The sequence below is a fragment of the Paenibacillus taihuensis genome (assembly GCF_003386535.1).
Taxonomy (GTDB): Bacteria; Bacillota; Bacilli; order Paenibacillales; family Paenibacillaceae; genus Paenibacillus_Z; species Paenibacillus_Z taihuensis.
The window spans coordinates 162939-220609 of the sequence record NZ_QTTN01000005.1; the positions used below are offsets into that span (position 1 = coordinate 162939).

Genomic DNA, 57671 nt, shown 5'->3' on the forward strand with positions numbered 1-57671 from the left:
CGGAGCAAGCGAAAAGGTTTGACGAAGCGGGCAAGCCCTTCTATACTAATTGATAATGGTTCTCAACATATAAAAGGCTTGCAGGAGCATGTATGCGCATAAGCAAAATAGGTATCCGTGTAGGCGGGATAGCGATGGGGGCCTACTTTGTATGGTTGTCGTGGCAGTATTTTCATGGAAAAGCGTCGATTGGGAGCAGTATGGTCAAGCTGCTGCATTCGCCGGAGATGCTACTTCTTATGATAGGCGGATACTCGCTGTCTTTCATCGTTAAAGCACTTGCCTGGCGGCTCTACAGTGGTCGGGATAAAGAGGATCGATTAGCCCTCTACATTCATCCCTTACTGGTAAGCTTGCTCGTAAATCATGTCCTGCCGCTCAAGGTCGGTGACTTGGCACGAACAGGACTGCTGGCGAGATCGGCCGCAATACGCTGGGATGATGCGCTGCACTGGGTCGCAGTGATGAGAGTGCTCGACATGGCTTCATTGCTGTTCATCGGCTCCGTTGGCGCGCTGCTGCTCGGCCTTGAGGCGTCGCCATGGTTCATAGTTGTGGTCGCCCTTGGTGTGCTGGTTCTAGTAGCGTTGTATCTCTTCGAGAGGCGGAGAAGAAGCAACCAACAATATCAAACAGATCGTAAAGGGATTGTCGCTTTCGTGCAGCGGCACTACATTAGGCTGCAATCGACGCTGGCATCGAAGCGGGGAGCTGCAGCAGCGCTGTTAACGCTCGTAAGCTGGCTGCTCGAAGGAGCGGTTGTATATGGCGTGACAGGCGTGCTCGATCTTCCGGTCAACCCATTCGAGGCGATATGGGTGACGAGCATGACGATCGCAGGTCAGTTGTTTCACGTCACACCTGGCGGAATTGGTACGTATGAAACGACGTTGACCGCATCGCTTGGCGTGCTGGGCGTTTCGGGCGAGGTTGCTTTTGCCGCGGCGCTGCTGTCGCACGGCTTCAAGTTTGTATTTGCATATGTGACGGGCGCGGCTTCGCTTGCGATGAGCGCGGTCACGTGGAAAGAGCTGCGGTCATGGCTGCAGCCAACCGGGAGAGAGGGGCATATAAAATGAAAAAGGCGTCGGGGTTTGAGATCATAGCGGCGCGTTGTTGGAACCTGCTGAACGAAGGGAAGCCTTTTACACCGATATTCGTCGTAGGTACATTCGCGCTCTATCATATGAATCAGTGGGGGGAGGCAAGCTTTTGGGCGCAGTTCGGACTTGGGCTGCTGGCGGCGCTTCCGCTGCTGGCGCTCTATTTCTATTATGATTTTCCGCTGTTTCTGCGTAATTATCTATGGCTGCCGGTCGTGGCTGCGCTCGTGCTGTGGCGAGATGCGCCGCTTGATCTGGGGCTCTACGCAACAGCGACGCTGCTGTTTCTGTTCTTCACGATCTATTTCTGGGGGACATTCTACTACCACTTAAGGATTGGAACGTCATGGTGGAACTTTAAGCGGTTCTGGAAGCTGGTCCTGAAGAACAGCGATTCTACGAGCGGCAATGCGCAGGAGCAGCTGCCAAAGTTCCTGCTGCTTCTCTTCGTTGTTGATGTGGCTGGTCGGTATTGGGCGGACGGAAGTGCGTCTGCGGGCGATTTTGGCTGGGGCAGCTATGGCTTGTTCGTTGTGGGTGTCACGGTTTACGCATTTATCCTGCACCGCAATTTGTTCGATTGGAAACCGAAAGAAATTCCGAACTATACGGTGCCCGTACAACCGTCAGAGCAGTCGGGCAAAGGCAAGGTGTTCGTGCTCGTCATTGATGGCATGCGGAAGGACCGGTTCGAGGAAGCAAATGCGCCTTTTCTAAAAAGATGGCGGGCCGAAGGTACGGAATATACGCAGATGGAGACATTATACCCGGCGAGGACTGTTGTTTGTTTCTCGTCGATGTTTACGGGCACGTATCCGCGCGAGCATGGGATTACGTCCAACATGGTGTGGAAGCTCGGCATTAAGGTCGAGTCGATCTTCGATAGCCTGCGCAAGGTTGGCAAAGTCGGGCGATTGCTCGGCATCGCGCATCTGATCGATTCGATGGGTGATGATGTGGAGAGCGTGACGGCGGTTATGCATAATGATAAAGCCGACCGCAACATTATGGAGCGCGCGAAGCTCATTATGGCGGAGCAGAATCCGGATCTTCTGATCGTGCAGTTCATCGCAACGGACCAGACGGGGCATAGCATGGGAGCGCTGTACGACGAGTACCGGCAAAAGATCGAGGAGGCCGATGCGCTCATCGCCGAGTTTACGGCTTGGCTTACGGTGAACGGTCATGCGGAGGATGCGACATTCATCGTGTGTGCCGATCATGGACAGGCCGACGGTATCGGCGGGCATGGGCATTTGGACGAAGGCGAGCGGTACGTGCCGTTCTTCATGCATGGTCCGAATGTGCGGCAAGGGGTCAAAATCGATGCCAAGCAGTCGCTTGTTTCCATGGCGCCGACACTCAGCTACTTGCTGGATGCGCCGCTGCCGAGCCATAGTCGCGGCCCGGTGTTAATAGATGCTTTTGAACCGAGACCATCCATTAAATCAAAGAAAGAAGCGGAACCTCATGCACAAGAAGAAGCTGGTCGTATTTCTGCCGGCGCATAATGAAGAAGGCAATATTGCCAAAGTGATCTCTCGGATTCCGCGCGAGCCGCATCCGGATTGGCAGGTAGAGGTGCTCGTCATTGACGACGGGTCTACCGACGGTACGGTGGAGGAAGCGAAGGCCGCAGGTGCGGAGCATATTGTTTCTTTTGCGCGTAATCGGGGACTGGGAGCAGCGGTGCGGGAAGGGCTCGCGTCATGCGTGCGCCTTGGCGCTGATATCGGGCTTATGATTGATGCGGACAACGAATATCCGGCCGAGGAGATTCCGAACGTCGTCGCTCCGATCTGGGAAGGGCGTTCCGACTATACGATGGGTTCGCGGTTCAAGGGGTCCATCCGCGGGATGAGGCTGCACCGCCGTCTCGGCAATTATTGCTTTACGCTGCTGCAAGCACTGCTGCTGCGCCGGATGATTTGGGACGGTCAGTCGGGGATGCGCGGTTTCTCGAGGCTCGCGATGGAACATGCGGAGATTATTCACGATTACAATTACGCACAGGTGCTGACGTTGAATCTGGTCCGTAAAGGGTTTCGGATGGAAGAGGTGCCGATCACGTATCAGGTGCGCCAGCAGGGGGAGTCGTTTATCAAGTTCAATAAGTACATGACGAACGTGCTGCCGGCCGTGTGGAAGGAAATGCGCCGACCTGTGAGTAGGAAGCGAGTGGCGGAGCTGAAGAAGGCGCGAGCGGTTGCTCTGCGTAAGGTGAGTATGGAGAAGTAGTTGGCTAGGAGAATAGGGCAAGGGACTGTATATGGAAAAGTAGTGAAAGAGGTGGAGAGGTGCGGCGGCGAGAAGGGGATCAACTGCGTGGTGAGCGTGGCGGCTATAGGAATGTATTGAAGTCGGTCGCCGCACCGGCTTCTATTGTTGTTGGGGTACTGCTCTGGGTGCTGTTCAGCCTGATGCACCGGAGTCCGTATGCGGGGAGCTGGGACGAGGTTGATTTTGTGCTGGCGCTGGATCGGTTCGATCTGCTCGCGATGCAGCCGCACTTCCCTGGGTACCCCTACTTCGTGATGGGCGCGATGGCCGTGCGGCGGTTCGTGCACGATCCGGTGCTCGCTTACGACACGCTGAATATCGGCTTGCTCGCGTTGTCTGTCATTCCGCTCTGGCTGCTGGCGCGGCGGGTTCTGTCGCCGCTCTGGTCGGTGCTTGCGGTGCTGCTCGTGCTGACAGCGCCGTATCTGTGGCTGCAGGCGGTGCGGCCGATGTCGGAGGCGGCAGGCATCGCCATGATGTGGTGGTTTCTGTGGAGCTGGTGGCGGGCGATGGAACGGCGCACTTGGGGCCGCTCGGCAGCGGCGATGTTCAGCTTCAGCCTGATGATGGGGATCAGGCTGTCTTTTGTCGCCTTCGGCGTCGGCCTGCTATGGCTGTTGGCGCTGCACGCAGTGGATTGGCATCGGCAGGGGAAGCGGGTTCTGCCGCGATTAGGTTTGTATGTGCTGCTCGCGGCAAGCTTCGAGCTGCTGTGGGTGGCTGGCTTAGCCCTGAGCGAAGGCGGGCTAAGCGGGTTTATTCAGCTGGCCCTCGCGTTCACCGAGGGCCATTTCAGTGACTGGGGCGGCGGCGTAGCGTCCGCCGCCCATGTCAGCTTCGCCGCGCGAGTGCTGCGCTTCGCGGGCGATAACGTGCTGTGGACCGGCATGTTCGTCCGGTCCACGGCACTGCTTGCAGCGGCGGCGGCCCTGCTGTTCGCCGCCGTGCTCTCCGCGGGGGCGGCACGCCCGCCCCGCGTCGGCGCGCGCACGCGCGCGCCTTTGGCACCCCGGGCGGCGGCATGGCTATGCCGCCCGGCGCTGCCGGGGGCGCTCGCTGCGCTCGCGAGCGCCTACGGCGCCTGGGCGCTGCTGGCGCAGAACATCGACAAGCCCCGCCACATCACGCCGCTCATCGGCGTGATGTGGCTGCTGCTTGCGATGTGCTGCGCGGCTGCGCCGACTGCGGCTGCTTCGCAGCCGGAGCGCGGCGCACGCATTCGCCGCGCGGTGCAAGCGGCGGCTGCATTGTGCGCCGCTTGCGTCATTGCGCTGCAAGCTGCCGCCGGCAGCGCGCTGGTAGAGCGGCAGGCGGTAGAAACCCCTGCCGTCTACCAGCTGGATCAGGGGCTGCGCCAGCTTGCGGCGAGCCATACGGACCGCCGGTTCGTCGTGTATACGTGGGAGGAAATGCGCGTCCTCCAATACTTGCACTGCCCAGTTACGAACCGACGGATCGAGACGTACTCGTATTTTCTCGCAGACGTGCAGGCGGACCAAGGCGCAGAGATCTTGCTAACGGATCATGTGCTGCAGGGCTTCGAAGCGCAGGTCGGCCCGCTGCGGGACAAGGTGGAGCCGCTTGCGGTCTATCGCAGCGATCCGCTGTTCGAGCCAGTATACAACGCGATTACGTTGTACAAGTGGATCGGGTAATATATGTGCTATCAGCGCCGAAAACCGGTGTGAACACTCGCTTTGGCCTCCCGAGAGAACGTATATGTGCTCTCGCGGGTCAGTTTGGTGCGATTCTGACACTGAGAGAACGTATGTGTTCTCTCAGCGAGAAACAGCTGCGAATTCCCGCGAACCGCTTCGCGAGAGACCCTATTTGGATCTCTCACGTCCGAATTAGCACGTTTTCGGGGCTGAGAGTGCCATTTGGGATCTCTCAGCGGGAAACAGCTGCGAATTCCTGCGGACCGCTTCGTGAGAGACCCCATTTGGATCTCTCACGTCCGAATTAGCACGTTTTCGGAGCTGAGAGTGCCATATTGGATCTCTCAGCTTCACCAAGAAGCAACTCGCCCCCGCCGCTTACACCTCACAAAAACTTTTGTACACTTCCGTCTATTGACACTCTAATTGAAAATGATTATCATTACTATCGTGACCTTTGAGAATAACTGGGAGGCACTGTACAGCGATTATGACTTATGGAAGGTGAATTGCAATCATGCGCATAAGGTCAATGAGAATCGCAACGCTGGTTGTCGCGATTTTTCTGGTCCTGGCGCCTGCGAGCGCTTGGGCGTACTCGTATGGCGATGCCAATACCGAGGATGTAGCGGAAACGTTCAAGGTGGTCGTTTCGTCGCTAGGCAAATCCCCGGCCGATTGGGATACGGCAACGGCAGCACATAAGGAACGACGTGACGAAATCGCCTCGCACTTTGGCGAAGCGGTTGCGGCAACGTTGGATGCGGATCTGAAGGCGCATAAGACGGCCGAGACGATTGCCAACTACAAGGCGCTGCTCGTCATGAACTTGGATCGACGCTTTGAGAATGCGCTCCACAATTACACGGACTACACGTCGGCGAAGCTGCTGCTTGCGAAGGCGCGGGCGACTTTCGAGACACTGTCACCTTACGCGGAGTCGAAGCTGTCCTCGTCCAAGCTGGACGGTTTGGCGAAGGATTTTGACGTGGCGCTAGATGCAATCGGCAACCCGGGATTGTTCGGCGTCGGCAAGAAGGACCCGGACGAAGCGGCATTGAAAGGTGCGGTTAACCGGATTTACAGTGCGTTAAGGCCGCTGTTCCCGTATACACCGTACAAGGCGGAGCCGTCTAAGCCAGCTGCAGGTACCGGCACGACCACGAAGCCGGACGGAAGCACATCGACAAGCGGCGGTACGAGCGGCACGAAAGCAGGCACTACATCGAAGCCATCAACCACCACAGGCAGCGCGGCTGGCTCAACTACAACGACGAAGCCTGATAAGGGCACGACAACATCTGGCGATAAAGCTCCTGATGCTCCAGCAGCTAACGATAGCAAGTCCGATTCAACAACGACTACAACCGCGACGGATACATCTGCTGCAGAGGACACATCTTCGGAAGCGACCACGGGTGACGCAGCGGCGCCTGATCAAACGGCGAATGCCGATGAGCAAGCTGCAACAAACGATGCCGGCCAAGCGACCGATGACACACAAGCAGCTGATAACGCATCGGCGACGAATGATGCCGCATCGACCGATAATTCGGGCACAACGAGCAACGACTCCGCGGCAGCAGATGATACAGCAGTATCTGACGCAGCGGCAGCGGCTGAGCCGGAAGTCATCGACGGGACGAAGGCGCATGCGCCAATGGCTCACGAGAGCAAGACGAACCCGGCTGTAACAATGGGCGTCATTGGAGGCGTAGTTATTATCGGCGCGGGCGCTGTATGGTGGGCTCGCCGCAAAGGCTTTTTCTAAGTTTATTTTTCTCCCTGCCAAGAGTCGGCGTCAGCCGTTCTTTTTTGGAATCGCAGCACTAATCCCAATTTATTATTAGGAGAGTTGAATCGATGAACCGAATGAAGAAATCATTGTCCGTCTTGCTCACCGTTACGATGCTTGCAGCAGCCGTATTTGCTTTTGCAGCAACCGCGTTTGCGGACGATTCACCACAGAAAGCGCCAGTTAACACAGACGTTGCTCCACAGCTGGCTGCTTACAAGAATATCCTGGGCATGTTTGAACAGAAGAAAGCGATTGCTGACATTAAGGCGCAGTACGTTTCCGATTTTGAGAAAAATGTTCTCGGCGTGGACGGCAGCATCAAAGCCGGCGACCCTGTTGTGAATGAAAACATCCGTTTCGTACTGGATAATGCAGTTGCCGGCAAGCTTACATATGCGCAAGCAGAGCAAGCTGTTGATAAAGGGCTGCAGTGGTACTTCTACTTCCTGATCAAGAACCTGACGAACACGGGAGCGAAGGGCGCATTAGCAGCTGGCGACCAAGCCGGCGCACAAGCTTTCATTACGAAGGCAACGCAAGTGTATACGGATGTACTGGATGCTACTGCGAAGATGGTTGACAGCACATACGGTACAACGACTTCCGAGTTGTTGAACCAAACCGTACTCCCTGCTTTCAAATCCGATATCGACAGCAAAGACGTGACGAAGCTTAATGTTCACCGTCAGCTGCTAGACAAGACATTGATCAAGATCTTCAATCTCGCAACACTTGCGCAAGCAGACCGCATGAAGAGCCTATCTACTGACGAGCAGCCTGCTGCTGTAATCGAAGGCTACTTCTACTTCATGAGCGTTTATGGTTACCTGCATGGCGGAGACGCTGTTGATGCAGATGTTGTTTACAAAGCTTTCGGCTCCGGTGATCCGAAGCAAGTCCATGCAGAGGCCATCCGCAAAGCAATCATCCGTTGTAATGTGGCCAAAGTAAGTGCGTACACGATTGAAATTCTAGAGAAGCTTGAGAAGAAAGACGCAGCTGGCGCAGCTGGCACAGGCGGCGAGCTGTACGGCTTCTTCGCAGCGCTGGAGCCGTTCTTCGCACCAGGCGTATACGCTGAAGCGAAGCAACTGAACGACGACATCCTTGCTGCATCAGCTGCAGGCGACGCGGACAAAGTTCGTGCAATCGGTTATCAAATGGCTTCCTATGCTGTACAAATCGACGGTATTGCGTTCAAAATCGGCGACAAGCAAGTGGTTGTGAACGGCAAGGCGCAAAATGTAACAGCTTCCTACGCTGAGAAGTCCACGAACCGCACGCTCGTTCCAACTCGTTACTTGGAACTGCTCGGCTTTGCAGTAGCTTACGATAACGCAACAAAGACAGCCAAAGTGACAAAAGACGGCGTAACGCTTGCGCTTAAAATTGGCAGCGACGTTGTTACGAAGAACGGCGAGGCAATCGCTGATTACAAGCTGGATCAACCGGTCGTTGTGAAGGGTGGCTTTACCTACCTGCCGCTTCGCGCTATTGCGGAGCTGTCCGAGAACCACATCTACTTCGACAAAGGTCAAGTCATCGTCATTAAATAGGCGCGTGTCTCTTGCCGCGCACTGCTTGCCCGTCCTCCTCGCAGGACGGGTACGCGTATTTAGGAAGGATTAAGGAGTGAGCGTTCCATGAATTTGCAGGCATTTCTCATTACATTCCGCGAGGCGTTCGAAGCGATTCTTATTGTCGGTATTATCATTACGTACTTGAACCGCATCGGGCAGAGCAAATGGAACAAGTGGGTGTGGGTCGGGGTGTTTATGGCGATCCTCGCCAGCCTTGGCGTTGCGCTCGTATTCCAAATCGTGCTCGACGGTTACGCGACAATGGGCAGCCGAGAATATTTGCGTATTGGCATCTTGCTTGTGTCATCAGGCTTGTTAACGCATATGATCTTGTTTATGGGCAAGCAGAATCAAGAGATGCGAGGTAAGCTGCAAAATAAAGTGGCGCTCATTCTTAGTGCCGGCGGCGCAATCAATATGATTGTGCACTCCTTCCTCGTGACTCTTCGCGAAGGGGTGGAGACGGTCTTCTTCTTTGCGGCGATCTCCTCCGGCGATATCTCGAAAGCGCTTCAGAGCTGGGGCGCCTTGGTCGGGCTTGTCGCAGCGGGACTGCTCGGCGTGGCTGTGTTCAAAGGCAGCAAGAAAATTAAGATCGGTACGTTCTTCAGGGTGACGAGCGTATTCCTCATTATGATTGCGGCCGGCTTGTTCGTTCAGGCCATCGGCGTCATGCAGGATTTGGGCGTTATCGGCAGCCTGTATAAGACACCTGGCGGCGAGAACGGCGCGATGTATGATCTGACCTGGCTCATGCCTGAGCATCCAATCGACGAAACGAACTACATTCGCGATACGGGGCATCATCCGATATTGAACGGGCAGATCGGCATTTTCTTCAAAGCGTTCCTAGGCTACACGCAGGACCCTTCGTTAGAAGAGTTCGCACTGTATTGGTTGTATTACGTAATGGTATTCGTGATGCTCGCGAGACAGCGGAAAGTCGCGCTTCTTGCAGAGGCCAAAGCACGCGAGGAGGCTGCGATTGCGGCAGATTCGGCAGTTGCAGGCGATGATGGTATGGTTGCATCGTCGCTGCCCGAAGAGCGGGAGGAGAACTCGACCGCGGTATAGTAGGAAGGAAGCCGGACCCTTTGGGAGTCCGGCATTTTTTTGTTTTAAGGTAACTGGCGACTAGCCGGATTCCGACACAACCGTCCGCTGTTTGCTGAGAGTCGGGAAATCCGACTCTCAGTGGAAAACGAGGCCGATACGCGGTTGAGAGTCGGAAAATCCGATTCTCGCGAGGTAAAATATACACGCAACTGACGGAAAGGGTGACGAATCAAAGGGAAGTAATCGAGAAAGGCCGGCCGTCCGGAGGAGCGGGAGCTTTTTTATGTAAAAGGTTGCATATTTTTACCAACGGCAGCTTATCCTAGTGAAAGCTGACTTTATGGCCGCTTCCACAATTTGTCGAAAGGAAGCGCATTCAACTCCGTCATAGACGCAAGTGGCAGGTTTTGTTATAATTGTGAGGGAAATTTGACCAAGCCAAGCAGCACCGATCCCGCCCTGCAGATCCATTACAATGGAGGCGAAAATAGTGGAGAAGTACATCAACAATTACGTTATTGTGGCCATCTTCATTCTTCTCGGTATTCTGCTTCCTGTGGTCGCATTGGCCGTTGGGCGGCTATTGCGCCCGAACAAACCGAATGAAGAGAAGAAGACGACCTACGAGAGCGGGAACGAACCAGTGGGGGAGGGGCAAGTCCGCTTCAATGTGCGCTATTACTTGTTTGCGCTCATGTTCGTTATTTTCGATGTCGAGACTGTCTTCTTATATCCGTGGGCCGTTGCGTATAAGCAGCTCGGCTTATTTGTGCTTGTCGAGATGGCGATTTTTACGGGATTATTGTTAATTGGATTACTCTACGCCTGGAAGAAGAAGGTGCTCAAATGGAATTCAATTTAGAGTCGATTACCCCCGAAGAGAGACAAGAGCTGGAGCGCAATGTATTTATGGGTACGCTGGAGCAATTGAAGGCGTGGGCGCGCAGCAACTCGCTGTGGCCGCTGACGTTCGGACTTGCTTGCTGTGCAATTGAGATGATGGGGACAGGTGCATCCCACTATGACCTGGACCGGTTCGGCGTTATGTTCCGTACATCGCCGCGCCAATCGGACGTTATGATTGTAGCCGGTACTGTCACGAAGAAGATGGGACCGCTGCTTCGTCGTCTTTATGACCAAATGCCTGAGCCCAAATGGGTGATCGCAATGGGCTCCTGCGCTACAGCCGGCGGGCCTTATGTTCGTTCTTACGCAGTGATGAAGGGCGTCGATCAGATCGTGCCCGTCGATGTATATATTCCTGGCTGCCCGCCGAACCCGGCTGCACTTATCTATGGCATTAACAAGCTTCAGGAGAAAATCCGCTACGAGGCGAAGACCGGGAAGCGGGTGACGAACCGATGAGCGACGAGAAAGAGAAGGAGCTCGAGCAGTCCGCTGAGCCGAAGAGCGAGGAAGCAGCTCCCGCGGAGGCGGCGCCAGCAGAGGCAACGCCAGCAGCGGCGGAGGCAACGCCCAAGCCCGCGGCAGAGTCAGCGCCGAGTGCGCCGGCAGCGCCCGCGGTCGATCCGGAGCGCGAAGCGAAGCTGAAGGCGGCGGCGGAAGCGCGCGCCGCAAGAGCAGCCGCGAAAGCCGCGGCCGAGGCGGGCGGCGAAGCGCCGGCAGCTGCTGCGCCAGCCGGAGCAGGCGGCGAGGTAGATCCCGAGAAGGCGGCGAAGATCGCCGCTGCGGCGGAAGCGCGCGCTGCACGAGCAGCTGCGAAGGCAGCGGCCGAAGGCGGAGAGGCTGCGCCGGCAGAGCCGAAGCCGCCATCGCCGAAGCAGCCGCAGCTCGATGAGGCTGCAGCGCTCATTCGTGCATCCGTTGCTGAGGACGCTATCGAGGAAGCTTACATAAACGAATTGAACGACCACATGCCGACGCTGGTTATTCGCGCGGACCGTTTGGTTGAGGCTTGCCGTCTCTTGAAGACGCGTACAGGGCAGGACTACACGTACCTGCGCAATGTATCGGGCGTCGATTATGAGACGCATCTGGAAGTTGTCTATCATCTCGTATCGCTGAATTCGAAGAATGAGCTTGCCGTGAAAGTGAAGACGAACCGGGAACAGCCGGGAATTCCATCTGTTGTACCGGTCTGGGAAACGGCGAACTGGAACGAGCGCGAAATCTACGATTTGCTCGGCATCGATTTTCCGGGCCATCCCGATTTGCGGCGCATTATGATGCCGGATGACTGGGTAGGACATCCGCTGCGCAAAGATTACGTACCGCTAGACCCGGAGGTGTGATGAGCCGTGATTCGTACAGAAGAACTGCTGCTTAACGTCGGCCCGCAGCATCCCAGCACGCATGGCGTTTTTCGCATCATCGTCAAGCTCGACGGTGAAGTGATAACGGAAGCGACTCCGGTTATGGGCTATTTGCACCGGGGAACAGAGAAGCTTGCGGAAGATTTGAACTATACGCAAATTATTCCTTATACCGACCGGATGGATTATGTGTCGGCAATGACGACGAACTATGTGCTCTGTCACGGCGTTGAGAAGATGATGGGGCTAGAAGTGCCGGAGCGTGCGGAGTTCATGCGGCTGATCGTCATGGAGCTGCAGCGTATTGCCAGCCACTTGGTTTGGTGGGGCACGTACCTGCTCGATATTGGCGCGATGAGCCCGTTCTTGTTCGCATTCCGCGACCGGGAAATCATTATCAACCTGTTCAACGAGCTGTGCGGCGCCCGCCTCACCTACAACTACATGCGGGTTGGCGGCGTGAAGTGGGATGCGCCTGTCGGCTGGATCGATAAAGTGCGCGAGTTTATTCCGTATATGGAAAGCAAGCTCGATGAGTATCACAGGCTCGTCAGCGGCAACGAAATTTTCCTTGCGCGGATCAGAGGCGTCGGCGCGTACGATGCGCAAACTGCGATCGACTATGGCTTATCCGGCGCGAATCTTCGCTCCACAGGCGTGGACTGGGATCTCCGCAAAGCGAAGCCATACAGTATCTATAATCGCTTCGAATTCGATGTGCCGCTTGGCAAGAACGGCGACTGCTATGACCGTTACTTGATCCGGCTCGAAGAGATCCGCCAGTCGCTTCGCATCCTGAAGCAGGCTGTCGAACAGTTCCCTTCATCCGGCGATGTGATGGGCAAAGTGCCCCGCGTTATTCGTCCGCCGGCAGGCGAGCTCTACGTAGGGATCGAATCGCCGCGCGGCGAGATCGGCGTCCATATCGTCTCGAAGGGCAAAGCGGAGCCGTACCGGCTGAAATTCCGCCGTCCGTCGTTCGTCAACCTGCAAATTCTGCCGAAGCTGCTCGTTGGGGAAACGATGACGAACCTCATTACCATTTTGGGCGGCATCGATATTGTCGTCGGGGAGGTTGACTGCTAATGGGGTCCTGGCTCGATGAAACGCTGACTTGGGGCAATGCGCTGCTGTTCTTCCTGTGGGGCGTCATTCTGCTCGCGATCGTATTAGGCTTCGTTACGTATGCGATTTTCTTCGAACGCAAAGTCATCGGCTGGATGCAATTCCGGATCGGTCCGAACCGGGTTGGTCCTTGGGGGTTATTGCAGTCCGTCGCCGATATTGCCAAGCTGCTCATGAAGGAAGATACGATTCCGCGCAAGGCGGACCGCGCGCTGTTCATCCTCGCGCCGGCGCTTGCCTATGTGCCTGCGTTCGCGGTGCTCGCGGTTATTCCTTATACGCAAAAGCTTTATTTTGCCGATATCAACGTTGGGCTTCTGTACTATGTCGCGCTCTCGGGCATTTCGACGATTGCGATCGTGCTCGGCGGCTGGTCGTCCAACAACAAATACGCCCTGCTCGGCGGCATGCGTTCCGCTGCGCAGATGATCAGCTACGAAGTGCCGCTCGTCATTTCCGTTGTCGGCGTCATTATGATGTCCGGCTCGCTTAACCTGCGGACGATCGCGGATCAGCAAGGCGATTGGTTCTGGCAATGGAACTTCCTTCCGCAAATTATCGGGTTCGTCGTGTTCGTCATCGCGGCCGTATCGGAGCTGAACCGGACGCCGTTCGACTTGCCGGAGGCGGAATCGGAGCTTGTTGCCGGTTACCACGTGGAGTACAGCGGCTTCCGCTTCGCGTTCTTCATGCTGACGGAGTATGTGTACGTGTACGCGATCGCGGCGCTTACGACAGTGCTGTTCCTGGGCGGCTGGCATGCGCCGTTCCCGTTCCTGGATTGGGTACCGGGCATTATCTGGTTCCTGCTGAAGTTCTCCTTCATTGTGTTCTTCCTGTTCTGGATCCGGGCCACGCTGCCGCGTATCCGAATCGATCAGCTGATGGGGCTTGGCTGGAAGGTGCTGCTCCCGGTGGCGATCTTGAATGTGTTTCTTACAGCGGTCTACTTGGAGCTGTTCGTGAAATAACGCTATGAAGACAGGAGGGATGAGGGAATGAAAGGTCTCTTAAAAGGGCTTGGTGTCACTTTAAAATCTTTGACCGACAAAAAAGTTACCACTTCCTATCCCGATGTGCCGATCACAATGCCGGACCGTTACCGCGGCATCCAGCATTTTGAGCCGGACAAATGCATCGTGTGCAATCAGTGCGCCCGTATTTGTCCGACCGAGTGCATCACGCTCACAGGCAAGGCGAATCCGGATCCGGAGAAGAAGGGGAAGGTCATCGACACGTATGACATCAACTTTGAAATTTGCATTCTATGCGATCTCTGCACGGAGGTATGTCCGACGGAAGCGATCGTCATGACGGGCAATTTCGAGCTGGCGTCCTACAGCCGTGATGAGCTGTTCAAGGACTTGAAGTGGCTGGATGACAACAACAGCAACGTCCGTCAGGACAATAACAATATTGGAGCTCCTGCTGCTGCCAAGGGAGGAGCGAAGTAGACGATGTTCAACGTCAATTTTACAGGCGAATTCGTTGCCTTCTTTATCTTCTCCGTGCTAATTATAAGCGGCGCGGTGCTGATGGTCAGCTTCACCAAGGTCGTTCATATGGTCGTCTCGCTGGCGGCCGTATTCATCGGCATCGCAGGCATGTTCGTGCTGCTGCAGGCGGAGTTTCTCGCCTTCGTTCAAGTGCTTATCTACGCCGGCGCGGTATCGATTCTGATGATCTTCGGCATTATGATGACGAAGCATCAGGATGCGGAGGCGGATCGTTCGCGCCCGTTGCATGAGACGCTTACGGCGATCGGCGCGCTGGCGCTGTTCGGCATTCTGTTCTACGCCATCCGCCAGTCGGAGTTTCCCGAGCCGGAACAGCCGCTCAGCCAGGCGACCGATAATACGATGGAAATCGGCAAGCTGCTGTTCACGAACTATGTCGTGCCTTTCGAGCTTGTTTCGGTGCTGCTGACGGTTGCATTTATCGGGGCGATCGTGCTTGCGAAGAAGGAGGCGGACTAGCATGTTATCCTCGTATTTAACGATGGCTGCCATTTTGTTCTGCATCGGCTTGTACGGTGCGCTCGTGAAACGAAATGCCGTCATCATTCTATTATCGATTGAGCTGATGCTCAATGCAGTCAATCTCAATCTGGTTGCGTTCTCCAAGTATGGCGTTGTCCCATCGCTGACAGGACAGATGTTCACGCTGTTCAGCATCGCCGTTGCAGCTGCAGAGGCGGCTGTCGGTATTGCTGTTCTGATTGCGCTGTTCCGTGCACGCGGTACGGTCAACGTGGATGAGTACGACGAGATGAGGAGGTAACGAATATGGATACAAGTTTCTCACAAGTTGCCTGGCTCATCCCGCTATTTCCGTTCGTTGCGTTTCTATTGCTGCTCGCTTTCGGACGCGGTCAGCGGACGCTCGGCGTTCTGCTCGGCTCCATAAGCTCCTTCGCGGGGCTGGTGCTATCGATTCTCGTCCTGATCGAGCATATGTCGGATGGAACCAAATACTATCAATATTCATTCAAGTGGCTGGACTTTGACGGACTGACTATGAATGCAGGCTATGAAGTGACGAATTTGACCGCACTTATGCTTGTTGTCGTCACGCTGGTCAGCTTCCTGGTCAATGTATACTCGGCCGGTTATATGAAAGGCGACGAACGGATATCCGTCTTCTATAGCTACGTCGCGCTGTTCTCCTTCTCGATGCTCGGTCTCGTTCTAGCAGACAACATGCTGACACTGTATATTTTCTGGGAGCTTGTCGGTGTCTGCTCGTTCTTGCTCGTCGGTTTCTGGTTCAGCAAGCCTGAGGCAAAAGCTGCGGCGAAGAAGGCGTTCATCGTCACGCGGATCGGGGATGCAGGGCTGCTGCTCGGTATTCTACTGCTGTACTGGTACATGCCGGATCATGCGCTTGATTTTGTCCATATCGGCAATGTGTTCGATGGGCAGACAGGCATCATCGCGGCAAGCGTGACGACGTGGATTGCAATTCTGATCTTCGTCGGAGCAGTCGGCAAATCCGGTCAGTTTCCGCTTCATGTGTGGCTTCCGGATGCGATGGAAGGTCCGACGCCGATTAGTGCGCTCATTCACGCGGCAACGATGGTTGCGGCGGGCGTCTATCTCGTGGCGCGGACATTTGATATTTTTCAAGCTTCGCAGACGGCGATGGATGTCGTCGCTTATATCGGCGGCTTCACGGCGATCTTCGCTGCTACGATCGGGGTGGCGCAGAACGATATTAAACGGATTCTCGCTTACTCGACGGTCAGCCAGCTCGGCTATATGATGATGGCGCTGGGACTTGGCTCGATGACAGGCGGTATCTTCCACCTGTTCACCCACGCATTCTTCAAGGCATTGCTCTTCCTCGGAGCGGGCAGTGTCATTCACGCGGTACATACGCAGAACATTCAAGAAATGGGCGGCTTGAGCGCCAAGATGAAAATTACGACTTGGACGTTCGGTATCGGCACGCTCGCATTGTCGGGCATTCCGCCGTTCTCGGGCTTCTGGTCCAAGGATATGATTCTAAACACTGCGCTGCATGAGAAGCCGGTGTTGTTCGCAGTCGGCGTAGCTGCTGCATTCTTCACCGCATTCTATATGTCGCGGCTGTTCTTCCTCGTGTTCATGGGCAAGCCGAAAGGCGAGCAGCATGCGCATGAGTCGCCAGCCTCGATGACGATTCCGCTCATCATTCTGGCTGTGCTGGCTGCCGCCTCCGGCTTCATCCAGACGCCATGGAACAATACGCTCGGCACTTGGCTGACCGATGGCGCGGAGAAAGAACATGGCGGCGCTGGTATCGTGATGGTGATCTCGGCAGCGGTCGGCTTGCTCGGACTGTATCTCGGCTGGCTCGTCTTCGTCAAAGGAACGATTGCCCGCGATGCGATTTCTTCCCGGGCGCCTTGGCTTGTCCGACTGCTCGAACGCAAGTATTACATGGATGAGATCTATGAAGCATTGTTAGTACGTCCGCTTCGCGGACTTGGCTACCTGCTGAATGCGATTGACGAGTATATTGTGGATGGCCTCGTTCAGCTGGTCAGCGGGACAGCCGTATGGTTCGGCCGCGGCGGAACCCGCGTGCAGAACGGCCAAATTCAAACGTATGGCGTTGTGACGGTGCTCGGACTTATCGTTCTTCTCGTTGCACTTGTCGGAAGGAGGTTTTGGTAATGCTGGCTGATCTTCCGATCCTATCGCTCATTACGTTCTCGCCTCTGCTTGGCATTCTAGTCCTTCTCTTCTTGCCGAAGCACCGGAGCCGCTGGTTGAAGGCGACTGCGATTATCGCGACGATTCTTCCGCTCTTGCTGTCGCTGTGGCTGTATGCCGACTATGACAGCACGAAGGGCGGCAAGGCATACGAGGAGACAGCGACCTGGCTCGATGTCTCGCTGAACAAGGAAGCCGTCGGTGAAGTCGGCTCTTACCAATTCGAGCTTCAGTACCATATGGGAGTTGACGGCCTGTCGATGCCGCTCCTGCTGCTTACCGCAGTCGTAGGCGTGATGGCAGCGCTCGCTTCGGTCCATGTGAAGAAACGCTGGAAGTCGTTCTATATTTGGTTCCTGCTGCTGGAGATTGGCATGCTCGGCGTATTTCTGGCCAGGGATGTGTTCCTGTTCTTCGTCTTCTTCGAAATGACGCTCATCCCGATGTTCTTCCTGATCGGAATTTGGGGGTACATGAACCGGGAGCGGGCGGCGAACAAGTTCTTGCTCTACAACGGAATCGGCTCGGCAATTATGCTGATCGCTTTCGTCATTCTCGTCGCGACAGCCGGCTTCCGCGCGGAGCAAGTGCCGGAGAAGCAGCAAACGAACTTGTCTTATTGCGGAAGCTACGAGGTCATTACTACAAACCTGACGAAAGCAGATTCCTATGTGAATATGTCCACGGAACAGACGCAAGGACAGGAGAATCCGTTCTACTTGTCGGAGCGGATGCGGTGGGTCATCTTCCTGCTGCTCTTGATTGCCTTCGGCATCAAGCTGCCGATCTTCCCGTTCCATACGTGGATGCTCCGGGTTCATACCGAAGCGCCGCCTTCCGTCGTTATGATTCACTCCGGCGTGCTCCTCAAGATGGGGGCATACGGCTTGCTCCGCTTCGGCGTATTCATGTTCCCGGCCGTCGCCGAGGATTGGAAAGTGGCGATTGCGATACTAGGCGTCGTCAACATTCTGTATGGCGCGGTGCTCGCCGTCGTGCAGAAGGAATTCAAGCTCGTGCTGGCGTACTCGTCGATCAGCCATATGGGCATCGTGCTGCTCGGTATCGCATCGCTCAATGAAATCGGCTTGCACGGCGCCATCATTCAGCTGATCTCGCACGGTCTGATCTCCGCGCTGCTGTTCCTTATCGTCGGCAGCATCTACGAACGGACCGGCTCCACGGAGCTGAAGGATCTCGGCGGTCTTGCGAGAAGCATGCCGTTCATCAGCGGTATCCTGCTGACAGCGGGTATGGCTTCGCTCGGACTTCCAGGTCTGTCCGGTTTTATTGGCGAGTTCCTCTCGCTGCTTGGCTTGTTCGATTCGCAGCAGGCTGTAACATGCGTTGCCGTACTCGGCGTCATCTTGACCGCGGTCTATGTGCTGCGCAGCATCCTGGGCATCACATTCGGCGCGATGCCGGAGAAACTTGCCGCGGTTCGCGACGCGAGACTCATCGAAGCGGTGCCGATGATTACGCTGCTTGCTTTTATCGTATTGATCGGGGTTTACCCGGCTGTATTAACGGAGCCGATGAAGCATGGCTTTGACACGCTGCTCCAGCAACTTTCAGAGAAGGCGGGGAGGTAGACGATGGAAGCTGTACAACAACAGCTGCAGTCGCTCACCTGGAGTGATGCAGCCTATCTCGCCCCGGAATGGATACTTGTCGCATTTACTATTGCATTAGCGGTGCTTGATCTGTTCCTGCCGCGCCAGTCTTCCAGGTCCTCGATAGGCTGGCTGACGCTTGGCGGCCTGGCAATATCGCTTGGTTTTGCTATATGGCGCTTAACGGATGTCATCGATAAAGTCGGAAAGACGGACGCGAACGGTCAGCCCGTCAGCCATGTCATTCGACTGATGGGCGACAGCTACCGGATCGACGTATTCTCGAGCCTGCTGAAGATATTGTTCCTCGTGGCTACGATGCTGATCGTCCTGATGAGTCTTGGCACCGTACGCAAGACCGATATTTCGGATCGAGGCGAGTTCTACTATTTGCTCCTGCCGGCTGTCGTTGGGGCGATGATCATGGCTTCTTCCGGCGATATGATTACGCTCTACATCGGTCTTGAGCTGCTGAGCATTACGACATATGTGCTCGTCGGCATTCGCAAGCACGCGGTGCAGTCAGCGGAAGCGGCGTTCAAGTACGTCGTCACTGGCGGCATTTCGTCCGCGCTGCTGCTGTTCGGGATGTCCTACTTGTACGGCATCACGGGCGCGACGAATCTCGGCGCCATTGCGCAAGGCATTCAGCAGCATGCGTCGGAATATCCGGCACTGCTCTATGTCTCGTTCTTCTTCATCCTGGCGGGTCTTGGCATTAAGATCGCCGCAGCGCCGTTCCATTACTGGGCGCCTGACGTGTATCAAGGAGCGCCGACGCCGGTTACCGCATTCTTGGCGGTCGTCTCCAAAGGCGCGGCATTCGCGATTATTTTCCGAATTCTCTATAATGTAGCGTTCTTCGCTTCGTCACCGGATTATCCGATTGCCGACGATGTCTTCCTCGCGGTGCTCGTGATCGCCGCGGCGGCGATGCTGATCGGCTCGACGATGGCGCTGCGCCAGGTGAACGTGAAGCGGCTTATGGCGCTCTCCGGGGTGGCGAACGCGGGCTACCTGCTCGTACCTGTCGGCTTGTCGCTCAAAGGGATGCATGCCTCGAACGTGGGCGAGTTTATTTTCTACCTGGCAGCCTATCTGCTCATGACGATCGGTATGCTTGCGGTGCTATCGGTCATTAACAAATCGGTGGGCCATGATGAGATTGGCGGCTTCGCAGGCCTCTATTATCGAGCGCCGTGGACGGCTGCCGCCGTGGTCGTGTTCGTACTTTCACTGGCTGGCTTGCCAGTTACGGGCGGCTTCTTCGGTAAGCTGTTCATCCTGCTGGGCGCGGCGGAGTCGAAGCTGTACTGGATTATCGCCATTATGGTTGTAAGCAGCGTCATCTCGTACTACTTCTACTTCGGCATCATCCGCCAAATGTTCATGCGTGCTACGATCGATACGGAAGTGCGTGTACCGGTTACGACGGGCATCGTAATCTGGCTCTGTGCGGTTGCGACAGTCGTGCTTGGCATTGTGCCTGGCCCAGTGCTGGACTTTGTGAACGATCACTTCTCTATCGTGAGTGATCTATTCGTCCGATTACAGTAGTCCCACATGTATGGAAAAGAATAGGAATTAAGCCTCCGACTCTACGCAATCTAGTAGGATCGGAGGTTTTTTTTATGCTCTCTGGCAGGTACGCGGGGCGGATTTCACGAGAATCTATTAGAGGTATATAGAACTACTAGAGTGCGTCAAAGTTCATTTAATCTTTAGACGTATAAAGGTAATTTGGCGCATAGATATCGATTACCTGCGTTTTTGAGGTAGGACTATCGACCTTTTATTTCATTATTCTACAATTTGTCAAAAGGATAACGGGGGCAGGTAGCGAAAAAGTTTCAGATATCATTTTCCAGGTTAAAGGCAGACTATGATGACTAAGAAAAAGCAGCCGACGATTGCGAGTTCCATATCGATGCAACAGCGGAGCCAAAGCCTTGTGCCGGAGCCAGTACACGCAGCCCAGGCTTATTCTGCTGTGCGCGCTGCCGGCCGCGAAGCTTCGCCGGCCCGGCCGCGGCGCAGCTTCGCGCGCATCGCGCTGCACGCTCCGCTCGCAGCGCTGCTGCTCTGGAGCGCCCTAGCGGGAGGCCAGGGGCCGGCCTCCGCTAGCGCCGCTCCCGCGGGAGATGAGCCAGCTGCTGCTGCTTCGCAAAGCTGGCTCATCAAGTGGCGCGACCCGGCGCTGGCGAAGCCGCTGCCGGGGACGCGCGTGCTCCGCCGCCTTGCGCAGCCGGCGGCGGTTGGCGCGGTGGACGTCGTCCGACCCGAGGACAATCGGGCGGACACGTCCGCGTGGCTTCTCCGGCTGCAGCAGACGCCGGAGATTGAATATGTCGAGCCGCTCAGCCAAGTGGAGCTGTTGGGATCGGCATCGCCTTTGCAGTTGTCTCCATTGACTGCGCCATCGCCCTTGTCATCGCCATCGTCTATGTCATTGCCTTCTCTATCGAAGTTGTCTTCGTCTACGCCTCCATCCAACGATCCGAAGCTGCCGCTGCAGCATCATCTCGATCAGATCGGGGCGAAGAAGGCATGGAGCACCGTTCACGATCAGACGGCATTAACAATCGCCGTCATTGATACCGGTGTTGATCTGGATCACCCGGATCTGAAGGACAACTTGATTCCGGGGACCAATCTTGTCTCGCCCGGCAAGCCGCCGGAGGACGACAACGGGCATGGCACATCGGTAGCCGGTGTGCTCGCCGGTGAGGGCAACAACGGGGCCGGCATTGCAGGCATCCTATGGCATGCCCGCATTATGCCGATCAAGGCGCTCGATTCAGATGGCTTCGGCGATGAGGAACGGCTCGGCAAAGCTATTGTATATGCAGTGGATCACGGAGCACGTGTCGTTGTGCTCTCGGTAGGGTTATACCGCTACTCGCTCTATTTGAAAGATATCGCGGCTTATGCGGAATCGAAAGGAGCGCTCCTCGTCGCCGCAAGCGGCAATGACGGCATGACGCTCGGAAGCAAGGCGGACGTCAAATTCCCGGCTGCTTATCCGACTGTCGTCGCCGTTGCCGGCGCTGACCCTGAAGGCCATCCGGAGCCGCGTTCAAATACAGGTCCAGAAATCGACCTCGCAGCTCCATGGCATGTCTACACGACAGCGATTGGCGGCGGCTACAAGGAGGAAGAGGGTACCTCGATGGCGGCGCCGCAGGCGGCGGCGGCAGCTGCGCTCGTATGGGCAGTGCATCCCGATTACAAGCCGTATCAGATTCGGGCGCTGCTGCGCCAGTCCGCGCTTGATATCGGCAAACCGGGCTTTGATCCAGCAAGCGGCTATGGTCTGCTTCAGATCGACAAGGCAGTGACGGCGAAGCTTGCGACGGATAGCTTCGAGCCGAACAACAGCAAGGGGGCGGCGCGCATTTTCCCGCTAGGGAAGAGAATTGCGGCCGAGCTTGCTGGCGGCGCTGATCAGGATTGGTACAGCATTGATGCGCCGTATGACGGCGTGCTGTCGATCCAGCTTCAGGGGCTCGTTGGAGCCGGAGAAAGCATGCCGACGGTTCGAATGACGCATGACGGCGATACCTCGCCGCAAGGCACAAAAGATGCAAAACTCGGCAACCAAACGGTGCAGTGGAACGTCAAGAAGGGTAGAAACTATTTTGAACTCCACCTCTTCAATAAGACGCTCACCAAGCATCTGCCGTATTTGCTCACGTCTACGTTCGAGAGCTCGCCGGATGCGTATGAGATGAACGATAAGCAGTACCAGGCGTTTACGTTGTCGCCGCGCTCACAGCAGATTACGGGTAATTTTCATCAGACAGGCGATTTGGACTGGTACGCCGTTCATTTCGATACCGGGGGCACGGTGAAGCTGACGATGTCGGTGGATTCCGCCCGAATTGACCCCGCGATTGGCTTTCAGCGTCAAGGCGATGCGCTGCAAGAAACGGATGAGAAAGGGGACGGCGAGACCGAAACGACTCGCTCCTTCAACGTCACCCCCGGCCAGTATTACATACGGGTCCGCAACAGTATGTCGTCTCAAGCGAGTGCAACAGCGGCGGAGTACCATCTGAAGCTTCAGGTGATCTCCAAGCTGACGGATCCGAATGAGCCGAACGACAAAACCTATGAAGCAACAGGCGTTTCTCCGGGATCCAACTATTGGGGCGTTGTCGGAACGTCAAGCGATATCGACTGGTATCAGCTGCGGCTGGATAGCACGAGCATCACGACCTTGCAGCTAAGCGGCATACCAAGCGGTATTCGGATGAAGGCTGAAGTGTACGATAAGAAACAGAAGCTGCTCATGCAGCTGCAATCGGCTCCGAATGCGCAATCATTAATGAAAGAACTGAAGCTTGGCGAAGGCGTCTTCTACATTAAAGTGACGGCAAGCGCGAGCTTCGATAGGCAGTACTATGGGCTGCGGGTTAGCACAGATAAGCTTGTAGCGGGCTTCCGCGATATTGAGGGGACTTGGGCAGCTGATTCTATTGAAGCGTTAAGTTCGCTCGGTGTTGTTGGAGGGAGCGGCAGCTACCGCTTCTATCCTGACCGGAGCATTACGCGTGCTGAAGCGATCTCGATGCTCGTACGTGCCAAGAAGCCGAAAACAGGCGGGTCTGCTCAGTTCTTGGATGTACCGCGCTCACACTGGGCTTATGAGCCGATCATCAGCGCTGCAAGTGCAGGGTGGGTAGGCGGCTATCCTGGCGGGTTATTTGGCCCGAATCAGGAGATTGACCGGGAGGAGATGGCCGTCATTCTGCTGCGCGCCTTTGGTCTGAACAGCGTGCGTCCCGTTAATGCGCCGTTCGGTGACGTCGCGGCGGATCGCTGGTCAGCGCCAGCCATTCAGTCGATGAAGCAGAAGGGAGTGCTGGGCGGCTACGAGGACGGCAGCTTCAATCCGGAAGGATCGGCAAGCCGTGCGGAGTTTGCAACTGTACTGCTCCGCATGATGCATCTCACCAAAACATAAATAGGGAGTCTTTGCAATGATGGATCAACTCGCCGCAACTGCCAGCATGTACGCGATTATCAACATTTTTGTTGAGATCTGCAGCATCGCGCTCGCTTGGTTCGCTATTCAGGAGCTGAAGCTGGATGCCATTCTGAAGCGTCCGCGCAGTGCGCAGGCACGTTTGCTGCAGATTATGCTTGCGATCGTTCTTGGCCATGCTTTTGCCCGTTTCGTGCTCGATTATTGGGGCTGGTCGGTTTCGCTGAAGGGCATTGCCGGTCTTGGCTAAGCGCTTTGTCGAATAACAAGGTGGAAACATGTCAACAATGGATAATATATGACGGTATTAAATCTGGAATCCTTTACGAAACCTATAAAAATGAGCCTAATTTACCGCATTCGACAGGCAGAAAATAACGCTTGTCGATTCGTGTAAGCAGGTGGTAAGATGTAGGTTGGGTGCGGGCCAGAGTGCCAGAAATTGCACGATTAGGAAGAATAAGAATCTACTGCACGCGGAGGGAAACCTAGGATGAGCAAAATAATCGTCCGCGGCGGCCAGCGATTAACCGGAAATGTTCGCGTAAGCGGAGCTAAGAACGCCGTATTACCGATTCTCGCTGCCACGTTACTAGCTAGCGAAGGTGAAAGTATCATTCACGATGTGCCTTTTCTTGACGATGTTATGACAATTCAACAAGTGCTTGCTGCACTCGGTGGCAAGCTGACATATGACAATGAAATCATGCGTATTTCTGCCGAGCAATTGACTTCGTACGAAGCCCCATATGAATGGGTACGCAAAATGCGCGCATCGTTTCTCGTGATGGGACCTTTGCTTGCTCGCCTCGGCTGTGTCAGAATTTCTCTTCCAGGCGGTTGCGCGATCGGAAACCGTCCAATTGACCAGCACTTGAAGGGCTTTGAAGCTCTGGGCACGGAAATTGTGTTCGGTCAAGGATTTATTGAAGCGCGTTCAGCCGGCAAGCTGAAAGGTGCTAAGGTTTATCTGGATTATGCGAGCGTCGGTGCCACTCAGAATATCATGATGGCCGCAACGCTGGCCGAAGGCGTAACGACAATTGAGAACGCGGCGAAAGAGCCGGAGATTGTCGACTTGGCCAATTACTTAAACGCAATGGGTGCGAAGGTTCGCGGTGCCGGCACAGGCATCATTCGCATCGAAGGCGTCGAGAAGCTGAAAGGCGCGCGTCATACCGTTATTCCGGACCGCGTTGAAGCAGGTACATTTATGATCGCGGCAGCTATCACTGGCGGCGATGTTCATATTGAAGGCGCAATTAGTGATCACTTGACGCCTGTTATCTCCAAGCTCGAAGAAATGGGTGTCGTCGTCGAGGAGACGGACAACGGCCTTCGCGTTACAGCGCCGAAGAAGCTGAAGTCGGTTGACGTCAAGACGTTACCATACCCAGGATTCCCGACAGATATGCAGTCACAAATGATGGCGCTTCTTATGGTTGCTGAAGGCACCAGCATCGTGACCGAGACGGTGTTCGAGAACCGCTTCATGCATGTAGAGGAATTCCAGAAGATGAGCGCTCAGATCAAGATCGACGGCCGTACAGCAATCGTTAGCGGCAGCACGCAGCTGACAGGCGCGAAAGTAACTGCGACGGATCTCCGCGCAGGCGCAGCGCTTCTGTGCGCAGGATTGATGGCGGACGGCGAGACTGAGCTTACAGGACTTCACCACGTGGACCGCGGTTATGTCGACATCACAGGCAAGCTCGCAGCGCTGGGCGCTGACATCTGCCGTGTTGATGACACACCTGCACCTGCACCGCTCTATTCCAAGGTGCTTGAAGGGGTCGCAGCGGCGCTTGAAGAAGCGGAGCCGGTTATCGTAGCAGCAATGGCTCAAGAGCCTGCTGTATCGAAGCGTGAGAAAGAAGTGCCAAGAATGAAAGCACAGCCTACATGGGCTTAACCTTATACTTATACTTGGGGCCTCATCACCGGATTTGCGGTGGTGGGGCTTTTTGCCGTTTTGTTCCTTTTAATGTTGTCACAACCAGCGGGGCTAACGGTTGTCACGGCGGCTATTTCGCGCAAAATAGCCCTTTCGGAATTGTAACGTTCGGCACAGCGGCTGTTCAGCGATATTCGCATCGAAATCACATTATTTAACCCAAATAGACTCTCCCGCAACCGTTAGAGTTTTAGAAGGGCTGTTTCAGGGCAAATAAGCGCTGTGACAACCGTTACAGCTGAAGGCGCGTTTGACAAGGGGCTCCTCTATAACCAGGCCTCATCACCAGTTTAATGGTGATGAAGCTTTCTGCTGCTCCTCTCTAAAATACAGTTTAAAAAGCTGCGAGGTGAGTGAGCGGAGAGGGCGGAATCGTTGTGGAGAAACGGTAGTGGTCGCCTTTGTCCTCGTATATAAACCGCTTAGGATTTTAGATAATCATATATATACGAGGACAACAGCGATCGGAACAATGATCCGCACGCGCAGCGGTTCTCTCACCTAGCTCTACTTTTAAGTTGTATTTTTCCCGTACTATTCTACTTTTCCACTTCATAGACTGTAGCAAGAGCAGTTAAGAGAGTCTTTAAGGAAGGAGCGGGAGATGAAGCAGAACAAGTGGAAGGCAGGAGGCTTAAGCGGCCGGCGAATTCGGACAAGGAATTGGATGATCGGCTTTATGTGGGGTCTCTTGCTAGTCGTGCTAGTACGAGGAGTCGTCTATGTAAACGAGCTGCGTTCAGCCGCGCTAAGAGAGCAGCAGCTTGCCCTGACACAGGTAACGGAGTCCGCGCCGCCCAAGCAAGAGGAGAACGTGCCGGACAAGCGGGCCGCGTCAAACAAGAAGGACGAGCCCTCCAAATCTGTACAAGCCTCAGTATCGGGCAGCAGCATCGAAGCGCACAATAAGCTGAGCGCCTACGATAAGCTCTGGGTCGACGTATACGTCTCAGAGGACAAGCGTATCGAGAAAATGCCGATCGAGCTCTACGTGCGCGGCGTGCTGGCTGGCGAGATGCCGATTGATTTTGAACTAGAAGCGCTTAAAGCGCAGGCGATTGCCGCACGCACGTACATTTATAGAAGATTGCTGGCAGGGGAATCAAGCGGACCGTCTGACAAGGCGGACGTTGACGATACCATACAGAATCAGGTGTATATCCCACTTGGCGAGCTGATCGGACGCTGGAGCGGAGCGGAGAAAGACGCGAATCTGAAGAAGCTGAATGAAGCGGTGGAGGAGACGAAGGGGCAGATTGTCACCTATAAAGGCAAGCCGATCGAGGCGTCGTTCTTTTCGACCAGCAACGGTTATACAGAGAATGCCTCTGACTATTGGGACATGGATCTGCCTTATTTGAAGAGCGTGAGCAGTCCGTGGGACAAGGCGATATCACCTAAATATAAAGAAACAATAACGATGGACCTCGACGATTTCAGCCATAAACTGGATGTGAAGTCTAGCGATGTGTTGCAGATGCGTATTATGGATATCACATCGGGTCACCGTATTAAGACGATACGCATTGGAAGAGAGAGTTTCAGCGGCAGAGAAGTACGAGAGAAGCTGGGACTAGCATCCTCGCAATTTATATGGACGATCATAGGCGACCAAATTCGGATCACCACGTTCGGCTATGGACACGGCGTCGGGATGAGCCAATGGGGCGCGAACGGCATGGCGATGGACGGGAAGAGCGCGGCGCAAATTCTGGCTCACTACTATACGGGTACGAAGCTTGAGAAGGCGAACGGCGTGCTAGAATAAAAGGTCAGACTATTCTTCTTACTCTAACAATCTCAAAAAATGTGAATCCCTCACGTATAAACTGCTAGGTTGTGGCAACAATGGCTAGTGAGGTGATCGAACTATGAGTGATAAATCAAAGTTCAATGAAGAAACTCCCAAAAATTCAGTGGGAGGCAAAACTGTTAAACCGTCTGCCTGGAGAAAGCTGCTAGCAAAAAAATGGGCAGCACCTACAGCGTTTCTGGCCGCGGCAGCAATTATCGTAACCTTAATGTGGCTCTATGGGGGAGCTGGAGAAACTAGTAACAAGCCAACCAGCGCCACTGTAGAAGATTCACAAGGTACGGTTACCGATGATCAGCCGGTAGTGTCTAATGATGACCCGATGGTGAAAGATTCCGAGAATGAAGTGATGCAATGGCCGACAGACCGCAATCAAGTGGATGTAGTCGCAGGCTTCTACGATGAGAAAGCATCGAACGAAGAACGCCAAGCGGCGATGATCCAGTCCGGCAATACGTTCATGGCGAACATGGGTATCGACCTTGCCAAGAACGATCAGCCGTTTGATGTTAAGGCAGCACTAAGCGGTCGTGTCATTGTTGCTGAGAAGCATCCGCTGAACGGCAACATGGTTGAAATCAAGCATGCGGATGGCGTCGTAACGATCTACAACAGCTTGAGCGATCTGCAAGTTAAAGTTGGCGACGAAGTGAAGCAAGGCACAGTCATTGCGAAGGCTGGCCGGAGCGAGCTCGAGAAAGACCTTGGCGTTCACCTGCACTTTGAAGTGCGCAAGGACGGCAAAGCAGTCAATCCGAACACGCTGCTTACAAGCGCTGAGAACTAAGATAGGAAGAGAAGGCAAGGGCGACCTTGCCTTCTTTTTTTTGTTTTTATCGGTCTTTTAAGCAGCCCAAATGGGGGCTAGGTCTAATTTTTTGAAAATATTTGCACATCTCATGCTTGTCATGCTTGGACACAAAGAATATATACCCGTACCCCTCATATAATGTACCAAACTATCTCGAGTAGGGAGGCGGGAGCGTGCACGATTACATCAAAGAACGGACCATAAAAATCGGCCGTTGCATCGTCGAGACGAAGCACACGGTGCGGACGATCGCTAAAGAATTTGGCGTCTCCAAAAGCACAGTCCATAAGGATTTGACCGAGCGATTACCGGAAATAAATCCTGATTTGGCTGACCAGGTCAAACACATTTTGGAATACCACAAGTCGATCCGGCACCTGAGGGGAGGAGAAGCAACGAAAATCAAGTATAAGAAGAGCTCTGGGCGCAAGCGCGAGGTTCTCGCCGCGGCAAAATCGTAAGCGATTTTTTCTACAAAAATAGAGGAATTTCGCACCTTTTAGCGAATACTATACAAGATGAACATTAAACCGACTATTATTCGCCCTGGAGGACTTGGAGACGTATGTTTAGCAAGGATATTGGTATCGATTTAGGGACTGCAAATGTCTCTATTCACGTAAGAGGGAAGGGCGTCGTTCTGGATGAGCCTTCGGTCGTCGCGATCGAAAGCGAGACGAAGCGCGTGCTTGCCGTGGGAGAAGAAGCGCATCGGATGGTTGGACGGACTCCTGGCAACATTATCGCCATCAGACCGCTGAGAGACGGCGTTATCGCTGATTTCGAGATTACTGAAATTATGCTTAAAGCTTTTATTGACCGCGTCGGCGGCCGTTCTTGGTACAGCCGCCCTCGCATTCTTATCTGCGCCCCTACGAACATTACGTCGGTGGAGCAGAAGGCGATCCGTGAAGCTGCGGAGCGCAGCGGCGCGAAAGACGTTTTCCTCGAAGAAGAGCCGAAGGCAGCCGCAATCGGCGCAGGTATGGATATCTATCAGCCGAGCGGCAATATGGTTGTTGATATTGGCGGCGGTACAACGGATGTTGCCGTACTTTCCATGGGCGACGTTGTAACCGCCTCCTCCATTAAAGTTGCGGGGGACAAGTTCGACGAGGCCATTATGAAGTACATCAAGAACAAGTACAAGCTTCTGATCGGTGAGCGTACAAGCGAAGATATTAAGATCAAGATCGGCTCCGTGTACGACAATGGCTTCAGAGAAGAGATCGATATTCGCGGACGGGATATGGTAACAGGCTTGCCGCTGACAGTGACGATTTACTCGGAAGAAGTGCGTGAAGCGCTTTGGGAGCCGGTATCGTCCATCGTGTCAGCGGCTAAGTCGGTGCTTGAACGGACACCTCCGGAATTGTCGGCTGACATCATCGACCGCGGCGTCATCTTGACGGGCGGCGGCGCGCTGCTTGGCGGTTTGGATGCGCTACTTGCTGAAGAGTTGAAGGTACCTGTGCTGATCGCGGAAGATCCAATGCACTGCGTCGTTAAAGGGACGGGCTTGCTGCTTGATCACCTGGATCGCTCGTCTGGCAGCAGAGCAGTCAAGCGCTAATTGGAGTATCTGATAACGTCCGGGTGATGTTCGGGTAAGACGCCTGGGGGGGCGTGCTGAGGAACATCGACCTCCATATAAAAAGAACAAGATTTATGGACGTCCTCTTCAACGCAGCGATGCAAGTTCCGATATATACGGTATAGATATGTACCAACAGGAGGACGGCTCCATGCTAAGAGGTCTTTATACAGCTGCAGCGGGCATGATTTCCCAGCAGCAACGACATGATACGATTACGAATAATATTTCAAACATAAATACACCGGGGTATAAACAAAAGAATGCGGTCACGCATTCGTTCCCGGATATGCTGCTTCACCTGACAGGCACGAAGGATACGGACGGGCAAGCAATCGGCAAGCTGAGCACAGGCGTGTTCGCGGAAGAGAGTCTGCAGATTAACCAACAGGGCGATTTGATGCAGACGAACCGCTTCAGCGACTTTGCGATCGTGTCCGACATCGAAGTGCCTGGCATGAATTTTGACGCCTCCGGCAAAGCGATGACGACGGATGGCCAGCTCGTGTTCCAGCCGCAAGCTTTCTTTACGGTACAGGATACGAATGGCGAGACGCGTTATACGCGTGACGGCCAGTTCAAACTGGACGAGCAGGGCTTCCTGACGCTTCCGGACGGTTCCCGCGTCCTCGATTCGAGCGGACAGCCATTTCAACTGCCGGCTGATATGTCCCTTAATGCGCTGACGCTGACGAAGGACAATCGTCTCGTTGACCCGCTGACAGGCCAGAGTGCAGGCAAGCTGCTTATTACTCGCGTGGATAACCCGAACGATCTGATTCGTGAAGGCGACGGTAAATTCAAGCTTGGTCCTGACGTTACGACAGGCGTACGGGAGCTGAATGCTACGGACCGCGTAGAGGTGCGCCAAGGCTATGTCGAGCGCTCGAACGTGGACCCGGCTCAATCGATGGTTGATTTGATGTCTGCAGCCCGCGCGTATGAAGCGAATCAAAAAGTGATTCAATTCTTCGACAAGAGCTTGGACAAAGCGGTTAATGAAATCGGCAGAGTATAAGGGAAGCTTACTGGATGATGGACGGCAGAGGGGGCTACTGTAGATGAACGGTTCAATGATTAACGCAATGGTGTCCATGAATGGACTGCAGCAGAAGCTGGACTTGCTCGCTGACAATATTGCCAATGTGAATACGGTCGGTTACAAGCGCAAGCAAGGAACGTTCGAAGACCTGCTGACAACGCTGAAGAAGCAGCCGGAAGCGTTCAATCAACCGGGTCGGTTAACGCCGCTCGGTTTCAACCAAGGCTGGGGTTCGCGTCTGACGATGGTGCAGCCGGATTTCTCGCAAGGACCGATTCAACAGACGGATCAGCCGCTTGACGTTGCAATCGAAGGCAATGCGCTATTCGAAGTAACCGTCGACGATGCCGGCCATACCGGATTTACACGCGGCGGATCGTTCCAGTCGTCGCTTACGCGTGACGGCCGCAACATCTTGGCGACAAAGGAAGGATACCCGGTATCCTCCGTGAATGGCGATCCGATAGAACTTCCGCCCGACATGAAGATGGTCAGCATTGATTCGGCAGGTAACGTTGTCGGTACGAGAACGACAGGCGAGATTGTCCAGCTCGGACAGTTCAAGCTCGTTCAGGTGGACAAGCCTGCATTGCTCTCGCAAGTGGCGGATAACCTGTTCGCCATTGCCGATGGCGTGAACGTCACGGATGTTCTTCATCAAGTTCAAGCAAGTGCGGATAATAAAATTGCGATAAAGCAAGGTTTTCTGGAGCAGTCGAACGTTGTCTTGGCAGACGAGATGACAGAATTGATTAGCGTGCAGCGGGCTTACCAGCTCAGTGCGAAAGCATTGACGTCGAGCGACACGATGATGGGACTCGCGAACAATCTGCGCGCTTAAGAAATGAGTGATTGCAAATGGATTCAAGGAAAGAGACGGCAGCTGGCCTAGAAGCCGCTGCGGTACCCGTCAAAGACCAGCCGCGCCAACCCGCGAGCGCTCAGCGTGAAGCTGCGCAAAGCAAGACGCACAAGAAGCGTCATCCCGCTTTGCGTGCGCTGCTCTGGACGCTTCGTGCGCTAGTTGTGCCCGTGCTCTGCGTTGCTGCCATTCTCGGCGGCATGTATGTGGGCTACGCGATTCTAGGCAAGCGCCCAGGCGACGAAGTATTCCAGATTGAGACGTGGAAACATATGTACGATCTTGTATTCGCGGATTAAGCGATGAGAGCCTGCTCATTACCTGAGCAGGCTCTTTTGTATATACATATAGTTGAACATAAATAAGAAGCACCCTCTGATTCGGGATCAAAGGGTGCTTATTTCGTGAGCGTCGTTATTTCACCAAAACTCGAATGCTGACTGATTTGCCGTTGTAGGTTGCCCGGATAGTCGTTGAACCTTTAGCCACGGCCGTAATTACGCCGTCATCGACCGTAGCCACTTTCGCGTTGCCGCTTGTCCAAGCTGCCGTCTTCGTGACATCCGTTATTTTGCCGTTGTCATACTCCGCCGATATTTGCACGGAATCTTTGCCTTCTGCAGCAAGAGTTAACGTTTTTGTAGAAGGGGTCAGCTTCTTGAGCTTCGGAATGACAGTAAGCGAGACTTCAACCGATTTACCTTGGTAGCTGCCTGTTAGTTTGCCCGTACCCTCAACCAATGCTTTGACGGTAGCGCCTTTGACCGAAGCCAACGTTTCAGGATTAACTGTCCAGTTCATTTTGGTACCCAAGGAGACGGATTTACCGCTCTTGTAGATGCCGGTTACCTTCATCGTCTTCGTACGTCCAGGATTAAGCGTGAAGGAAGTCGCATCGACGAACACCTTCGTAATTTCTTCTTCGATCGTGACGCGAATGCTCGTGCTCTTGCCAAGATATGTCGCCGTTAGCGTCACGCTCGAAGCGAGCAAGCCTCTCATATTCGGTGCTTTCACAATCAGGTTCGACGAAGAACTCTTCCATGTAACGAGACCAGTTACGTCTTCCTCGTTGCCGTTCTCATACGTTACTGTAATGGTTGGCAGCTTCGCTTCTTTACCAATGACGATCGAAGCATACGCTTGATCCGGTGTAAGCAGGAGCGGCTTCTCGTTGACTTTTACCGCAATCGTCACTGTCTTGGACTGGACTGTTCCGGTCAATGTAGCCGTGCCGAGCTTCTTCGCTGTCCATTTGCCGTCCACCTTATCGAGCACATCGGTGTCGCTGCTTGTCCAGCTTGCGAGATTCGTAACGTCAACCGTTTCGCCGGAGATCGATGCCGCAGATACACTAGGCAATGTAACGGTGTCATTCAAGAACGCATCAAGCGTATCCTTTGCAACCTTCACGCTGGTAACGGTCGGATACACGGTCACATTGATTTGCTTCGTAAGACCTTTATAAGACGCTTTAATGACTGTAGTTCCAACGCCTTTCGGCGAGATGACACCGTTCTTGACGGTTGCGACATAGACGTTGCTTGAATTCCAAGTCGCCGATTCCGTTACATCCTCTGCCGGTGCTGATCCTTTCAGCGCTTCTGCCGTGATGGTGACCGGCTCATCCTGCAAGGTCAGGTGAAGATCTTCCTTAGGTGTCAGCGTCAGCGCTTCGTACGATGGACGCACAACGACAGACACCGAACCGCTTGCGCCAAGATAAGAGGCAGTGATCGTCGCAAGACCGGAGCCGACGGGCGTTACAACACCTTTCGATACCGTAACGACAGAGGTGTTGCTTGATACCCACGTTGCAGTGTCTGCTACAGGTATGCTGCCTCCGTCAGTGCGTTCAGCGCTTGCATCAAGCGTAACCGGATCATCCCCCGTATTGAGTTCCAGAAGGTCATCTTCGGTAGGAATGCTAATGGACTTGAATGGGGAACTGACCGTCAATTTAATGGAATCCGAACGGCCTTTGTACTTGGCAGTGATGGTGGTTTCCCCAGCACCGAGCAATGTAATCTCGCCATCTTTCACGGTTGCGACTGCTGTGTTGAGGCTGGACCAAGTTGCGTCGTCGGTTACATCCTCATCGGCTTGTCCGCTCTTAGAAGCAGTTAGCTCGTACTTCAGCGTAGCCCCGAGTTTAACAGCAGCAGTTGCTGGCAGGTCTGTACTGCCATCATTCAGCGTAACGGTGTCGTACAAGTATTGGACCGTAACGGGGAGCGTCGTTTTGTATCCTTTATAAGTAGCGGTAATTGTGGCGCTTCCGTTCGTTAGTCCGGTAAGTACGCCTCCGCTTACTTTCACGACCGAATTGTTGGATGATGTCCAAGTCGAGTCGGCTGTGACGTCTTTCACGGAAGTGGCGCCTTGAATGGTCGCATTGACGTGAAGCGCAATGGTGTCGTCATCGACATAGAGGATGGCTGGATAAGGTGCATCGTCGAAGCTGATTGAAGTGACCACCTCATCTGCATTCGCAATGCCAGCGAAGGAAGAGAAGGTCAGGACGAATGCCAGCATGACCGTGAGCCATGGGCGATAATGCTTTGCAGGTGATGCCTGTCTGTTCATGCGCATGTTGTATTACAACCTCCAGGTACGTAAGATTTCTGATCCACTTTATATTGGTGCTTCTTCTATAATTAACGGCTTTGACGTCGCATTTTTGAAGGCGTAAGACAACCATTTCCAAATATAGTTCTTAAGGTAGGTATGGAAACCTTCTCGAAGCGGGAAAAGGCAAGGAATATGGCATGGAGGCGCAGGCGCGGCAGTTTTATTTTTTCCAGTGTAGAGGTATAATGGGTAAGAATCTCTGAGGGTTCATAATCGGTTATCAGGTAAGGGGGCTTACCGATTGAATTTGCCTAATTTGCTCACGATGCTTCGATTTGCATTAATCCCTGTTTACATCGCCGTATTTGCATCTGATACATCGGGTCACATGAAATGGGCATTTTTTATCGTTGTCTTTGCCGGTCTTACCGATATCCTGGACGGTTATTTGGCGCGTAAATACGGTCAAGTGACGACAGTCGGGTCGATGCTCGATCCGCTCGCGGATAAGTCGATGATGATTACGGTCATCTTGTCGCTGCTTATTACCGGGCACATTCCTTGGAGTGCGGGTGCGGCCATATTTATTCGGGATGCGGGGATGATCGCCGGGTCGGCGTTTTTTCATTTTCGCGGAAAGAAGACGGTGCCTGCCAATTGGATGGGGAAATTGACGACCATTCTGTACTACTTGGCCATTATGTTTATTTTCTTTGAATTTCCATTTGCCCGGACCTATCTATGGGGCGTTATTGCGTTCTCTTTCGTTACCTCGCTGATCTACATCATTCTGTTCGTGGCGCTTAATAAAGATGAAGAGACGGATGCTGGGGCAACGCAGAGCGGGGGACAACCACCGAAGAAGGATACGAAACAGGCTGATATGTAAAAAGGAGAGTGGACGCTGCTGCTCTCAGGTGGGTAGCAATAGCGGCCAATCTCCCTTATCTTAACCTCCACGACTGCAGTTTCGTGAAGGATGGGTTTATTGTGACACATTACCAATCAATTTATTACAACGGACTGAAGGGAGCAGCTTAGCATGCTTGATATTAGACAAATCCAAGACATTATTCCACACCGCCCGCCGTTCCTGCTTGTGGACCGGATTCTTGAGGTGGAAGACGGCAAACGCGCTGTCGGAATTAAGAATGTAACGATGAACGAGCCGTTCTTCACAGGCCATTTTCCGCAGTATCCGGTTATGCCGGGCGTCCTTATTGTAGAGGCGCTTGCGCAGGTCGGCTGCGTTGCGATTCTGAAAGTAGAAGAGAACCGCGGCAAAATCGGCTTCTTCGCCGGCATCGACAACTTCCGTTTCCGCGGTCAAGTCGTCCCGGGCGACACGCTTACATTAGAGGTAGAGATTACGCGCCTCAAAGGCATGATCGGCAAAGGACAAGCTGTCGCGAAGGTTGGCGATAAAGTGGTAGCCGAAGGCGAAATCATGTTTGCGCTGAAAGACGCGTAAGCATAGGCAGCCTTCTTGCAATAGAAGACATCTCATGGGAGAGAGGATGTTTCGAATGAATCAGATGGCACAAGAACGTTATCAAGCATGGCTTAATGATCCGCTAATTGATGAAGCAACAAAGCAGGAGCTCGCTGCATTGCAGGGCAACGATAAGGAAATTGAAGACCGCTTCTATCGCGATCTTGAATTCGGAACAGGCGGTCTGCGCGGGGTAATGGGAGCGGGAACGAACCGGCTGAACGGCTATACCGTTGGCAAAGCGACGCAAGGTCTTGCAAATTGGGTGCTAAGCAGAGGCGGTACGCCGTCCGTTGTTATTGCCTATGATTCGCGCAACAATTCGCCGGAGTTTGCGCTGGACGCAGCGCTCGTGCTTGCTGCGAACGGAGTAAAGGCGCACTTGTTCAAGGCGCTTCGTCCTACGCCTCAGTTGTCCTATGCGGTGCGCTCGCTTGGCGCAACTAGCGGTATTGTTATCACGGCAAGCCACAATCCGCCGGAATATAACGGCTACAAGGCCTATGGTTCGGATGGCTGCCAGCTTGTGCCGGCAGATGCCGAGCAAGTTATTGCAGCGATTCAACAAGTAACGGGCTTCGATCAAGTTCGTAAGATCAGCCGTGAGGAAGCAGAAGCGAAAGGGCTTCTCCACTGGCTAGGCGATGCTGAAGACCGCGCTTATGTGGAAACGGTCGCAGCAGAGAGCTTGAACAGCGCGCTGCTGAAGAGCGGTCTCGGCGAGGCATTGACGGTTGTCTACACGCCGCTGCATGGCGCGGGCAACATGCCGGTTCGCGAGGTGCTGAAGCAAGCGGGCTTATCGAATGTACATCTTGTCCCGGAGCAGGAGCAGCCGGACGGCTATTTCAGCACGGTCAAATCGCCGAATCCGGAAGAGCGCGAGGCGTTCACGCTGGCGATCAAGCTGGGCCAAGAGGTCGGCGCAGACATCATTATCGGTACGGATCCGGATTGCGACCGGATGGGCGCAGTCGTTCGGAATAATGAAGGCGATTTTGTCGTGCTGACGGGCAACCAATCTGGCGCGATTATGGTCAATTATTTGCTAAGCACGCTGAAGGAACGCGGTCAGCTGCCTTCGAACGGCGTTGTGATCAAGACGATCGTAACGAGCGAGATGGGCGCTGATATCGCCGTTTCTTACGGCGCGGATGTCATTAATACGTTGACAGGCTTCAAATATATTGGCGAGAAAATGACCCAGTTCGAGAAGAGCGGGGAGCGCTCCTTCCTGTTCGGCTACGAGGAGAGCTACGGTTATTTGGCAGGTACTTATGCGCGCGATAAAGATGCGGTTATCGCTTCGATGCTCATTTGCGAAGCGGCTGCTTATTATAAGAGCAAGGGTCTGACCTTGTACGACGTGCTGAACGAGTTGTACGCGAAGCATGGCAATTACCTGGAGCATCTGGAATCCCGTACGCTGAAAGGCGTGGATGGGGTGCAGCAGATCGCTGCTATTATGGAAGATTGGCGCAGCAATCCGCCGGTAGAGCTGGCAGGCATCCGCGTGAACCAAGTGCAGGATTATTTGCCGGGCCTGAGCGGTCTTCCGCCGGAGAATGTGCTGAAATATACGCTGGAGGATGGCTCGTGGTTCTGCTTGCGTCCGTCCGGTACGGAGCCGAAGATCAAGGTGTATTTTGCTGTTCGTGCGAGCTCGCAGCCGGAAGCGAAAGAGGCCATTGTCCGTCTGACCCAGCAAGTCATGAACCGCGTAGATCGTAAGGCTTAAACAGAGAGATTAAGGAGTGGAAGGCGTGCAAGAGCAGTGGCTTCAATGGAATCGTAAAGCAACATGGGTACTATGCGTGCTAACAATACTGGGCGTTCTTACAGCCTTGCCAATCGGCGCAGATCGCTGGAAGGAACAGAATACTTCCAAGCATGTGGAGGTTGTTCTGAATTATAGAGACTTGCTGAGGGTTGCAGCTTACAAGACGCATCCGCAGCAGTACGTCCACGATGAGCTTGCCAAAGTCAAAGCAGCAGGTATCAGCTCGATGGCTGTGTTCGAAACGTCGTTGACGGAGCTGAGCTGGGCGGGTCATCTCTCCATCTACTCCTCGGCAGGCGCGATGCAGCTTCAAGGCAAGCCGCTCAAGGATGACGAGAACTATACGTATATCCTGTTCTCGACCGATAAGGAAGAAGCCATCTATCGTCCCATTATCGAAGCGACGTTCCGCGTGTGGGATATTCCTGCTGCCAGCTGGGAATTTGACGGCAGCAAGGGCATGATTCTGCAGACGCCGATGGAAGATGCGCTGCTTAAGTCAATGGAGCCGGATCCTGGCGCGCTTCAAATGATCAAGGACGCGGGCCTCAACATTGTACCGCGGCTGTCTGACCGTATTCCGTTCAATGCGGAAGAAGTGGACAAGCTGATGGCTTCATATGAAGAAATGGGCATTGACCGTATCCTGTTCGATGGCGACGCCGTGAAGGGTTATGGCGACAATGCCGAGCTTCATAGCTTGAATGCCTTCGCGAATATTCTGAACAAACATGGAATCGGAATCGTAACGATTGAGAATTCTAATCCTCAGAAGGGTCTGGCTACTTTAAGCAATCTGACCCACTATAACGTTGTGCGTCTTCTCTCGCTCTCTGATGCTAACGCCAACACGATGAAGCCGGAAGAAATTACGGACCGCTTCCATCTGGCTGCGAAAGACCGCAGCATTCGGATGTTCTATATTAACGTATCGCCTGTAAGCAAGCTGGCGAAGTCGTCGATCGTCGATCCGATGCAGAACATCTATGATACGATGCAGAACAAAGGCGGCGTGCTCGACAAAATGCATGATCTCGGCTTGACCGTCGATCGTGCGCAGCCGTTCAAGTATGAGTCGCCGCCAGCTTGGCATAAGCCGTTAAAGGCGGTTACGGCGCTTGGCGCGGTTGCGATTATTGCGCTTCTGATTAGCATGTATATCCCTGGCGTAGCGATCCCGGTCTTTGCACTCGGACTCATTGGCAGCGCAGGCTTGTACGTGGTATCGAAGTCCGTATTTGAGCAGGGCTTGGCGCTTGGCGCGGCGATTAGCGCGCCGACGCTCGCGGTTATTTGGGCGATTCGCCGCGTACGCGCGCATACGATTGGCAATCGCAGAGCGGTTAGCGGCACGGTAGACAATGCGCGCACGAACGATGGCAGCATGCGCTGGATTTTCACTGGTCTTGGCGCAGGACGCCGCTTCACCATGGCGCTTACGCTATTCGTAGTGACATCGATTATTTCGCTGAGCGGCATTGCGTTTATCGTTGGCTTGCTCAACAACATCACGTATCAGCTCGTGCTGGAACAGTTCCGCGGCGTTAGTCTGCTGCACCTGGCTCCGATTGCGCTTGTGGCGATTTATCTGTTCTTGTACACGGGTGAAAGTGTCATCGGCAACATCCGCAAGCTGCTCTCCATGCAAATTACGGTGCTATGGGTGGCCATTGCGGCTGTGCTTGGCGTTATGGCGCTTTATTATCTGTCCCGTACAGGTAATGCAGGAACGGCTTCATCGGCTGAACTCGTGTTCAGAAACGTGCTGGAGAATACGTTCGGCGTTCGTCCGAGGACAAAGGAATTCCTTCTATCGCATCCGCTCTTCTTCTTGGGGCTGTTCCTCGCGCTTCGTTATCGCGCTGCGTGGGTATTGTTTATTGTAGGCACAATTGGTCAGCTGTCCATGGTGGATACATTCGCGCATATTCATACGCCGATTCCGATTTCGCTCATCCGTGATGTGCTCGGCCTCGTATTGGGCCTCATTATCGGTCTTGTACTGATCGGTGTTTGGCAGCTAGGGGAAGGAGCATGGAAACGATGGGCACCACGAATCGCACAGACGAAACAGGGCTCCAAGTCCGGCGCATAGTTATTTCCGGTTATTATGGCTTCCGCAACAGCGGCGATGAAGCGGTGTTGAAATCGATCCTGTTCGCACTCGAGGAAGAAGGCGTGAAACAAGGTCTTCGCATTGTGCCTGTCGTGCTGTCGGGCGATCCGGCTTCGACGACTGCGATGTACGGCGTGGAAGCTGTGCATCGCATGAAGCTGGGCGAGATCGTCCGCGCGCTTCGCGCGAGCGACGGTCTCATCAGCGGCGGCGGCAGCCTGCTGCAGGATGCAACAAGCGCGAAGACGATTCCTTATTATACGGGCGTCATGAAGCTGGCACAGCTTCTTGGCAAGCCCACATTCGCATACGCGCAAGGCATTGGCCCCGTGAATCGCCGGTGGATGGACCGGCTGATTCGCGGCGTTATGCGCCGCAGCGCGTATGTTTCTGTTCGCGACGCAGAATCCGCCCACTTGCTTGGGCGGATTGGCGTGCCGCGGGACCGGATCGACGTTGTGCCCGATCCGGTCATGGGGCTTCCGCTGCCGGCGTCGGCCGCGGAGGTGGCCGCTGCTGCGGCAGGCGCGCCGACGCTGCCGGTGGTCGGCGTGTCCTTGCGCCACTGGCGCAAGGATGGCGCCGACCTGGCGCGCTTCGCGGACGCGCTTGGCGCGCTGGCCCGCAGCCGGGCGGTGCGGCTGCGGTTCCTCCCGTTCCACACCCCATCGGACGCAGAGGCGTCGCTATGGGTGATGGAACGGCTCGGCGATCTCGGCGCGAGCGTGGCCGAGATTGCCGAGGTTGGCGACGACCCGCAGCTGATGCTGCAGGAGGTCAGTCGCTGCGATGCGCTGCTCGGGATGCGGTTGCACGCGCTGATCTACGCCGCGAATCAATCCGTGCCGATGCTCGGGCTGTCGTACGATCCGAAGATCGATCAGTTCCTGAATCGAATCGGTCTCACGCCTATCGGCACGACAGAAGCGCTCGATTCCGCGGCATTCGTTGCTGCGATGGGCGAGCTGCTCGACAATCCAGCCGAGTGGCACAGCGAGCATCAAGCTGCGATCGATCAATTAAAACAAGAAGCGCGAAAGCCAGCGAAACAAATCATTTCTATTTTACGTTAATCAATATGTAGATGTTCTTTCTCCCCGGCAGCGTTTTCAGACACGATAGGGCAATAGTCCCGCCGAAAAAGGGTGACAAACCGCTGTTAGAGAAAGAAAATGTCGGAAAACCACGGCCAAGCAACCGAAAAGGGCGAAATTTTCCTGAAAACTGCTTGAAAATGGGGATGGTGTTTCTTTTTCAAAGAGCGTATAATTCTATCCGGCGATAGCTATGAAAGGGAGATGGAAATGAGTCAGGTCGTTCTGTATACAATCGGATTTATCATTTCATTATGTCTTGCGCTTGTGTTTACCCCATTCGTGATTAAGTTCGCGAACAAAATCGGGGCAATCGATAAGCCCAACCATCGGAAAGTCCATACAAGAATAATGCCGCGACTTGGCGGGCTAGGCATATATGGCGCTTTTATCGGCGCATACTTCGCATTGCAGCCGTTTATTCCGGAAGGTCTGCTGCGCAGTTACGATCATAAACTAATTAACGCATTGCTGGCTGGCGGTTCGATTATCGTCATCATCGGCGGATTGGATGACCGCTTTGAGCTTTCTGCGAAAGTAAAGCTGCTCGGTCAAATCATTGCAGCATGCGTTGTTGTCTTCGGCTTCGGCGTTAAGATTGACCTCGTCAATATTCCGTTCGGCGAAGCGATGCAGCCGATTGCGGCATGGATCAGTATCCCGCTTACGATTCTATGGATCGTCGGCGTAACGAATGCGATCAACCTGATTGACGGCCTGGACGGACTTGCTGCAGGCGTCTCCGGTATTGCAATCGGCACGATCCTGATTATGGCGGCTGTCATGGGCTTTGCACCTGTAATCCTTCTCTGTACGCTTCTGCTTGGCGGTGTTATCGGCTTCCTGGTCTATAACTTCCACCCTGCGAAGATCTTCATGGGAGATACGGGCTCACTGTTCCTTGGCTTTGCGCTTGCAACGCTTTCGATGCTTGGCTTCAAGCAAGTTACCATGGTCTCTTTCGTTACACCGCTTCTCATTATTGGTGTACCGCTCTCGGATACGTTCTTCGCGATCGTGCGCCGCTGGGTAAACAAGAAACCAATCTTCGCACCGGACAAAGGTCATCTGCATCACTGTCTGCGCGAGCTCGGCTTCAGCCACCGCCGTACAGTGCTTATCATCTACGGCATTGCATCGATTTTCGGTGTCTGTGCGGTTCTGCAGTCGACGGTCGTTCAGTCTGACGCAGCGAACTGGGTAACGTTCGGTGTTATTCTCATCCTTGTCTTCGTACTCCAAATCGGCGCAGAGCTGATCGGTATCGTCGATAAGTCCCGCCGCCCTGTGCTTCACTTCCTGCAGCGGCTCCTTCTTCGGACAGAGCAATCTCGCTCGAAGTAATTCATGTGCTGTTGAAACCAGCTTCGTTCTCTTGAGGGGGACGAGGCTTTTTTTTGTGTTTATGTAAATTGAGCGTTTCCTCTTATTTCTAGTTTTTCGTCTAAACTTTTGGCAGATTGTTTCCGATAAAAAGGATACATCAAACTATGAGGATGGACTGAAGTGGAGGAGGCACAACGTGATTAAAAAATTAGCAACATGGTTTATTTTGCTGGCCCTAGTCATTCAATTCCTGCCTGCGAACCGCATTGAGACCGTTCAAGCGGCGACAGGCAATTTCACATTCCCGAATGAAAGCGATCAACAGGCGGCGCCTCGGATTACGACGGATGAGCGAATTACGTTGACAGGTACAATCAGCAATGTGGATCCGACTTCGATTGCGTATAACGTGTATCAGATCACTGATCCCGGTGATACAACGATTACTTCGGACGATAAAGTCGGAAGCCAACGCGAGAATCTGACGAGTAATATTAGCATTAGCGGTTCCTCCATTCAGATTTTCAACATTCAGCTGTTCCCCGGCTTGAACAAGATCACGTTTACGGGGACACAAGGCGGAGGCCAAGTATCGAATACAATTTATGTCGATTATCACAACGGCCCAATGCTGTATGATCTAACGGCAAGCTTGGATGGCAACAGCTTCCCGATCGTGGAGAACGGAACGACTGTCGTTCAGTCCAGCACATCCCGAGGCAAGTCGACAGCTGATATCAGCATTACGGGTAAAGCGCCGAATGCGCAAGCGGTTACGATTGTCGTGAACGGAAGCAGTAAAACGTATTCGGTTAACAGCGCGAACAACAACTCGTTTGCTGCTGCTCCGATTCGTTTGAATCAAGGCAAGAACCTCGTGACAATTAAAATCAAGAACGGTACGCAAACAATCGAAACGTCAAGGGATATCGCTTTCTATAACGGAAGCGTTACGTTTTACGATGTTAATATTAATGAGTTAGCTGCGGGCGTGGTACAACAATCCGCGGCGCTTGAGTACAACCCCAACTTTGTCGTATCCGCAGCGAACTCTTTTAATATTACGGGTAGCGTTATCGTGCCGAATAGCTATGTACAGAGATCGGGTGAAACCGTAAAAACGCCTCACCCAGACCCGGCAGTCGCGCTGGCGTCGATTACAGCAGCTTTAAAAGAGGTGCTTGGCGGAGCACAGGTAACTCTTGGGGCGATTGCGCCTTCTGTTGCAATGAATTCGCCTAAAGTGACTGATGACTTCTTTGTTTATCAGTTTACAATCCCCTTGCCGAGCATAGCTACTACATATACTGCAGGTGCGCTGAATTGGGATCTTTCTTATAATTTAGATTTGAAAGCGCCGAATGAAGTAAATAAAGACACAGGCACAGGTTCGATTAATGAAGGAACAAACGGGCTGTTCTTCTCTCTTCGCGATGCGACGAAACCTTTCGTTGCGGAAATCAACTACCTGCCCGGCTATAAGCCGACAGGCAATTATGAAGCGATACAGTCGGTTCCGTTAGCGAACGCTAACCTTTATGGTATTCCTGTAGGCATAGAAGTGCTCGTCGGAAACCCTTCGACGACTCCTGCCAATAATACGATTATAGTTGACTCCATTAGTGATTTGTACGGTCATACGAAGACCCTTACCGCATCGGACTATACGGTCAAACCGGTTACGGCGCCGCTCGTAACGAAGACGGTAAACGGCAAGCTTCAAACGTTCCACCGTTTCATCATTGAGTTTACGAAATTGCCTTATGAAGGTACGCAGACAATTACTGTTCATGCCAATACTTCCGGTATAATATCTGCACCTTCTGCGTCCACGTTCACCATGCTTTATGGTCCTTATGTGAATTATAAGACGGCGTTCGATACGATGGCGATCGATGACGATACGACTTCGACGTCCCGTGCGGATGATATTATTGGCGGCAAGCTCAGCGACTTTGAAGGCGAATTGCAAAACATCAACGATGTGAGTGAAATTCGCTACGATACAACAGGCGGGCCGCGTACGGTTTATTTTTATATCAATAATGTGCCATTTGAAATTGTCCCTGTCTCCACAGATCCTCATGACACGCATTTTAAGCTGAAGGCATATGGTGCTGCTACCACGCCGGCCACGTACTATCGGAACGATGTAATTAAGGCGATGTTCAGTGGCGAGAACGAGATCAAGTTTGTTTTCCAAGGCAAGAAGAGCTCTTACGAGAAGATTATTAAGATCAACCTTATTCCAACGAATCTGCCGGTCATTCCGGTTAAAGGGACTACTATTTATCCGTTTGTCTTCAAAGACAGCGATATGACCGTAACGCCGAAACCGATTGCCAATGACTCGCACTTCCCGCTGGAAGGCTCAATCTATAAAACATCCGAAGCGTTTATGAATGTATACGGAACATTCGATTTTATTGACTTGGGTCAAGCGGGTGATCTAAGTGCTGCGTCCGGTTTAGTAAGTTTAATCAATACAAAGTTATCAAGTCTTGGAACATCCGGTGTGCTTGATGATTACATCCTGAAGATTAGCAGTCCATCGATGAAACAAGATATCGTGTGGGATCTATCCAAGCCGTTCGAGGTAGTTTACGGAGACACGTTTGTAGCTGCTATGAATACTGGCGGTACAGTGAACAACAACCTAATTGTTCGTTACGACTGCTCGAATCAAACATTTTCGTTTATTTTGAAGAAACAAGAGCTTAATGCAGATGGCAGTTCAAGCGTAGTAATCTTCAGCGTTTATAACAGCGGATTGTATGGTCCTAAGGCAACATACCGTATTGAAGTCGACCCAACCGTTCTTCCGTACAAAATCATTCGTCCGATGCTGCCCGAAGAAGGTACGATCAACCGCAACTTCTTCGATTTCATTATTAATGCGAACGGTGCGACCAAGGTAACCATTAATAAAGTTGCTGCGGTTAAATCGGAATATGATGGTGATAACGATAGTTCCAACGGCATCGACTATCCGAATGCGTTCCGCACGACGATTTCGAATCTGAAACCGGGAGTCAACAAGATTAACTTTACGATTGAGAGCGGTACGGACAAGGTCAGCAACTATATTGAGATTAAGTATGTGCCGACGAATATTCCAGGTGCAGAGTACTTGGAGACGATGAAGAATTCGCACAAAATATTCGACGGCGCAATATCGCTCACGTTCCCGAAAGGCACTTCGCTTATCCGTCGCGATTATAACGTGGCAGATAAGTTTAAAGGCCAGATCTACACCGACAATAAGCTGCTGTTTGCTATCGCGAATCCGGAGGATGGGGTTGTAAACCGTCGTGAATATGAGGTTCCGCCTGCAGGCTTCGATAAGATTCTGCAAAGCTTCGGAACCAGATTCAAAGTATCGTTCCCGACCCGATTCTCCAAGTCCAGCCCAGTGTTCTGGATTGATGCCGGTCTCGCTGACGATCTATCGACGAACGCATATGATCCGCTGCAAAACGGCGTGGACCCTTACCAGTACCCGAATAACCATGATGGTACGAACGGAAAGGAAATTCCTACCTACGACCTTCGTAATGACGATGAAGAACTGATTGCTTCAAAGCGAGGTACATTAACGCTTGCTTTTGATCCTAACATTCGTCAAAGTGCGGGAACAATCGTCACAGTATTCCGTTATGACGTGAAAGAGAAGTTCTGGGTGAACATTGGTGGCGTCGTTGATTCGAAGAAGAATACAATTACAGTTCCTTTCGAGCAATTCGGTTACTATGTCGCAGCTAAGATGACATATTCGTTCTCCGATGTGACCGGTCACCCGTATGCTCGTAACTATATGGAGGCATCATTCGCTAAAGGCGTCATGAACGCAGCGAACTTTGATGACTTTGGTGCGGATATGTACACATCGCGCGGCGAGTTTACTCGCATGATCGTCAAAGCGATCGATATTCCGCTTAACTACGAGCTGAGCAAGCCTCACTTCGACGATGTAGCGCCGATCATCAACTCTGATGCGCTATGGGACTACAGCTACATTGAAACAGCAGCTCGAGAAGGCATTGTTAGAGGAACGCAGCCACGAACCTTCGAACCTACAAGCAACATTAGTCGGCAAGATGCTGCTGTTTTTCTTGCGCGGGCACTGAACTTGAAGCTCGAGACCGATGCAACGAAGATTGATAAGGCTCTTCAGAAGACCTTCAAGGATTATAACGATATCAACTATTATGCGAGAGCTGCAGTACTGGCAATTGCGAAGAAAGGCTTTATTCAAGGATCGCCTGTAGATAATGCGGATCCGAAGAAGGGCATGGTATTCGAACCGAAGTCCAATCTTCTTCGCTCGGATGCGGCTATTATCGTAGACAAGATGCTGATCGATATGAAGCGGTTACCGAAGATCAACTAGTCCTATCAAAAGAGAACCGTTTGGGAGTTTCCCAGGCGGTTCTCTTTTATTTCGCAAATTGTTAGACTTATCTTCACATGGCAAATGTTCTCTGGTGACGAATCTAGGACGTTCGGTCTATAATAAGAATCGTGGTAGAGAGGTTGTCCTAGTTCATAGTACATAGACGGCGGATTCGGGATGGAACGTTGACGAAAAAAAATAAAACTTTTTTCAAAGACAACGCAACTTTTCGGAAACCTATGCGTTTAAATACATGAACACAGCACAAGGAGAGCGACTCTAGCAAGGTAAGAGTATTTGGAACTAATTATCAAATTACTCTTTACGCTAGAAAACACCCATTGTATAATGTTAAAGTGGTGTTTAGACTCTACCAAAATTTTCATGCATTCAGCAGTTTACAAGTTTCTGCGACAAGTTCCTACAAGAACCTGAACTGCAGACATTATTTATACGAACTCTGCTCAACTCGTGAAAGGGGGTGAATCGGCCAATGAGACAAACGAGCAAAACATATTCTAAACAAAACTCTCAAGAACGCAAGGTATTTAGAGGAGGAGACAAAAAGGTTATGAAGAAAAGTTTATCCCTGATCGTAGCAGCAGCTATGACACTTACATCCGCATCGGCAGTATTTGCAGACAACGCTCCAGCGTTGGATACACAAGGTAAATTCGACGCACTTAAAGCAGCGGGCATCTTTAACGGCTTCCCGGACGGTTCCGCAGGCCTTGAAAAAGAAATGACTCGCGCTGAGTTCGCAAAAGTACTTACACTGGTAGCTGGTCTGACTCCAGACGCAACAGCTGCTAAATACTCCGACGTAGCAGCTAACCACTGGGCAGCTGGTTACATCGGCGCAGCATCTAAAGCAGGTCTTCTTAACGGTCTTGGCGACGGCAAGTTCGGTCCATCCGGTAAAGTAACTATCGAGCAAATCGCTAAAGTAGCTGATCTGTTCGCTAAAGCTCCAATCGATGAGAACGCAACTGTTGCTGGTGCAGTATCTGCATGGGCTAAAGCTTATGTAGCAGCAGCAATCAAAGCTGGCTTCATTGCAGAATCCAGCAACTACAAAGCGAACGCAGTTCGCGGTCAACTTGTAGAAGTTGCATACCAACTCGCTAACCCTGCACCAGCAACTCTTGAAGCAACTGCTAAAGTAGCAGGCGCTAAGAAAATTGAAGTGAAACTTAACCAAAAAGTAGACACTTCAAAAGTAACTTTTGAAGTTAAGAACGCAGCTGGTACAGTTGTAAACATCGCAAAAACTACTTTTGCTGATGACAAAGCAACTGCAACTCTTGAGTTCGCAGCTAACCTGCTTGCTGGTGACTACACTGTTGCAGTAAAAGGTGGCAGCAATGCTGCATCTGCTAAAGTAACAGCTGAAGCAGAAAAAATCAGCAAGATCGAATTCCTAAGCAGCACTGCAGCTCCTGCACGTACTGGTGCAGCTACAGATAACCAAATCATCACTTCTTCGGTGAAGATTTCCAACCAATACGGTGAAGATGTTACAGCTACTAAAGCTGGCAGCTTGACTCTTACTTCGAGCAAAGGTGCTGCATCCTTGGCAACAACAGGCGTGTTGACAATTGACAACACTACAGCTGCTGTTAACTTCGCAAAAGACGAGAAAGTTGCTGTTAGTGCAATCGACACAGCTTCCAACACTTTTGCTTCCGCAGTATTGACTGTTGGTGACAAAGCTCAAGTATCTGACATCTCGATCGACAAACTTGTTAACACTGCAGACAGCACTAAAGTATTGGATGCAGCTTCGACTCCAGGACAATTCGTTCTTGAACTGACAGCTAAAGACCAATACGGCAACACTATTACTGGTGCTGCTAATGCTGCTAACGTAACTTCCGACGTTATCGTAACTGTATCCAGAACTGATGTTGCAAATGTTGGCGCAATTACTTGGAACCCAACTTTGGATGGCGGTAAATACACAATTGCATTGGCTGGCCCGCTTACAGCTGGTACTTCCAAAGTAACTGTAATCTCCAAAACTACTGGCAAACTTGCATCCTTCGATGTAGTTGTTAAAGAAACTGGTAAAGTAGATGCTCTTACAGTTTCCGCTCCAGCAGTTGCAGTAGCTGGCGAAGCGTTCGACATTCCTTTCACAGCTGTTGACCAATTCGGCAATGCAATCACAAGCGCATCGACATTGAACAATTCGGTGTACTCTGTAAGCCTGGGTAGCTTGAGCCTGGATAAAACAAGCCCTGCTACAATCGCTGCTTCCGGTATCAAGTTCGTTCAAGACTATGTGAAAAACACTGCAACACTTCATGTTAACGCTCTTGCTAAAGGCACTTATGTATTTACTGCAGTAACAGGTACTAACAAAGTAGTTCAACAAACTATCACAGTTACCGATGCGAAGACTCCAGTAGTTATCTCGGCTACTAAAGACTTCACTTCGACACTTGCAAAAACTGCAGGTACTACTTTCACTAACGCAAACGTTGTTGTTAACGACCAATACGGTCGTGAAATCACGGATCTTGCATGGGCTGGCGCAGTTCCTGCTGTTGGCGAGTACAAGATTGACGTTGCTGTAAGCGGCACTGCAACAACTTACAATGCTGCAACAGGCGCTATCAGTGCAGCTGCAAAAGGTTCCGATGCTTACACTGTTACACTGCAACAGTACAAAACTGTATCTGGTGTTAACAAATGGGTAAATGTTGACGGTACTTCATTGGCATTCACGGTATCTGTTGTTGAGAAGGCTGACATTGCTTCTTATGAGCTTGCTGACATCGCAACTCTGAAAAACAACGGAACTGGCTCTTACCTGCAAGATGTTACAGTAAACGGTGTACTGGCTAGCGGCACAAAAGTAGTACTTCCAACTACTGGATACTACGAAGTTACTGCATCCGACACTACTAAACTTGATCTTGCAACTGCAGGTAAAGTTGGTGCGACATTCGCAGCTGGTGACTTCACAGATCACGCTGCAAGTGCAAACGTGATCGTTACTGTTGACGGTGCAAATGGTCCAGTTGTTCTTACTAAAGTTGTAAAAGCATCTGATCTTCCTTCTGTTGCAACAACATTCAGCGTAATCAATGTTGATGCTACGATGACATTGGAAAGTGCAAATGTTATCTCTGCAACTGCAGTAAAAGCTAGTAACCTTGCTACATTGAGTACTGCTGTAATCAAAGCAGTTGACCAATACGGCGTTGAGATTACAGCTGACACTTACACAACATTCCGTACTAACTTCGCTGACAATGACTCGTCCACTACTGTAACAGCTGGTGACACATTCAACGTAACAGCGGTTAGCGGCGCTAACACAATTACTTTCAAAGTAATCGTAAAATAATAGAGACTAACCTCTCTAGAAGAAACAGGACCGAGAAATCGGTCCTGTTTTTTATATGCGAAACTTTTCAGGAATCCTATTCGTCTATATGAGTAGATTCTATAAAAAGGATGATGATTAGATGCGATTGATTCAGCGAACGGGCCTTTCTCTACTTATTGCTTCGACAGTAATTATGCCTGTGACCAATATTCTTCAACCGGTTAATGTATTTGCGGCATCGACAAGTTCGGCGGTTGCGACGAGCACAATTCCGTCATTTAGCCTTGGCGGTGGCAGTTACGCTAAAGTGACTGACCTGCAATTCTTGAGCGGCGATTCAGATAAGACGGCTTATTTCACGGTGTCGGTCTACAACAACTCCAATAAAGAACTCGATTTCAGTGATTATTGGGTCGAGATGTGGACCAAGAGTGGAACGAAATATACGATTAAGATGAACGAGCAAGACGCAAAGAATACCAAAATCGTAGCTAAGACTACAACAGACTACCATTTTACGGCTAAGGTGAATGCCAAGCAGAACTTGTCGGATTTCTCATTCAAACTCATTAAATGGGATTTCAGCCAACCGGATTATACGAGAACTATTGGACAAGTTGCTGTACCAATGGCCTATAATCCTGTTATTCCGGCTGGGACAGGTAAAGTCGTTAAAATGAATAACTTGAAAATAAGCAGTATTGTGGCTCGTTCCCGATTTAATTTAATCGGCGGACAGCTTGAAGGCGTCGTTATTTATAGAGTCACCAATTACAGTACGGATAGTATCCCATTATCCAACTTTAATTATTATATGAAGCGTTCAGGCGGATCTTTGACGAAATTGGGCGCAGACATTTCTCAGGATGAGCAACTCGCACCTGGCGAGTCCAAAGAGATCTTGTTATATGGAACATTGCCGATTAAGAAGGTAGATCCGAACTTACAGTTAGTTGTAACGGGAACAGACCCGACTACGAAGCTTGAAGCTCCAATTGCAAGTTATGTTGTTAAACCACTTGCTGAAGCAAGTACATACGTTAAAGCAGGCAACAGCGGCAAAATGACGGTTGACAATATGCCTGTGAATACGAAGATCAGAGATGCTTTCTATGATCAGGACAGCGACAGCCATACGCTTTCCATGTATGTGAATTTCAATAACAGTGGCAAATCGACGGTGGCTTTGCCTAGCTACAGTTACTACGTGATGACGAGCGATGGCGCACTTTACCCAACAAAGCAGGCGCTGACGACGAATATTGACCTTTCACCTGGCATTGAGAAAGAGCAATACTTGCAATTCACATTGCCGGAGAAAGCCAATATGACTGGCTTGAAGCTGGTGCTGCGCAAAACAAGCGAAACGAATAAGAAGGGTTACGTTGCTGCGCTCTTCCAGGTTCCTTCTCAAACAGCGCAGGGTGGAACGGATCGCGCGATTCAGTATGTCACAAAACAAGGCTTGTTCGAATTCTCGGTTCTTCGCGGTGAGCGTCTGCCTTGGGGAGAGCAAGATATCATTAATGCGGTCATCGCGGTCCGTAATCCGCAGTTTGTAACAAAATCACTGCCGAATATTAAAGCTTCTATTCAACTGAACGGCTATAATGTCGATGATAAAGATATCCAGCTTATTAAGACAGATCAGGTTGTAGCGATTCCAGGCGCTAGTTATTCACTTTATATTGTAAGCACGAAAGTGCCGTACACGTTCGAGGCGAGCGATATGAACGTTATATTGTCTGAAGTAGGCGGCGCAGATGGCACTGCATCGACACCGATCGGTACATTCAAACTCCCTAGCAGTAAGTTGCAGCTTCCAGTCCTAAAATCCACTGATAGCATGGATGTGAGGGGTATCGGTCGTACTGCATCGCTGAAAATCAACAAGGTGAACACTTACGTGGATGATGTGACAGACACGAAGCTGCTTTATGCGGAATTCGACTATAAGAGCCTGGAATCGCGGTTCTCGAATCTGGCGAATCTCCAAGCTTACTTCAAGACAAAAAACGGTAATTACATTCAGGCGAGCTTCCAGAACATCAAAGATAAAGTAACACCGAATAAGAACTCGCTTGTAATGGCGTATGCGAGCTTCCCGAGTGATTACGACCTAACGGATGTACAGCTCATCGTCGGCCAAGGAACGACACAGAACCAGTTCACCGGACCAGACGCGACTGCCGATGGTTTCGTGGATGCCGTTCAATATGGAATGCCGGCTGAGAAGACAGACATTTTGCAAGATACGTTTGAGAATATGGTCATTAATCCGTATAAAATCTCGCTTCGCAAGCTTTCGCCATCGCTTCAAGATGCCTATAAGATTAATATTGATTTCGAATATGATCTGGCTAAGATCGGTGACTACGAGAAAGTAGCAGGAACTCATAAACTCGTTGTTGAACTTGTCGATCAGGATAATAAGTTCGAGCAGGAGTTTGACCTGGAGAATGGTAATGATGCGCTTAAGATTGGCGACCAACTCCAGGGATCAGTAGCCTTTGAAGATCGTAAGATTTGGGGCATTATTTATCGGCAATTCACGGTAAATATCTATGACGAGTTCCAAGGGCATAAGAAGCTGATTGCGACGAAGAAGCTAAATCAGGCGATGACGAACGGGTAATGATATTAAGAGGTGAACTGCAGGTTGAATAAGAAGGCGAAACTGGCCGTGCTCGGCTCAGTTGTAGGTATTGGACTAATCGCAGTCAGCGTGGTGACAACACAAGTTAGGGGGGACGGGAATACCGTCGTTCCTGGCTCGGTCAACGACCCGGTCGTGACGAAGAGCTACATTGATAAGAAGGTCAGCGACCTTGTGAAGGCAGAGCTTGCCAAGCAAGGGGGCGGCCAGGACAATACGCAGCTTCAGCAGACGCTCGACGAGTTCCGTGCCGAGTTAGAGGCGGACAAGGGCGGTCAGAAGGTGGAAGTCGTTGTTGTGCCTGTCGGTAAGCGGTTGTTGGCTAAGGACGGTGCGGAATTTGTCGTTCGGGCAGGTAAAGCGATGGCTTACAGCTCAGACAGCAACGGTATCTCTGACCTGACAGACGGGACTGACATTACGAATGGCAAGCCTGTACCGAACAACCATCTGATTCTGTTCCCACGCGGTGGACGCGGAGTGACGGCGCAAGCCGGCCAGACAAGTGCTCTGACGGTACTCGTTCGTGGCGAATATGTGATGCAAGCTCAGCAATAGTTAATTTTACCCGAACTGACAACATGTTATCCGCTTCGAATGTTTGGACCCGGCACACACTATAAGCATCCCACTAGGAGGTGCTTATCTTATGTCCAGAAGTAATCGCAAAGTGGTCCCTGAATGCGCACAGGCGCTGAACCAAATGAAGTATGAAATCGCAGCTGAGCTTGGCTTAATAGCAGGCGGAGGCGCGGCTGGTTCTGGTGATACGGAGTTTGCTTCAGAGCTCGGCGGAACGGGCGGAGCAAGCGGGCATGTGAATTGGGAACAGATGGCGACAAGAGATGTCGGATCAATCGGCGGCAGTATGACAAGACGATTAGTCGCGGAGGCTGAACGGGTTCTTAAAGGATTGTAAAGCTTTGTAACCAGACGGTACGTATCCATTGACACAAAGCGACATTTTCGTTATCATACTGTTTTAGAAAAAGTTATTTAATGAGACCTTTTCCGTTAGTCCGGGAAAGGTTCATTTTTTGGAATCGAAACGTTAAACGTTAGATCCCGTATGGGACGCGAACGATTTCTTATAGAGTCCCAGCAAATTGTGCATTATATGCATCATACTTAACAATTTGAAAGTTGTAGGAGGTTGAGATTAGATGTCACTTAAAGGACGTCATTTGTTCACATCGGAATCGGTTACTGAGGGCCATCCGGATAAGATCTGTGACCAAATTTCCGATGCGGTATTGGATGCTTTTCTGGAGGTTGATCCTTACGCGCGCGTAGCGTGCGAAGTATCCGTAGCAACAGGATTGGTACTCGTTATCGGCGAGATCAGCACGAAGGCGGATTATGTCGATATTCCATCGATCGTTCGCCGTACAATCAAGGAAATTGGTTATACGCGTGCAAAATACGGTTTCGACTCCAGCACTTGTGCGGTTCTTACATCCCTGAACGAGCAATCCGCGGACATCGCGCAAGGCGTTAACGCAGCGCTTGAATCCCGTGACGGCGTAGACGTTCGTCAAGAGAACGAAGATATCGGCGCAGGCGACCAAGGCTTGATGTTCGGATTCGCTTCCAACGAAACACCTGAGCTTATGCCGCTTCCAATCGCATTGGCGCACCGCATTTCGCGTCAGCTGTCGGAAGTGCGTAAGAACGGCACTTTGGATTACCTCCGTCCGGACGGTAAGACGCAAGTGACAATCGAGTACGTTGACGGCGTTCCAAAGCGTGTCGATGCAATCGTTGTTTCGACACAACACGCGGAAGAAGTTACGCTGGAGCAAATCCAAGCAGACATTCGCAAGCACGTAATCGCACCAGTTGTTCCTACAGAGTGGCTGGATGAAGAGACGAAATACTTCATCAACCCAACGGGCCGTTTCGTAATCGGCGGACCGCAAGGTGACGCTGGTCTGACTGGGCGTAAAATCATCGTTGATACGTACGGCGGCTACGCTCGTCACGGCGGCGGTGCTTTCTCCGGCAAGGATCCGACTAAAGTTGACCGTTCCGCAGCTTATGCGGCACGTTACGTGGCGAAGAACATCGTTGCTGCCGGTCTGGCAGACAAATGTGAAATCCAGCTTGCTTACGCAATCGGCGTAGCAAATCCGGTATCCATCAACGTTGACACATATGGCACAGGCAAAGTGGACGAAGAAGTACTCGTTGAAGTGATCAAGAACAACTTTGACCTCCGTCCTGCAGGCATCATCAAGATGCTTGACCTGCGTCGCCCAATCTACAGCAAAACAGCTGCTTACGGTCACTTCGGCCGTACAGACATCGACGTTCCATGGGAACGCGTGGACAAAGCGGATAAGCTGAAAGCTGACGCACTGCAATAATATAGAGTGAACATGAAGCCGTCCCTGTATGCAGGGGCGGTTTTTTCATGCCTATGGAAGGTCGATTCTCCTTTTCGGAGACATATATCTTCAATAAATCTTCATTTCGGACACCTCCCTACCGAAAAATATAGTACGAGTGTCATTTATTAGGGAGTGAAGTGGATTGATCCGAAATCGTAAAAAATCTAAATGGTTATCTTACTTAGTTGCAGCAATGTTAGCGATACAGTTCGCTCTTGGCGGGCTCGTTGCCATTCCTTCGCAGATATCGGCGTCCGGTTCAAGCGGTCCGCTTGTATCCAGTTATTCGCCTTCGGATAATGCGACGAATGTTCCGACGAACGCCAGCCTTATCCTAGCCTTTGATGAGAATGTGAAGAAGGGGACTGGAACGGCGACCATTCAAATCCACCGCCAGGTCGATAATATCGTAGTCGATTCATTCGTGGTGGCATCAGACAATCGTGTCGTTATCGGTACGGGGACGAACCGGAACATCGTGACGATAACGCCGACAGCAGGCAAGCTCGTCGTGGATACGAACTACTACATTACAATCGATGCCGGTGCGTTCTTGAATGATGCCAATATGAACTTCGCAGGCATCACGAGCGCGGTTGGCTGGGATTTCAAGACGGTGTCGGCAACAGACACGACAGCGCCGACGTTATCGACGGATCCATTGGTAACTCCGCTTACACCTGCAAATGGTGGTACGGCAGGAGTTGGCACGTCGCTTACCTTGGTATTCAGTGAACCCGTATTTGCTGCAAACGGCAGCATTACGGTTACCAATCACGCACAAGCGGCAGATGTCCAATCGATTCCGGTCAATGCGCTCAATGTGACGGGCAGCGGGACCAATACAATTGTGGTGAGCTTGCCGAGCAGTTTGCGCGGTACGAGCGCTTATGATGTTGTCGTGCCGAACGGCGCGTTCCAAGATGCGTCAGGCAACAGGTTTGCCGGTATCGCCTTGGGACAGTGGCAGTTCACGACTACGGCGCCGCCGCTTGGCGATACCGTGATGTCACCGCTGGATAATGCTTTTGCCGTACCGGTAGCAACGGATCTGAAGTTAACGTTCCCAGGAACAGTCGTGGCGAACACAGGCACAATCCGCATTAATAGGATTTCAGATAACAGTACCGTTCAAACGATTAGCGTACCTTCCGGCAATGTAACATTCGCTGCCAATGGTGCGGGAACGGATGTCATCATTAACCCGAGTGCGGATCTGGCTCCGAATACAGGCTTCTACGTGCTGATTGATGCAGGTACGTTCAAAGATACAACAGCACCTACTGCTTCTCTGTATCAGGGCATCTCGGATGCGACGATGTGGAACTTCTACACCGATCCCGGCTATGATGTCACGCCACCGACGCTGCTTGCCGATCGTAAGCCGCTTACGACGCAAGCGTCAACAGCGATTAGTCTGGAAATGAATTTCAGCGAGCCGGTCTATCCGGGTACAGGTAATATTACAATTCGGACGTCGCCTTCGGGCACGATCTTCGCTTCCTACCCGGTAACTTCGAGTAAGGTCAGCGGAGGCGGTACGACCAAGATTGTGGTTACAGACAGCTCCAAGACATTGATCAACAACCAGTCGTACTACGTGGAAATCGGCGGCCAAGCATTCTCGGATGCAAGAGGCAACTATTATACAGGGCTGTCCGGTTCCTCCGGCTGGTCGTTCACAGTCACGCAAGATAGTGTGAAACCGATAGTTGTATCGCAATCCCCTGCGAATACAGCCACGAACGTGCCCGTGCTCGGCGCGAAGCTGGGGTTACTGTTCAATGAGCCGATTCTAATTAAGAATTCTTCGGCTGTGACGGTGAAACGAATTACGGGGACCGGAAATTCGCCCCTGACGACAACGTTATCGATTGACCCAACAAACAATAGCTTGCTGCAGATTGCGATCAATGGAACAATGGCTGGACTGACCGACTATTACGTGGAGATTGCAGCAGGTGCCGTGACAGACTTGGCAGGAAACAATTTTGACGGCATCTTGAATCAATACCAGTGGACGTTCAAGACATCGAACAGCTCTACAGGCGCTCCAACCGTATCGAAGGCGGAACTGGTGGGTAGTTCGAGGTTAGCGATTACGTTCAACGATAATTTGGATACGAGCGCAGCGGCAACGCCGGTTCCCGCGAACTTCTATGTCACCGTGAACGGATCGGCTAATGCGGTTACGAATGTTCAAATCAGCGGTCAAGTGGTGACACTTACGCTTACGGGTACAGTCTCGAGCGGACAAGTGATCAAAGTGTCCTATTCTGCTTTAGGAGCCAGCCCAATTAAGAGTCTGGCCGGGATAGCAGCGGCGAGTTTCTCGAATGTCAGCGTGACGAATGTGCCGGATTCAACAGCTCCCGTTCAGGTTAGCGGCACCGTAAACGCGAACTTGATCATCCTGACGATGAGCGAGGCGCTTGCAGACGTGAGCCCATACGCGTATTCGCAGTTCTCCGTCACGATTGACGGATCTGTACGGACAGCTACGCAAATCACCGGTTCAGGCAATATGCTCTTCTTGTACTTTAGCGGGAATCCAGTTGTACTCGGACAAAAGGTGTTGCTCTCTTACTATGCATCGTCCTATCCGCTCAAGGATTTGTCGAATAATGCCCTGTATTCGTTTAGCAATTTCAATATCCAGAATGGCCAAGACGTAAAGGCGCCGGCCCTGCAGACGATTACGTCTACCGGATCTACGATTATCCTAAACTACGACGAAGCGTTGAATACGGCCCTTGTACCGCCGGTTTCAT

General features: G+C 52.3%; 42 protein-coding genes (1 of these 42 only partly in view). 41 read left to right on the top strand and 1 reads right to left on the bottom strand.

What is annotated here, in order from left to right:
* Positions 1 to 134: 134 nt before the first annotated feature.
* From A8990_RS06460 to A8990_RS06595, 28 genes are all read left to right on the top strand, one after another.
* On the top strand, positions 135 to 1079 hold the full coding sequence (locus A8990_RS06460) for a lysylphosphatidylglycerol synthase transmembrane domain-containing protein (protein WP_181909435.1): 945 nt from the start codon (positions 135 to 137) through the stop codon (positions 1077 to 1079).
* On the top strand, positions 1076 to 2614 hold the full coding sequence (locus tag A8990_RS06465) for an alkaline phosphatase family protein (RefSeq protein ID WP_116188197.1): 1539 nt from the start codon (positions 1076 to 1078) through the stop codon (positions 2612 to 2614). Before A8990_RS06460 ends, A8990_RS06465 begins: the two co-directional genes overlap by 4 nt.
* On the top strand, positions 2574 to 3341 hold the full coding sequence (locus A8990_RS06470) for a glycosyltransferase family 2 protein (protein WP_116188198.1): 768 nt from the start codon (positions 2574 to 2576) through the stop codon (positions 3339 to 3341). Before A8990_RS06465 ends, A8990_RS06470 begins: the two co-directional genes overlap by 41 nt.
* A 59-nt stretch (positions 3342 to 3400) precedes the next feature.
* Positions 3401 to 5038, top strand: coding sequence for a glycosyltransferase family protein (locus A8990_RS06475; protein WP_116188199.1), 1638 nt, complete (start codon positions 3401 to 3403; stop codon positions 5036 to 5038).
* A gap of 520 nt (positions 5039 to 5558) precedes the next feature.
* Positions 5559 to 6812, top strand: a complete 1254-nt coding sequence (locus tag A8990_RS06480) for a prolipoprotein diacylglyceryl transferase (protein WP_147306782.1) — start codon at positions 5559 to 5561, stop codon at positions 6810 to 6812.
* Between the two features lie 92 nt (positions 6813 to 6904).
* The gene (locus A8990_RS06485; RefSeq protein WP_116188201.1) at positions 6905 to 8395 is read left to right on the top strand and encodes a stalk domain-containing protein; all 1491 of its coding nucleotides are present in this window, start codon (positions 6905 to 6907) and stop codon (positions 8393 to 8395) included.
* An 87-nt stretch (positions 8396 to 8482) separates the two neighbouring features.
* Entirely contained in the window at positions 8483 to 9493 is a 1011-nt protein-coding gene (locus A8990_RS06490) for an FTR1 family iron permease (protein ID WP_116188202.1), read from the top strand.
* A gap of 457 nt (positions 9494 to 9950) precedes the next feature.
* A complete protein-coding gene (locus A8990_RS06495; RefSeq protein WP_090575338.1) occupies positions 9951 to 10337 on the top strand; it encodes an NADH-quinone oxidoreductase subunit A in 387 nt (128 codons plus the stop codon).
* The gene (locus A8990_RS06500; protein ID WP_090575341.1) at positions 10322 to 10840 is read left to right on the top strand and encodes a NuoB/complex I 20 kDa subunit family protein; all 519 of its coding nucleotides are present in this window, start codon (positions 10322 to 10324) and stop codon (positions 10838 to 10840) included. The genes A8990_RS06495 and A8990_RS06500 overlap by 16 nt, the downstream gene beginning before the upstream one ends.
* On the top strand, positions 10837 to 11727 hold the full coding sequence (locus A8990_RS06505; protein WP_116188203.1) for an NADH-quinone oxidoreductase subunit C: 891 nt from the start codon (positions 10837 to 10839) through the stop codon (positions 11725 to 11727). The genes A8990_RS06500 and A8990_RS06505 overlap by 4 nt, the downstream gene beginning before the upstream one ends.
* Before the next feature lie 6 nt (positions 11728 to 11733).
* Positions 11734 to 12834, top strand: coding sequence for an NADH-quinone oxidoreductase subunit D (locus A8990_RS06510; RefSeq protein ID WP_116188204.1), 1101 nt, complete (start codon positions 11734 to 11736; stop codon positions 12832 to 12834).
* The gene (nuoH, locus tag A8990_RS06515) at positions 12834 to 13844 is read left to right on the top strand and encodes an NADH-quinone oxidoreductase subunit NuoH (RefSeq protein ID WP_116188205.1); all 1011 of its coding nucleotides are present in this window, start codon (positions 12834 to 12836) and stop codon (positions 13842 to 13844) included. The genes A8990_RS06510 and nuoH overlap by 1 nt, the downstream gene beginning before the upstream one ends.
* A 27-nt stretch (positions 13845 to 13871) precedes the next feature.
* Positions 13872 to 14327, top strand: coding sequence for an NADH-quinone oxidoreductase subunit NuoI (nuoI, locus tag A8990_RS06520; protein WP_116188206.1), 456 nt, complete (start codon positions 13872 to 13874; stop codon positions 14325 to 14327).
* Positions 14328 to 14330: 3 nt separating this feature from the next.
* Positions 14331 to 14849, top strand: coding sequence for an NADH-quinone oxidoreductase subunit J (locus A8990_RS06525; RefSeq protein ID WP_116188207.1), 519 nt, complete (start codon positions 14331 to 14333; stop codon positions 14847 to 14849).
* Position 14850: 1 nt separating this feature from the next.
* Positions 14851 to 15153, top strand: a complete 303-nt coding sequence (nuoK, locus tag A8990_RS06530; RefSeq protein WP_090575359.1) for an NADH-quinone oxidoreductase subunit NuoK — start codon at positions 14851 to 14853, stop codon at positions 15151 to 15153.
* 5 nt (positions 15154 to 15158) lie between these two features.
* A complete protein-coding gene (gene nuoL / locus A8990_RS06535) occupies positions 15159 to 17030 on the top strand; it encodes an NADH-quinone oxidoreductase subunit L (RefSeq protein WP_116188208.1) in 1872 nt (623 codons plus the stop codon).
* Positions 17030 to 18661, top strand: coding sequence for a complex I subunit 4 family protein (locus tag A8990_RS06540; protein ID WP_116188209.1), 1632 nt, complete (start codon positions 17030 to 17032; stop codon positions 18659 to 18661). The genes nuoL and A8990_RS06540 overlap by 1 nt, the downstream gene beginning before the upstream one ends.
* 3 nt (positions 18662 to 18664) lie before the next feature.
* Positions 18665 to 20239 (top strand): NADH-quinone oxidoreductase subunit N, encoded by a 1575-nt coding sequence (locus tag A8990_RS06545; RefSeq protein WP_116188210.1) that lies wholly within the window; start codon positions 18665 to 18667, stop codon positions 20237 to 20239.
* A 325-nt stretch (positions 20240 to 20564) separates the two neighbouring features.
* Positions 20565 to 23648, top strand: a complete 3084-nt coding sequence (locus A8990_RS06550) for a S8 family serine peptidase (protein WP_245995869.1) — start codon at positions 20565 to 20567, stop codon at positions 23646 to 23648.
* A 16-nt stretch (positions 23649 to 23664) separates the two neighbouring features.
* The gene (locus A8990_RS06555; RefSeq protein ID WP_116188211.1) at positions 23665 to 23919 is read left to right on the top strand and encodes a DUF1146 domain-containing protein; all 255 of its coding nucleotides are present in this window, start codon (positions 23665 to 23667) and stop codon (positions 23917 to 23919) included.
* Between the two features lie 243 nt (positions 23920 to 24162).
* Entirely contained in the window at positions 24163 to 25581 is a 1419-nt protein-coding gene (gene murA, locus A8990_RS06560) for a UDP-N-acetylglucosamine 1-carboxyvinyltransferase (protein ID WP_116188212.1), read from the top strand.
* 646 nt (positions 25582 to 26227) lie between these two features.
* Positions 26228 to 27391, top strand: coding sequence for a stage II sporulation protein D (gene spoIID / locus A8990_RS06565; RefSeq protein ID WP_116188213.1), 1164 nt, complete (start codon positions 26228 to 26230; stop codon positions 27389 to 27391).
* A gap of 103 nt (positions 27392 to 27494) precedes the next feature.
* Positions 27495 to 28223, top strand: coding sequence for a M23 family metallopeptidase (locus tag A8990_RS06570; RefSeq protein ID WP_116188214.1), 729 nt, complete (start codon positions 27495 to 27497; stop codon positions 28221 to 28223).
* Between the two features lie 197 nt (positions 28224 to 28420).
* Positions 28421 to 28708, top strand: a complete 288-nt coding sequence (spoIIID, locus tag A8990_RS06575) for a sporulation transcriptional regulator SpoIIID (protein ID WP_090575384.1) — start codon at positions 28421 to 28423, stop codon at positions 28706 to 28708.
* 104 nt (positions 28709 to 28812) lie between these two features.
* Entirely contained in the window at positions 28813 to 29820 is a 1008-nt protein-coding gene (gene mreB / locus A8990_RS06580; protein WP_116188215.1) for a rod shape-determining protein MreB, read from the top strand.
* A 172-nt stretch (positions 29821 to 29992) separates the two neighbouring features.
* Positions 29993 to 30859, top strand: a complete 867-nt coding sequence (locus tag A8990_RS06585; RefSeq protein WP_116188216.1) for a flagellar hook-basal body protein — start codon at positions 29993 to 29995, stop codon at positions 30857 to 30859.
* Positions 30860 to 30902: 43 nt separating this feature from the next.
* Complete coding sequence (locus tag A8990_RS06590) at positions 30903 to 31724, top strand: flagellar hook-basal body protein (RefSeq protein WP_116188217.1); 822 nt, start codon at positions 30903 to 30905, stop codon at positions 31722 to 31724.
* Positions 31725 to 31741: 17 nt separating this feature from the next.
* Positions 31742 to 32044 (top strand): DNA-directed RNA polymerase subunit beta, encoded by a 303-nt coding sequence (locus tag A8990_RS06595; protein ID WP_116188218.1) that lies wholly within the window; start codon positions 31742 to 31744, stop codon positions 32042 to 32044.
* Between the two features lie 115 nt (positions 32045 to 32159).
* Here A8990_RS06595 and A8990_RS06600 read toward each other — a convergent pair whose 3' ends face one another.
* Positions 32160 to 34337 (bottom strand): Ig-like domain-containing protein, encoded by a 2178-nt coding sequence (locus A8990_RS06600; protein WP_116188219.1) that lies wholly within the window; start codon positions 34335 to 34337, stop codon positions 32160 to 32162.
* A gap of 280 nt (positions 34338 to 34617) precedes the next feature.
* Here A8990_RS06600 and A8990_RS06605 point away from each other — a divergent pair, with 280 nt between their 5' ends.
* The 13 genes from A8990_RS06605 to A8990_RS06665 all read left to right on the top strand — a co-directional run.
* Positions 34618 to 35205, top strand: coding sequence for a CDP-alcohol phosphatidyltransferase family protein (locus A8990_RS06605; protein WP_116188220.1), 588 nt, complete (start codon positions 34618 to 34620; stop codon positions 35203 to 35205).
* 153 nt (positions 35206 to 35358) lie between these two features.
* Complete coding sequence (gene fabZ / locus A8990_RS06610) at positions 35359 to 35787, top strand: 3-hydroxyacyl-ACP dehydratase FabZ (RefSeq protein WP_116188221.1); 429 nt, start codon at positions 35359 to 35361, stop codon at positions 35785 to 35787.
* Between the two features lie 46 nt (positions 35788 to 35833).
* Complete coding sequence (locus A8990_RS06615) at positions 35834 to 37546, top strand: phospho-sugar mutase (RefSeq protein ID WP_116188222.1); 1713 nt, start codon at positions 35834 to 35836, stop codon at positions 37544 to 37546.
* A gap of 25 nt (positions 37547 to 37571) precedes the next feature.
* Positions 37572 to 39683 carry a DUF5693 family protein gene (locus tag A8990_RS06620; RefSeq protein ID WP_116188223.1) on the top strand — a complete coding sequence of 704 codons (2112 nt, stop codon included), beginning with the start codon at positions 37572 to 37574 and terminating at the stop codon, positions 39681 to 39683.
* Positions 39632 to 40777: a polysaccharide pyruvyl transferase CsaB gene (gene csaB / locus A8990_RS06625; protein WP_116188224.1), complete on the top strand. Its 1146-nt coding sequence runs from the start codon at positions 39632 to 39634 to the stop codon at positions 40775 to 40777. The genes A8990_RS06620 and csaB overlap by 52 nt, the downstream gene beginning before the upstream one ends.
* 231 nt (positions 40778 to 41008) lie before the next feature.
* On the top strand, positions 41009 to 42142 hold the full coding sequence (locus A8990_RS06630) for a glycosyltransferase family 4 protein (protein WP_116188225.1): 1134 nt from the start codon (positions 41009 to 41011) through the stop codon (positions 42140 to 42142).
* A 178-nt stretch (positions 42143 to 42320) separates the two neighbouring features.
* Complete coding sequence (locus tag A8990_RS06635) at positions 42321 to 46514, top strand: S-layer homology domain-containing protein (RefSeq protein WP_116188226.1); 4194 nt, start codon at positions 42321 to 42323, stop codon at positions 46512 to 46514.
* Positions 46515 to 47010: 496 nt separating this feature from the next.
* Positions 47011 to 49872: an S-layer homology domain-containing protein gene (locus A8990_RS06640; protein ID WP_116188227.1), complete on the top strand. Its 2862-nt coding sequence runs from the start codon at positions 47011 to 47013 to the stop codon at positions 49870 to 49872.
* Between the two features lie 121 nt (positions 49873 to 49993).
* Positions 49994 to 52489, top strand: coding sequence for a hypothetical protein (locus A8990_RS06645; RefSeq protein ID WP_116188228.1), 2496 nt, complete (start codon positions 49994 to 49996; stop codon positions 52487 to 52489).
* A gap of 24 nt (positions 52490 to 52513) precedes the next feature.
* On the top strand, positions 52514 to 53068 hold the full coding sequence (locus A8990_RS06650) for a hypothetical protein (protein ID WP_116188229.1): 555 nt from the start codon (positions 52514 to 52516) through the stop codon (positions 53066 to 53068).
* A gap of 91 nt (positions 53069 to 53159) precedes the next feature.
* Positions 53160 to 53429 (top strand): alpha/beta-type small acid-soluble spore protein, encoded by a 270-nt coding sequence (locus A8990_RS06655; protein WP_116188230.1) that lies wholly within the window; start codon positions 53160 to 53162, stop codon positions 53427 to 53429.
* A 244-nt stretch (positions 53430 to 53673) separates the two neighbouring features.
* Positions 53674 to 54876: a methionine adenosyltransferase gene (gene metK / locus A8990_RS06660; RefSeq protein WP_116188231.1), complete on the top strand. Its 1203-nt coding sequence runs from the start codon at positions 53674 to 53676 to the stop codon at positions 54874 to 54876.
* A 166-nt stretch (positions 54877 to 55042) separates the two neighbouring features.
* Positions 55043 to 57671, top strand: the 5' portion of a protein-coding gene (locus tag A8990_RS06665; protein WP_116188232.1) for an Ig-like domain-containing protein. 1808 nt of this gene lie beyond the right edge of the window; 2629 of the gene's 4437 nt are visible here — the first part of the coding sequence; it begins with the start codon at positions 55043 to 55045; its stop codon lies beyond the right edge, outside the window.

What these genes read in the sequence shown, in the direction of transcription:
- A8990_RS06460 (WP_181909435.1), top strand. Translation starts at nt 135, where the DNA reads ATGGGGGCCTACTTTGTATGGTTGTCGTGGCAGTATTTTCATGGAAAA.
- A8990_RS06465 (WP_116188197.1), top strand. Translation starts at nt 1,076, where the DNA reads ATGAAAAAGGCGTCGGGGTTTGAGATCATAGCGGCGCGTTGTTGGAAC.
- A8990_RS06470 (WP_116188198.1), top strand. Translation starts at nt 2,574, where the DNA reads ATGCACAAGAAGAAGCTGGTCGTATTTCTGCCGGCGCATAATGAAGAA.
- A8990_RS06480 (WP_147306782.1), top strand. Translation starts at nt 5,559, where the DNA reads ATGCGCATAAGGTCAATGAGAATCGCAACGCTGGTTGTCGCGATTTTT.
- A8990_RS06485 (WP_116188201.1), top strand. Translation starts at nt 6,905, where the DNA reads ATGAACCGAATGAAGAAATCATTGTCCGTCTTGCTCACCGTTACGATG.
- A8990_RS06490 (WP_116188202.1), top strand. Translation starts at nt 8,483, where the DNA reads ATGAATTTGCAGGCATTTCTCATTACATTCCGCGAGGCGTTCGAAGCG.
- A8990_RS06495 (WP_090575338.1), top strand. Translation starts at nt 9,951, where the DNA reads ATGGAGGCGAAAATAGTGGAGAAGTACATCAACAATTACGTTATTGTG.
- A8990_RS06500 (WP_090575341.1), top strand. Translation starts at nt 10,322, where the DNA reads ATGGAATTCAATTTAGAGTCGATTACCCCCGAAGAGAGACAAGAGCTG.
- A8990_RS06505 (WP_116188203.1), top strand. Translation starts at nt 10,837, where the DNA reads ATGAGCGACGAGAAAGAGAAGGAGCTCGAGCAGTCCGCTGAGCCGAAG.
- nuoH (WP_116188205.1), top strand. Translation starts at nt 12,834, where the DNA reads ATGGGGTCCTGGCTCGATGAAACGCTGACTTGGGGCAATGCGCTGCTG.
- nuoI (WP_116188206.1), top strand. Translation starts at nt 13,872, where the DNA reads ATGAAAGGTCTCTTAAAAGGGCTTGGTGTCACTTTAAAATCTTTGACC.
- A8990_RS06525 (WP_116188207.1), top strand. Translation starts at nt 14,331, where the DNA reads ATGTTCAACGTCAATTTTACAGGCGAATTCGTTGCCTTCTTTATCTTC.
- nuoK (WP_090575359.1), top strand. Translation starts at nt 14,851, where the DNA reads ATGTTATCCTCGTATTTAACGATGGCTGCCATTTTGTTCTGCATCGGC.
- nuoL (WP_116188208.1), top strand. Translation starts at nt 15,159, where the DNA reads ATGGATACAAGTTTCTCACAAGTTGCCTGGCTCATCCCGCTATTTCCG.
- A8990_RS06540 (WP_116188209.1), top strand. Translation starts at nt 17,030, where the DNA reads ATGCTGGCTGATCTTCCGATCCTATCGCTCATTACGTTCTCGCCTCTG.
- A8990_RS06545 (WP_116188210.1), top strand. Translation starts at nt 18,665, where the DNA reads ATGGAAGCTGTACAACAACAGCTGCAGTCGCTCACCTGGAGTGATGCA.
- A8990_RS06550 (WP_245995869.1), top strand. Translation starts at nt 20,565, where the DNA reads ATGATGACTAAGAAAAAGCAGCCGACGATTGCGAGTTCCATATCGATG.
- A8990_RS06555 (WP_116188211.1), top strand. Translation starts at nt 23,665, where the DNA reads ATGATGGATCAACTCGCCGCAACTGCCAGCATGTACGCGATTATCAAC.
- murA (WP_116188212.1), top strand. Translation starts at nt 24,163, where the DNA reads ATGAGCAAAATAATCGTCCGCGGCGGCCAGCGATTAACCGGAAATGTT.
- spoIID (WP_116188213.1), top strand. Translation starts at nt 26,228, where the DNA reads ATGAAGCAGAACAAGTGGAAGGCAGGAGGCTTAAGCGGCCGGCGAATT.
- A8990_RS06570 (WP_116188214.1), top strand. Translation starts at nt 27,495, where the DNA reads ATGAGTGATAAATCAAAGTTCAATGAAGAAACTCCCAAAAATTCAGTG.
- mreB (WP_116188215.1), top strand. Translation starts at nt 28,813, where the DNA reads ATGTTTAGCAAGGATATTGGTATCGATTTAGGGACTGCAAATGTCTCT.
- A8990_RS06585 (WP_116188216.1), top strand. Translation starts at nt 29,993, where the DNA reads ATGCTAAGAGGTCTTTATACAGCTGCAGCGGGCATGATTTCCCAGCAG.
- A8990_RS06590 (WP_116188217.1), top strand. Translation starts at nt 30,903, where the DNA reads ATGAACGGTTCAATGATTAACGCAATGGTGTCCATGAATGGACTGCAG.
- A8990_RS06595 (WP_116188218.1), top strand. Translation starts at nt 31,742, where the DNA reads ATGGATTCAAGGAAAGAGACGGCAGCTGGCCTAGAAGCCGCTGCGGTA.
- A8990_RS06600 (WP_116188219.1), bottom strand. Translation starts at nt 34,337, where the DNA reads ATGCGCATGAACAGACAGGCATCACCTGCAAAGCATTATCGCCCATGG.
- fabZ (WP_116188221.1), top strand. Translation starts at nt 35,359, where the DNA reads ATGCTTGATATTAGACAAATCCAAGACATTATTCCACACCGCCCGCCG.
- A8990_RS06615 (WP_116188222.1), top strand. Translation starts at nt 35,834, where the DNA reads ATGTTTCGAATGAATCAGATGGCACAAGAACGTTATCAAGCATGGCTT.
- csaB (WP_116188224.1), top strand. Translation starts at nt 39,632, where the DNA reads ATGGGCACCACGAATCGCACAGACGAAACAGGGCTCCAAGTCCGGCGC.
- A8990_RS06630 (WP_116188225.1), top strand. Translation starts at nt 41,009, where the DNA reads ATGAGTCAGGTCGTTCTGTATACAATCGGATTTATCATTTCATTATGT.
- A8990_RS06640 (WP_116188227.1), top strand. Translation starts at nt 47,011, where the DNA reads ATGAGACAAACGAGCAAAACATATTCTAAACAAAACTCTCAAGAACGC.
- A8990_RS06645 (WP_116188228.1), top strand. Translation starts at nt 49,994, where the DNA reads ATGCGATTGATTCAGCGAACGGGCCTTTCTCTACTTATTGCTTCGACA.
- A8990_RS06655 (WP_116188230.1), top strand. Translation starts at nt 53,160, where the DNA reads ATGTCCAGAAGTAATCGCAAAGTGGTCCCTGAATGCGCACAGGCGCTG.
- metK (WP_116188231.1), top strand. Translation starts at nt 53,674, where the DNA reads ATGTCACTTAAAGGACGTCATTTGTTCACATCGGAATCGGTTACTGAG.